The sequence below is a fragment of the Allobosea sp. OK403 genome (genome assembly GCF_900113835.1).
In the GTDB taxonomy this organism is placed as follows: Bacteria; Pseudomonadota; Alphaproteobacteria; order Rhizobiales; family Beijerinckiaceae; genus Allobosea.
Genome location: NZ_FOQV01000002.1, coordinates 168,025 through 224,228, shown reverse-complemented (window position 1 = coordinate 224,228; position 56,204 = coordinate 168,025). Strand labels below are relative to the sequence as shown.

The 56,204-nt window shown below is 65.9% G+C and carries 53 protein-coding genes (1 of these 53 running past the window's edge); 38 read left to right on the top strand and 15 right to left on the bottom strand.

Annotated elements, in window-relative coordinates; all coding sequences use genetic code 11:
- The 7 genes from BMZ97_RS06895 to BMZ97_RS06865 form a co-directional block, all read left to right on the top strand.
- Positions 1-55, top strand: partial view of an ABC transporter ATP-binding protein gene (locus BMZ97_RS06895; protein WP_092167017.1) — the 3' portion only. It extends 1,001 nt beyond the left edge of the window; the window shows 55 of its 1,056 coding nt (coding positions 1,002-1,056); its start codon lies beyond the left edge, outside the window; its stop codon occupies positions 53-55.
- A gap of 398 nt (positions 56-453) precedes the next feature.
- The gene (locus BMZ97_RS06890; RefSeq protein ID WP_092167015.1) at positions 454-2,046 is read left to right on the top strand and encodes an ABC transporter substrate-binding protein; all 1,593 of its coding nucleotides are present in this window, start codon (positions 454-456) and stop codon (positions 2,044-2,046) included.
- 122 nt (positions 2,047-2,168) lie between these two features.
- Positions 2,169-3,182 carry an ABC transporter permease gene (locus BMZ97_RS06885; RefSeq protein WP_092167013.1) on the top strand — a complete coding sequence of 338 codons (1,014 nt, stop codon included), beginning with the start codon at positions 2,169-2,171 and terminating at the stop codon, positions 3,180-3,182.
- Positions 3,183-3,195: 13 nt separating this feature from the next.
- Positions 3,196-4,149, top strand: a complete 954-nt coding sequence (locus tag BMZ97_RS06880; RefSeq protein WP_092167012.1) for an ABC transporter permease — start codon at positions 3,196-3,198, stop codon at positions 4,147-4,149.
- Between the two features lie 178 nt (positions 4,150-4,327).
- Positions 4,328-6,028, top strand: coding sequence for a dipeptide ABC transporter ATP-binding protein (locus BMZ97_RS06875; protein ID WP_092167010.1), 1,701 nt, complete (start codon positions 4,328-4,330; stop codon positions 6,026-6,028).
- Positions 6,029-6,180: 152 nt separating this feature from the next.
- The gene (gene hpxZ, locus BMZ97_RS06870; RefSeq protein ID WP_092167008.1) at positions 6,181-6,561 is read left to right on the top strand and encodes an oxalurate catabolism protein HpxZ; all 381 of its coding nucleotides are present in this window, start codon (positions 6,181-6,183) and stop codon (positions 6,559-6,561) included.
- 85 nt (positions 6,562-6,646) lie between these two features.
- Positions 6,647-7,333, top strand: coding sequence for a GntR family transcriptional regulator (locus BMZ97_RS06865; protein ID WP_092167006.1), 687 nt, complete (start codon positions 6,647-6,649; stop codon positions 7,331-7,333).
- A 3-nt stretch (positions 7,334-7,336) separates the two neighbouring features.
- Here BMZ97_RS06865 and atzF read toward each other — a convergent pair whose 3' ends face one another.
- A complete protein-coding gene (gene atzF, locus BMZ97_RS06860) occupies positions 7,337-9,136 on the bottom strand; it encodes an allophanate hydrolase (protein WP_092167005.1) in 1,800 nt (599 codons plus the stop codon).
- Between the two features lie 270 nt (positions 9,137-9,406).
- On the opposite strand from atzF, the gene BMZ97_RS06855 reads away from it, so the two are divergent.
- The 4 genes from BMZ97_RS06855 to BMZ97_RS06840 are packed head-to-tail and all read left to right on the top strand — an operon-like array spanning position 9,407 to position 13,333.
- Positions 9,407-10,093: a cysteine hydrolase family protein gene (locus tag BMZ97_RS06855; RefSeq protein ID WP_092167003.1), complete on the top strand. Its 687-nt coding sequence runs from the start codon at positions 9,407-9,409 to the stop codon at positions 10,091-10,093.
- 20 nt (positions 10,094-10,113) lie between these two features.
- Positions 10,114-11,724, top strand: a complete 1,611-nt coding sequence (locus BMZ97_RS06850; RefSeq protein WP_092167001.1) for a regulator — start codon at positions 10,114-10,116, stop codon at positions 11,722-11,724.
- The gene (locus tag BMZ97_RS06845) at positions 11,721-11,945 is read left to right on the top strand and encodes a DUF4089 domain-containing protein (protein ID WP_092166999.1); all 225 of its coding nucleotides are present in this window, start codon (positions 11,721-11,723) and stop codon (positions 11,943-11,945) included. Before BMZ97_RS06850 ends, BMZ97_RS06845 begins: the two co-directional genes overlap by 4 nt.
- A gap of 26 nt (positions 11,946-11,971) precedes the next feature.
- Complete coding sequence (locus BMZ97_RS06840) at positions 11,972-13,333, top strand: AtzE family amidohydrolase (protein ID WP_244546345.1); 1,362 nt, start codon at positions 11,972-11,974, stop codon at positions 13,331-13,333.
- A 63-nt stretch (positions 13,334-13,396) separates the two neighbouring features.
- Here the strand turns inward: BMZ97_RS06840 and mbfA are convergent, their stop codons facing one another.
- Positions 13,397-14,389 (bottom strand): iron exporter MbfA, encoded by a 993-nt coding sequence (gene mbfA / locus BMZ97_RS06835; RefSeq protein WP_092166995.1) that lies wholly within the window; start codon positions 14,387-14,389, stop codon positions 13,397-13,399.
- A 153-nt stretch (positions 14,390-14,542) separates the two neighbouring features.
- Positions 14,543-15,289 (bottom strand): superoxide dismutase, encoded by a 747-nt coding sequence (locus tag BMZ97_RS06830; protein ID WP_092168670.1) that lies wholly within the window; start codon positions 15,287-15,289, stop codon positions 14,543-14,545.
- 203 nt (positions 15,290-15,492) lie between these two features.
- On the opposite strand from BMZ97_RS06830, the gene BMZ97_RS06825 reads away from it, so the two are divergent.
- The 15 genes from BMZ97_RS06825 to BMZ97_RS06755 all read left to right on the top strand — a co-directional run bounded on the left by BMZ97_RS06825 (position 15,493) and on the right by BMZ97_RS06755 (position 29,733).
- On the top strand, positions 15,493-16,395 hold the full coding sequence (locus BMZ97_RS06825; RefSeq protein ID WP_092166993.1) for a DMT family transporter: 903 nt from the start codon (positions 15,493-15,495) through the stop codon (positions 16,393-16,395).
- 97 nt (positions 16,396-16,492) lie between these two features.
- Positions 16,493-17,947, top strand: coding sequence for a methyl-accepting chemotaxis protein (locus BMZ97_RS06820; RefSeq protein WP_092166992.1), 1,455 nt, complete (start codon positions 16,493-16,495; stop codon positions 17,945-17,947).
- A gap of 73 nt (positions 17,948-18,020) precedes the next feature.
- Complete coding sequence (locus BMZ97_RS06815; RefSeq protein ID WP_092166990.1) at positions 18,021-18,488, top strand: response regulator; 468 nt, start codon at positions 18,021-18,023, stop codon at positions 18,486-18,488.
- Positions 18,489-18,600: 112 nt separating this feature from the next.
- Positions 18,601-18,915, top strand: coding sequence for an STAS domain-containing protein (locus BMZ97_RS06810; protein WP_092166988.1), 315 nt, complete (start codon positions 18,601-18,603; stop codon positions 18,913-18,915).
- Between the two features lie 5 nt (positions 18,916-18,920).
- On the top strand, positions 18,921-19,280 hold the full coding sequence (locus BMZ97_RS06805) for a response regulator (RefSeq protein ID WP_069692559.1): 360 nt from the start codon (positions 18,921-18,923) through the stop codon (positions 19,278-19,280).
- 9 nt (positions 19,281-19,289) lie between these two features.
- Positions 19,290-21,659, top strand: a complete 2,370-nt coding sequence (locus BMZ97_RS06800; protein WP_092166987.1) for a chemotaxis protein CheA — start codon at positions 19,290-19,292, stop codon at positions 21,657-21,659.
- A gap of 2 nt (positions 21,660-21,661) precedes the next feature.
- Positions 21,662-22,171 (top strand): chemotaxis protein CheW, encoded by a 510-nt coding sequence (locus BMZ97_RS06795; RefSeq protein ID WP_069693956.1) that lies wholly within the window; start codon positions 21,662-21,664, stop codon positions 22,169-22,171.
- Between the two features lie 88 nt (positions 22,172-22,259).
- Positions 22,260-24,146 (top strand): methyl-accepting chemotaxis protein, encoded by a 1,887-nt coding sequence (locus BMZ97_RS06790; protein ID WP_092166985.1) that lies wholly within the window; start codon positions 22,260-22,262, stop codon positions 24,144-24,146.
- Between the two features lie 17 nt (positions 24,147-24,163).
- Positions 24,164-25,009, top strand: a complete 846-nt coding sequence (locus BMZ97_RS06785) for a CheR family methyltransferase (protein ID WP_244546286.1) — start codon at positions 24,164-24,166, stop codon at positions 25,007-25,009.
- Positions 25,006-25,599: a hypothetical protein gene (locus BMZ97_RS06780; protein ID WP_092166983.1), complete on the top strand. Its 594-nt coding sequence runs from the start codon at positions 25,006-25,008 to the stop codon at positions 25,597-25,599. Before BMZ97_RS06785 ends, BMZ97_RS06780 begins: the two co-directional genes overlap by 4 nt.
- A complete protein-coding gene (gene cheB, locus BMZ97_RS06775) occupies positions 25,599-26,684 on the top strand; it encodes a chemotaxis-specific protein-glutamate methyltransferase CheB (protein ID WP_092166981.1) in 1,086 nt (361 codons plus the stop codon). Before BMZ97_RS06780 ends, cheB begins: the two co-directional genes overlap by 1 nt.
- A gap of 10 nt (positions 26,685-26,694) precedes the next feature.
- A complete protein-coding gene (locus tag BMZ97_RS06770; RefSeq protein ID WP_069692553.1) occupies positions 26,695-27,084 on the top strand; it encodes a response regulator in 390 nt (129 codons plus the stop codon).
- A 138-nt stretch (positions 27,085-27,222) separates the two neighbouring features.
- Positions 27,223-27,792: a glutathione peroxidase gene (locus tag BMZ97_RS06765; protein WP_092166979.1), complete on the top strand. Its 570-nt coding sequence runs from the start codon at positions 27,223-27,225 to the stop codon at positions 27,790-27,792.
- A gap of 164 nt (positions 27,793-27,956) precedes the next feature.
- Entirely contained in the window at positions 27,957-28,886 is a 930-nt protein-coding gene (locus BMZ97_RS06760) for an N-carbamoyl-D-amino-acid hydrolase (RefSeq protein ID WP_092166978.1), read from the top strand.
- Positions 28,887-29,094: 208 nt separating this feature from the next.
- Positions 29,095-29,733: a flavin reductase family protein gene (locus BMZ97_RS06755; protein WP_092166976.1), complete on the top strand. Its 639-nt coding sequence runs from the start codon at positions 29,095-29,097 to the stop codon at positions 29,731-29,733.
- 11 nt (positions 29,734-29,744) lie between these two features.
- Here the strand turns inward: BMZ97_RS06755 and mog are convergent, their stop codons facing one another.
- The 4 genes from mog to BMZ97_RS06735 are packed head-to-tail and all read right to left on the bottom strand — an operon-like array spanning position 29,745 to position 33,310.
- Positions 29,745-30,290 (bottom strand): molybdopterin adenylyltransferase, encoded by a 546-nt coding sequence (gene mog / locus BMZ97_RS06750; RefSeq protein ID WP_092166975.1) that lies wholly within the window; start codon positions 30,288-30,290, stop codon positions 29,745-29,747.
- A gap of 58 nt (positions 30,291-30,348) precedes the next feature.
- On the bottom strand, positions 30,349-31,497 hold the full coding sequence (locus tag BMZ97_RS06745; RefSeq protein WP_092166973.1) for a GNAT family N-acetyltransferase: 1,149 nt from the start codon (positions 31,495-31,497) through the stop codon (positions 30,349-30,351).
- Entirely contained in the window at positions 31,494-31,787 is a 294-nt protein-coding gene (locus BMZ97_RS06740) for an EscU/YscU/HrcU family type III secretion system export apparatus switch protein (protein WP_092166972.1), read from the bottom strand. Before BMZ97_RS06740 ends, BMZ97_RS06745 begins: the two co-directional genes overlap by 4 nt.
- The gene (locus BMZ97_RS06735; protein ID WP_092166970.1) at positions 31,784-33,310 is read right to left on the bottom strand and encodes a flagellar hook-length control protein FliK; all 1,527 of its coding nucleotides are present in this window, start codon (positions 33,308-33,310) and stop codon (positions 31,784-31,786) included. The genes BMZ97_RS06740 and BMZ97_RS06735 overlap by 4 nt, the downstream gene beginning before the upstream one ends.
- Positions 33,311-33,467: 157 nt before the next feature.
- Here BMZ97_RS06735 and BMZ97_RS06730 point away from each other — a divergent pair, with 157 nt between their 5' ends.
- On the top strand, positions 33,468-34,478 hold the full coding sequence (locus BMZ97_RS06730) for an aldo/keto reductase (protein ID WP_092166969.1): 1,011 nt from the start codon (positions 33,468-33,470) through the stop codon (positions 34,476-34,478).
- A gap of 31 nt (positions 34,479-34,509) precedes the next feature.
- On the opposite strand, the gene BMZ97_RS06725 is transcribed toward BMZ97_RS06730, so the two are convergent.
- Positions 34,510-35,103: a TetR/AcrR family transcriptional regulator gene (locus BMZ97_RS06725; protein WP_244546285.1), complete on the bottom strand. Its 594-nt coding sequence runs from the start codon at positions 35,101-35,103 to the stop codon at positions 34,510-34,512.
- A 156-nt stretch (positions 35,104-35,259) separates the two neighbouring features.
- On the opposite strand from BMZ97_RS06725, the gene BMZ97_RS06720 reads away from it, so the two are divergent.
- Positions 35,260-36,000 carry a 3-oxoacyl-ACP reductase family protein gene (locus BMZ97_RS06720; RefSeq protein ID WP_092166967.1) on the top strand — a complete coding sequence of 247 codons (741 nt, stop codon included), beginning with the start codon at positions 35,260-35,262 and terminating at the stop codon, positions 35,998-36,000.
- 27 nt (positions 36,001-36,027) lie between these two features.
- On the opposite strand, the gene BMZ97_RS06715 is transcribed toward BMZ97_RS06720, so the two are convergent.
- The 4 genes from BMZ97_RS06715 to BMZ97_RS06700 all read right to left on the bottom strand — a co-directional run bounded on the left by BMZ97_RS06715 (position 36,028) and on the right by BMZ97_RS06700 (position 38,180).
- Positions 36,028-36,306: a hypothetical protein gene (locus BMZ97_RS06715; RefSeq protein ID WP_092166965.1), complete on the bottom strand. Its 279-nt coding sequence runs from the start codon at positions 36,304-36,306 to the stop codon at positions 36,028-36,030.
- 143 nt (positions 36,307-36,449) lie between these two features.
- Positions 36,450-36,746, bottom strand: a complete 297-nt coding sequence (locus BMZ97_RS06710; RefSeq protein WP_092166963.1) for a hypothetical protein — start codon at positions 36,744-36,746, stop codon at positions 36,450-36,452.
- Positions 36,747-36,862: 116 nt separating this feature from the next.
- A complete protein-coding gene (locus tag BMZ97_RS06705; RefSeq protein WP_092166962.1) occupies positions 36,863-37,666 on the bottom strand; it encodes an MBL fold metallo-hydrolase in 804 nt (267 codons plus the stop codon).
- A 109-nt stretch (positions 37,667-37,775) separates the two neighbouring features.
- Entirely contained in the window at positions 37,776-38,180 is a 405-nt protein-coding gene (locus tag BMZ97_RS06700) for a tautomerase family protein (RefSeq protein ID WP_092166960.1), read from the bottom strand.
- 87 nt (positions 38,181-38,267) lie between these two features.
- Between BMZ97_RS06700 and BMZ97_RS06695 the strand changes: the two genes are divergently transcribed.
- The 3 genes from BMZ97_RS06695 (at position 38,268) to BMZ97_RS06685 (ending at position 42,213) form a co-directional block, all read left to right on the top strand.
- Positions 38,268-39,209 carry a LysR substrate-binding domain-containing protein gene (locus BMZ97_RS06695; protein WP_244546284.1) on the top strand — a complete coding sequence of 314 codons (942 nt, stop codon included), beginning with the start codon at positions 38,268-38,270 and terminating at the stop codon, positions 39,207-39,209.
- 96 nt (positions 39,210-39,305) lie between these two features.
- Positions 39,306-40,958, top strand: coding sequence for an energy-dependent translational throttle protein EttA (ettA, locus tag BMZ97_RS06690; RefSeq protein ID WP_092166956.1), 1,653 nt, complete (start codon positions 39,306-39,308; stop codon positions 40,956-40,958).
- 244 nt (positions 40,959-41,202) lie between these two features.
- Positions 41,203-42,213 (top strand): sensor histidine kinase, encoded by a 1,011-nt coding sequence (locus BMZ97_RS06685; RefSeq protein ID WP_175525456.1) that lies wholly within the window; start codon positions 41,203-41,205, stop codon positions 42,211-42,213.
- Positions 42,214-42,221: 8 nt separating this feature from the next.
- Here BMZ97_RS06685 and BMZ97_RS06680 read toward each other — a convergent pair whose 3' ends face one another.
- Together BMZ97_RS06680 and BMZ97_RS06675 are read right to left on the bottom strand one after the other, a co-directional pair.
- The gene (locus tag BMZ97_RS06680; RefSeq protein ID WP_092166952.1) at positions 42,222-43,367 is read right to left on the bottom strand and encodes an alpha-hydroxy acid oxidase; all 1,146 of its coding nucleotides are present in this window, start codon (positions 43,365-43,367) and stop codon (positions 42,222-42,224) included.
- A gap of 67 nt (positions 43,368-43,434) precedes the next feature.
- Complete coding sequence (locus BMZ97_RS06675) at positions 43,435-44,061, bottom strand: YitT family protein (RefSeq protein WP_092166950.1); 627 nt, start codon at positions 44,059-44,061, stop codon at positions 43,435-43,437.
- A gap of 122 nt (positions 44,062-44,183) precedes the next feature.
- Here BMZ97_RS06675 and BMZ97_RS06670 point away from each other — a divergent pair, with 122 nt between their 5' ends.
- Together BMZ97_RS06670 and BMZ97_RS06665 are read left to right on the top strand one after the other, a co-directional pair.
- A complete protein-coding gene (locus BMZ97_RS06670) occupies positions 44,184-46,397 on the top strand; it encodes a glycoside hydrolase family 3 N-terminal domain-containing protein (protein WP_175525455.1) in 2,214 nt (737 codons plus the stop codon).
- A gap of 132 nt (positions 46,398-46,529) precedes the next feature.
- Complete coding sequence (locus tag BMZ97_RS06665; protein WP_069692535.1) at positions 46,530-46,733, top strand: cold-shock protein; 204 nt, start codon at positions 46,530-46,532, stop codon at positions 46,731-46,733.
- A 111-nt stretch (positions 46,734-46,844) separates the two neighbouring features.
- Here BMZ97_RS06665 and BMZ97_RS06660 read toward each other — a convergent pair whose 3' ends face one another.
- Complete coding sequence (locus BMZ97_RS06660) at positions 46,845-47,708, bottom strand: DMT family transporter (protein WP_092168659.1); 864 nt, start codon at positions 47,706-47,708, stop codon at positions 46,845-46,847.
- Between the two features lie 104 nt (positions 47,709-47,812).
- Between BMZ97_RS06660 and BMZ97_RS06655 the strand changes: the two genes are divergently transcribed.
- The 5 genes from BMZ97_RS06655 to BMZ97_RS06635 all read left to right on the top strand — a co-directional run bounded on the left by BMZ97_RS06655 (position 47,813) and on the right by BMZ97_RS06635 (position 56,026).
- A complete protein-coding gene (locus tag BMZ97_RS06655) occupies positions 47,813-49,255 on the top strand; it encodes an aminotransferase-like domain-containing protein (RefSeq protein ID WP_175525454.1) in 1,443 nt (480 codons plus the stop codon).
- A 78-nt stretch (positions 49,256-49,333) separates the two neighbouring features.
- A complete protein-coding gene (locus BMZ97_RS06650; protein WP_092166946.1) occupies positions 49,334-50,332 on the top strand; it encodes an ArsR/SmtB family transcription factor in 999 nt (332 codons plus the stop codon).
- Complete coding sequence (gene metF, locus BMZ97_RS06645) at positions 50,332-51,243, top strand: methylenetetrahydrofolate reductase [NAD(P)H] (RefSeq protein ID WP_092166944.1); 912 nt, start codon at positions 50,332-50,334, stop codon at positions 51,241-51,243. The genes BMZ97_RS06650 and metF overlap by 1 nt, the downstream gene beginning before the upstream one ends.
- Before the next feature lie 138 nt (positions 51,244-51,381).
- Positions 51,382-55,137: a methionine synthase gene (gene metH / locus BMZ97_RS06640; RefSeq protein WP_092166942.1), complete on the top strand. Its 3,756-nt coding sequence runs from the start codon at positions 51,382-51,384 to the stop codon at positions 55,135-55,137.
- A 319-nt stretch (positions 55,138-55,456) separates the two neighbouring features.
- Positions 55,457-56,026, top strand: coding sequence for a flavodoxin family protein (locus BMZ97_RS06635; protein WP_092166940.1), 570 nt, complete (start codon positions 55,457-55,459; stop codon positions 56,024-56,026).
- Positions 56,027-56,204 lie beyond the last annotated feature (178 nt).

Here is a 56,204-nt window from a genome sequence, read left to right as displayed (position 1 = left end):
GGGCGCGCGCGTCCGGCTCTCCGTACACGGCGGCGCGCATATCCTCGAGCGGTAGAGTCTGCGACCGGTAACGCCGTCCAACCGTGTCTTCGATGCGGGCAGTTGGATAAATTGCTTATGAAATAGGCTGAAATTGCCATCGTGCATACAAGATGCATGTAATCTGGCCAAGAGCCTGCCGCAGCGTGCATTGATGCGCTTCATTCGGCAAGCGCCGTCGATCGAGAACTGAGACGCCGCTTCTGGCGCGAAAGCGCAGTAATTGCGGGGAAAATCGGCTTCTGCCGCGCTGTGGCGCCGCCGTGCGAGGCCGGATGTGGCTGTCGGCGCCGCGCTTTCGTTGGAGATCTGGGGCGGCACGCTCTGTGCATGACAGGGGCATCTTTCCACCGCCGGCGCCACTCCAGGGCTGCTGGCGCATGCCAGCCTGTCCGCGCATCGAGGGATCGTTCCATGACAATCACACGCCGCACTGCCATCGCTGCCGGCCTCAGCCTGCCTTTCGCCCGTGGCGGCGCTGCCCAGGCCCAGGCGCCGAGCCGCAGCGAGACGCTGCTGCTGGTGCAGGAATACGGCCCCAACAGCCTGGACATGCAGGGCATCGGCTCGTCGCAGCCGGTCAATGGCGTGGCGCTGAACTGCTATGATCGGCTGCTGCGCTTCAAGCCGGTGCCGATTCCGGGCGGCGGCGGCAATACGATCGCGATGGGCGAACTCGAAGGCGAATTGGCGGAAAGCTGGCAGCTTGCCCCGGACGGCATGAGCTGCACCTTCAAGCTACGCGACGCCACCTTCCATTCCGGGCGCAAGGTCACCGCCAAGGACGTCAAATGGTCGCTGGACCGCGCGGTCTCGATCGGGGGCTTCGCTACAACGCAGATGAATGCCGGCTCGCTGGAGAAACCCGAGCAATTCGTCGTGGTCGACGACAAGACGCTGCGCATCGATTTCATCCGCAAGGACAAGATGACGCTGCCGAACCTGGCCGTCACCATTCCCTTCGTGTTCGACTCCGAGCTCGCCATCAAGAATGGCGGCGACGACCCCTGGGCCAAGGACTATCTCAAGAACAACATCGCAGGCTCCGGCGCCTACAAGGTCGAGAGCTGGAAGCCCGGCGTCGAGACCATCTATGTCCGCAACGACGCCTGGACCTGCGGCAAGCTGCCGAGCCTGCGCCGCATCATCGCGCGCGACATCGCCTCGCCCTCGACCCGCCGGGCCCTGATCGAGCGTGGCGACGCTGACATCTCCTACGGTCTGCCGCCGAAGGACTTCAAGGATCTGGCTGACGCCGGCAAGGTCAATGTCGTCGGCGTGCCGATCCCCAACGGCGTCTGGGGCTGCTATCTCAACACGCAGGTCGGGCCGTTCAAGGATGTCCGCCTGCGCCAGGCGGTTGCCTGGGTGATGCCCTATGAGAAGATGCTGCAGGCCTCGCTGTTCGGCCGCGGCGTCGACATGTCCGGCGGGCCGGAGACGCCCAAGGTCGCCTGGCCGCAGCCCTTCCCCTACAAGACCGACGTCGCCAAGGCGAAGGCGCTGGTCGATGCAGCCGGCGGCGGCTTCTCGACCACGCTGCTGTTCGATGCCGGCAATGCGACGGTGGCCGAGCCGATGTCGGTGCTGATCAAGGAGGCGCTCGCAACCATCGGCATCAATGTCGAGATTTCGAAGGTGCCTGGCGCCAACTTCCGCGGCGAAATCCAGAAGAAGACCAATCCGATGGTCCTCAACCGCTTTGCCGGCTGGCTCGACTATCCCGACTATTATCTGTTCTGGACGATGCACGGCAACAATTCGATCTTCAACATCGCCGCCTACCAGAACCCGGCGCTGGACAAGCTGGTCGACGAGGCCCGCTTCACTGCCGACAAGGCGACCTACGACAAGAGCGTCGTCGAGTTCATCAAGCTGGTGAACGTCGAGGTGCCGATGGTGCCGATCGCCCAGCCGACCCATGACGTCGCCATGCAGAAGTCGATCGGCGGCTATCAGTTCCAGCCCTGCCGCGAGCCGGATTTCCGCTACCTGACGAAGGGGTGAGCGGCCCGTTCGTCATGCTCGGGCCAGACCCGAGCATCTCCTGACTGAGATTCTCGGGTCTGCGCTTCGCTGCGCCCGAGAATGACGACGCGGTTCCCGAACCTGTTGAAGGAGGCCAAGCCATGCTCAAAATGATAGGCCAGCGCCTTATGACGACCATTCCGTCGATCATCGGCGTGATCATCGTCACCTTCCTGCTGACGCGGGTCCTGCCGGGCGACACTGCCGCCTATTTCGCCGGCCCCGCGGCGTCGCCTCAGGCCATCGCCGAGATCCGCGGCAAGCTCGGTCTCGACCAGCCGCTGCCGGTGCAATTCGTCTCCTATGTCACGGCATTGCTGAAGGGGGATCTCGGCCAGTCGCTGACGACCGGCCAGCCGGTGACCAGGGACATCGCCGCGAGGCTGCCGGCCTCGGCCGAGCTCACGCTGGCGGGGCTCATTCTCGCCATGGCGGTGGCGCTGCCGTTGGGCGTGCTGGCGGCGGTGAAGCAGGGCTCCTGGATCGACCATCTCTGCCGGATCGTCGCGACGGCGGGCGTCTCGTTGCCGGTGTTCTTCACCGGGCTCTTGCTGGTCTATGTTTTCTACTTCCTGCTTGGCTGGTCTCCGGCGCCACTTGGGCGGCTCGACGTCTTCGCTTCCGAGCCACCTGGCGTCACCGGTTTCCTGCTGATCGACATGCTGCTTGCGCGCGATCTTGAGGGTTTTCGCGCTGCCTTCTCGCAGCTCATCTTGCCGGCCGTGACGCTCGCCATCTTCTCGCTCGCACCGATCACCCGGATGACGCGGGCCTCGATGCTGGCGGTGCTCGGCGCCGATTTCGTCCGCACGGCGCGCGCCAGCGGCCTGACCAATGGCAAGGTCATCGGAACCTATGCCTTCCGCAACGCGATGCTGCCGGTGGTGACGACGCTCGGCATGGTGTTCTCCTTCCTGCTCGGTGCCAATGTGCTGGTCGAGAAGGTGTTTGCCTGGCCAGGCATCGGCTCCTATGCGGTCGAGGCGCTGATCGCCTCGGACTACGCCCCGATCCAGGGGTTCGTGCTGACCATGGCGGTGATGTATGTCGCGCTGAACCTCATGATCGACGTGCTCTACGGCGTCATCGATCCCCGCGTCAGGCTGGAGGGTTGAGGCCGTGAACGACATGTCCCAAATCCTCAAAAAAGAACCCGAGCCCGCTCCCGGCGAAGCCCTGTCGGCGGAGTCTTTGCCGGCCAAGTCTTCACCGGTATTGCGCTTCGAGGCGCCGCCCTCGACCAGTCTGTGGGCGCATGCGCGCTATATCGTGACGGAGAACCCGGTGACGGGGCTCGCCTTCGGGCTGTTTGCGCTGATCCTGCTGGCGGCGCTGATCGGCCCCTCGATCGTGCCTTATGATCCTCTGGCCTCGAACACCAATGCGGCGCTGCAGGCGCCAAGCCGTGCGCACTGGTTCGGCACGGACCAACTCGGCCGCGACATCTTCAGCCGCGTCATCGCAGCGACCAGGCTCGATTTCTCGATCGCGGTGTTCTCGGTCGCGCTCGTCTTCGTGCTTGGCGGGCTTGCCGGCGTCATGGCCGGCTTCTTCGGCGGCTGGGTCGACAAGCTGGTCGGGCGGATCGCCGACACGATCATGGCATTCCCGCTCTTCGTGCTGGCGATGGGTATCGTCGCGGCGCTTGGCAACAGCGTCACCAATATCGTGCTGGCGACGGCGATCATCAATTTCCCGCTCTATGCCCGCGTCGCACGCGCGGAGGCGAATGTCCGCCGCGAGGCCGGTTTCGTGCAGGCGGCGCGGCTCTCCGGCAATTCCGACTGGAGGCTGTTGCTGACGCAAATCCTGCCCAACATCATGCCGATCATGGCGGTGCAGATGTCGCTGACCATGGGCTATGCCATCCTGAACGCGGCCGGCCTCTCCTTCATCGGCTTGGGCGTACGCCCGCCGACGCCTGAATGGGGCATCATGGTCGCGGAAGGGGCGAGCTTCATCGTCTCCGGGGAATGGTGGATAGCCTTCTTTCCGGGCTTGGCCCTGATGATCGCGGTGTTCTGCTTCAACTTGCTCGGCGACGGGGTGCGCGATCTCGTCGATCCGCAGCGGAGGAATTGATGGGTACGCTCATGAACCTCTCCGTCATTCCGGGGCTCGCGCAGCGAGAGCCCGGAACCCAGAACCGCAGGTCGAACTCCAGCAGTCATGACCGTCGCGTCCTGTCTTTTGTAACCTGCGATTCTGGGTTCCGGGCTCGACGCTGTGCGTCGCCCCGGAATGACGGGGAGGCTCTGGCATGACCTCTCCGCCCCTCCTCGACATCAAGAACCTCACCGTCGAATTCGCCACGCGCCGCGGCGCCGTCCAGGCCGTCAAGTCGATCGACATCCAGGTCGCCAAGGGCGAGACGGTCGCGATCGTCGGCGAGTCCGGCTCGGGCAAGTCGGTGACCTCTTATGCCGTGGTGCGCATCCTCGACCGGGCAGGCCGTGTCGCCGAGGGCGCGATCTCGTTCTCCGGCATCGACCTCGTCACGGCTGACGAGGCGCAGATGCGCGATCTGCGCGGGCGCGAGATCTCGATGATCTTCCAGAACCCGCGCGCAGCGCTGAACCCGATCCGCAAGGTCGGCCGGCAGATCGAGGACGTGTTGCTCCAGCATGTCCAGGCGACGCGCGCGACCGCCAGAGAGAAGGCGATCGAGGCCCTGACCAAGGTCAAGATCGCCCGCCCCGAGGAGCGTTACGATGCCTATCCCTTCGAGCTCTCCGGCGGCATGTGCCAGCGCGTGGTGATCGCGCTTGCGCTCGCCTGCCAGCCGCAATTGCTGATCGCCGACGAGCCGACGACGGGTCTCGACGTGACGACGCAGAAGGCGGTGATGGATCTGATCGTCGAACTCACGCGCGAGCGTGGCATGTCGACCATCCTGATCACCCATGATCTCGGGTTGGCGGCGGCTTATTGCGACCGGGTCGTGGTGATGGAGAAGGGCAAGGTGGTGGAGACGGCCGCCGCCGCCGATATCTTCCGCAATCCGCAGCACCCCTATACGCGCAAGCTGATGCAGGCGACGCCACGCATTGGCATGTCGCTTGCCGATCTGTTGCCGGATGCGCCAAAGGGGCCGCCTGCCGAGGCGAAGGCGCCGCAGGTCACGCCCGCGGGGGCCGAGCCGCTGATGCGGGTCGAAAACCTGGTCAAGGCGTATCCGCGCCCTTCGGCGGGCAGCTTCCTCGCCAAGTTCACGGGCAAGGTGGAGCCGGAGAAAGCCGCCTTCCGCGCGGTCGACGGCATCAGCTTCACGCTCGCCAGGGGCGAGACGCTCGGCCTCGTCGGCGAGTCCGGCTGCGGCAAGTCGACGACCTCGATGATGATCACGCGACTGATCGACCCCAGCGGCGGGCGCATCGTCTTCGACGGCGCCGATATCGGCGCGATCCCGGCCAAATCCTTCGCGGTCTCGCCAATGCGCCGGCGCATCCAGATGGTGTTCCAGGACCCGACCGACAGCCTGAACCCGCGCTTCACCGCCGAGCGGGCGATTGCCGACCCGATCCTGCGCATGGGCGGGATTTCGGGTCGCGATGCCCTGCGCGCCCGCTGCGAGGAGCTGGCGCGGCTCGTCGGCCTGCCGGTCGAACTGATCGACCGCTTTCCGCATCAGCTCTCAGGCGGGCAAAAGGCGCGGGTCGGCATCGCGCGCGCCATCGCGCTCGACCCCGATCTCGTCATCCTGGACGAGCCGACGGCGGCGCTCGATGTCTCCGTGCAGGCGGTGGTGCTGAACCTGCTGGAGGAGCTGAAGGGGCGGCTCGGCATGAGCTATCTCTTCGTCTCGCATGATCTCAACGTGGTGCGGCTGCTCTGCGACCGGGTCATCGTGATGAAGACCGGCGCGATCGTCGAGGAGGGCACAGCCGAGGCGGTGTTGGGCAATCCGCAGGCGGCGTACACAAGGGAATTGCTGACCGCGATTCCGCATCCGCCGATGTGATGCCAACCCATGTCATTGCGGGGCGCGGCAAAGCCGCGAACCCGGAACCCACGACCGGGCGATCCATTCCTGCCCCCAAAGCTCACCCGGTCGTGGGTTCCGGGTTCTTCGCGTTGCGAAGCCCCGGAATGACAGTAATTTGGAGGAAACGAGTGAAGATCAACGACCCCGCCGTGCTTGCCGAAGTCGAGGCCGCGTTTGCCGCTTATGAGACGGCGCTGACGACCAATGACGTTGCGACGCTGGATGCACTGTTCAAGGACAGCCCGCAGACATTGCGCTACGGCGTCGGCGAAAATCTCTACGGCTATGCCGAAATCGCGGCCTTCCGTGCGGCCCGCTCGCCGGTGGGGGTGATGCGCACGATCGAGCGCACCGTCGTCACTGCTTACGGCGATGCCATGGCCACGGCCAACACGCTGTTCCGGCGCGACAGCATGCCCGGCAAGATCGGGCGGCAAAGCCAGACTTGGGTCAAGTTCCCGGAAGGCTGGCGGGTCGTCAGCGCCCATGTCAGCGTGATCGCGGAATGACGCCCGGTTGCGTTGCGCCATGACCCTCACGCTCTGGCCTGCTAAGCAGGTGGCTGCGCTTCCGCTGAATTCCCGGTCCTGATCCATGCCGCCTCGCCGCGCCGCCGCCGTTGGACTTAAGCCCGCAGCCCCGCCGCGCACGCGCACGGAAAGCTTGCGGCTCCAGATCGCCGACGAGATCGTCTCGGGCGCGCTCGAGCCCGGCACGCCGCTCGATGAGCAGGAGCTCGCCGCGCGTTTCGGCGTCTCGCGCACGCCGGTCCGGGAGGCAATCCGCCAGCTCTCGAGCTCGGGGCTGGTCAGCGTCAGGCCGCATCGCGGCGCGGTGGTGGCGCTGCCGACGCCGAGCCAGCTCCACGACATGTTCGAGGTCATGGCGGAGCTCGAAGGGCTCTGCGCCGGGCTTGCTGCCCGCAACATGACGGTGCCGGAGCGGCGCGGGCTCGAAGCGCTGCACCACGCCTTGCGCACGCTCGTCCATGAGGGCGACCCTGCGCGCTATCACGAGACCAATGAGGCCTTCCACGCCGCGATCTATGCCGGCACGCATAATGGCTATCTCGCCGAGCTCACCTTGATGACTAGGGCGCGCGTCGCGCCGTTTCGCCGGGCACAGTTCCGCGCCACCGGGCGGCTGGGTGGCTCCTACCAAGAGCACGAGATGATCGTGCAGGCGATCCTGCGCGGCGATCAGGCCAGCGCGAGTGAGGCGATGCGGGCCCATATCGGCATCGTGCGCGATGCCTTCAGCAGCTATGCCGAGGCGCGGTGAGGCTTACGCTGGGCTCACCTGCGCCGAGACATAAGCCCGCCAGCCGCCATATTCCGTGACGTCGCGCGCACCTTCCGTGGCGATGGCCTCGCAGAGGAAGCCCTTCACCCGCGTACCATCCGCCAAAGCGAGCGTGCCGATGCCGAGCGGGGAGGGGATGCCGGCGACGAAGCGGCCAAAACCTTCCGCTGGCAGCGCCCAGACTTCGAGTGTGACCATCGCGCCCTGGCCGGGTGCAACGCGCACCAGGCCGGGCCGGGCCGGCGGTCCGCCGGGGAGGGCGAAGAGGCGGTAATCGGCCGTGGTCGTCGTTGCGCGCAGGAAGCTTGCTCCGAGCGTGGTCAATTCGCCGTTCAACGGCATGCCGGAAAGATGCGCGCCGACGACGGCGATCTCGATCGTGCTGGGCGCAGGGGCGATGGGCCGCGCCGCCAGCGCCGGCGCGTTTGTGCCCGTCGCGCCCAAGGTCAGGCCGGATGCGGCATGGAAGGCGCGGCCGAGGCCGGCCAGCCCCGCGTCATGGCCGCTTGGCGCGATGAAGGTGACGCCCGCTGCCGTGCCATCTTCGGTCAGGCTCACCGGCACGGCGAGCGCGCACATGTCGAGCAGGTTCACGAAATTGGTGTAGCGGCCGAGCATGGAGTTCTGGCCGATGGGGTCTGCCGCCATCTGCGCCAGCGTGACCGGGCGTGGTGCTGTCGGCACCATCATCGCGTCGACGCCGTTCAGGGCCCTCTTCGCAGCCAGTGCGAGTTCAGCCAGCTTGTAGCGCGCGGCGAAGGTATCGGCTGCGTCCGGCAGAGGCTTGCCGGCGATGACCTGCCGGATCACCGGCAGGATCGCCTCGGCGTCACGCGCCAGCAGGTCGCGGATTGCGAGAAAGCGTTCCGCGACCCAGGGGCCGTCATAGAGCAGGCGGGCAGTGTCGTAGAACGGTGTCATGTCGAGCGGCACGATCGTCGCGCCGAGCGAGCGAGCGCGTTCGACTGCCAGCGCGAAGCTTTTCGCGGCCTCGGCATCGCCGTCGAAATCGAGATCGGCGGGCCCTGGAATGCCGAGCTTGAACTGCGGCGGGATCGCGCCCGGCTGGCCGAGAGGGACAGGGCGGGAAAAAGGATCGGTGATATCCGGCCCCGCGATCACCTCCAGTACCAAGAAGGCGTCGTCGGTCGTCAAGGCGAAGATGGAGACGCAATCGAGCGTGCGGCAGGCGGGCACGACGCCGGCTGTCGGCACGAGGCCGAGGCTGGGCTTCAGGCCGACGAGGTTCTGCAGGCCGGCGGGCACGCGGCCCGAGCCTGCCGTGTCCGTGCCCAGCGCAACCGGGACGATGCCGGCCGCGACCGCGCTGGCCGACCCCGAGCTGGAGCCGCCGGGAACCAGATCGGCGCGTAGGGCGTTGCGCGGCACGCCATAGGGCGAGCGTGTGCCGTTCAGCCCGGTAGCGAACTGGTCGAGATTGGTCTTGCCGATGATGATCGCACCCTGCGCACGCAGCCGCGCTACGGCGCTGGCGTCCGCGATCGGCATATAGGCGAAGGCCGGGCAGGCCGCCGTGGTGGCCAAGCCGGCGACGTCGATATTGTCCTTTACCGCAACCGGCACGCCCCAGAGCTTGCGGCCGCGCGGACCCTCGGCCTGGAGGCGTTGCGCCTCCCTTAGAGCCTCGGCCTCGGGCCGCAGGCTGACGAAGATGGCTGCGTCGCCATGGCCGCGGTGGCGCGCATAGCTGGCGGCGATCGTCTGGGCGATCGTGACGCTGCCGTCGAGATGGTCGGCAAGGAGGGCGCTCAGTGTCGGCACGGCTGGGTCTCTCGATGAAGGGCTATAAAACAGGCAGTTATCCGCTTAATGCATACAAAGATTATGCACGTCCGCGATAGGCAGCTCCGACGTCTGCCCCGGCTTTTGGGGGGAATTTTGGTTTCGGTGAAATGGCGGTTCTGATTTCCATCTGATTCCAAAACCTTATGACTATCTCTCTCGGCGGAGGGTCGGTCGGTCAGGCTCGTTCGCTTTCAGGCATAGCCCTTGCAAAGCCCGTTCCGTTCGCCAGTGACGGGAGCGTTTTCGGTGAGCCGGTCCGAGATTCCAGCCCAGCCTTTTCCGCTCAGCGTTGATTTCGCGCGCACCGCGCTCGTGATCATCGACATGCAGCGCGATTTCCTGGAGCCGGGTGGGTTCGGGGCAGCGCTCGGCAATGATGTCTCGCTGCTCGTCGCGGCTGTCAGACCCTGCCAAGCCGTCCTGGCCGGAGCGCGCGAAGCCGGCATGCTGGTGATCCATACCCGCGAGGGGCACAGGCCGGATCTGTCGGATGCACCGCCGGCCAAGGTTTTGCGCGGCGATCCGAAGAAGCGCATCGGCGCGGCAGGCCCGATGGGGCGCATCCTGATCCGGGGCGAGCCCGGCCATGACATCGTTCCGGCGCTCGCGCCCCTGGCCGGTGAACCGGTGATCGACAAGCCCGGCAAAGGTGCCTTCTACCAGACCGATCTCGATCTCATGTTGCGCAATCGCGGCATCGAGACGCTGCTCGTCACCGGCGTGACGACTGAGGTCTGCGTCCACACCACGGTGCGCGAGGCGAATGATCGAGGCTATCGCTGCCTCGTGCTCGGCGACGCCTGCGCCTCCTATTTCCCGGAATTCCACGAGGTGGGCTTAGCGATGATCGCGGCCCAGGGCGGGATTTTCGGCTGGGTTTCCACGACAGGCGAGGTGCTGGCAGCGCTCGATGCTGCCAAGCGCGCTGCCTGAACGCAACATAGGAGGGGGATATGGCGACGGCGACCGCGGCGACGACCTCACCGAAACTCTGGACGCCGGGCGACTGGAACGCCCTGTTCGGCTTCGGCACCAATATCCTGGTCAATCTGCTGGTGTTGACCGGCCTGCTGCAATTTGTGCTGAAGATGCCGGGCGAGATCGTCTTCGGGCGTATCCTGCCAGCGCTTGGGCTGATGATGGCCCTCTCGACCGGCTATTATGCATGGCTCGCTTACAAGCTGGCGAAGAAGACCGGCCGCGACGATGTCTGCGCGCTGCCCTCGGGTATCAGCGTGCCGCATATGTTCGTCGTCACCTTCGTGATCATGCTGCCGATCGCCTCGATGACCGGCGATCCGGTCAAGGGTTGGGAGGCGGGGCTCGTCTGGGTCTTCTTCCAGAGCTTCATCCTGATGATCGGCGGCTTCATCGCGCCCTATATCCGCAAGATCACGCCGCGCGCGGCGCTGCTCGGCACGCTGGCTGGCGTCTCGATCGCCTTCATCTCGATGCGTCCGGCGCTGGAGATCTTCCTGACGCCGACGATCGGGCTCACTTGCCTTGCGATCATCCTGGTGAGCTGGTTCGGCGGCGTGCGCTATCCCAGGGGCATTCCGGCGGGGCTTGTCGCCATCGCTTTCGGCATGGTCATCGCCTGGGGTTCGGCGCTGCTGGGGCTCGATGTCGGTGGCCTGAGCCTTGCCAAGCTCGGCGCGGCCTTCTCGACCTTCGGCTTCTCGCTGCCGCTGCCGGCGGTTGACCACGTCTTCTCGGGCTTCAGCTATCTCGGCGTCATCCTCGTCACCGCGATCCCCTTCGGCATCTACGATCTCGTCGAGGCGATGGACAATGTCGAGAGCGCGGAGGCGGCGGGCGACCATTACCCGACGACGCGGGTGCTGACGGCCGACGGCATCGTCAGCCTGATCGGCTGCCTGATGGGCAACCCCTTCATCAACGCGGTCTATATCGGCCATCCCGGCTGGAAGGCGATGGGCGGGCGCATCGGCTATTCCGCCGCGACCGGGCTGATCGTCGTTGTGCTGTGCTGGTTCGGGGTCATCGCGCTCTTGCTGGCGCTGATCCCGATCGTCGCGATCTCGCCGATCCTGCTCTATATCGGCATGCTGATCGGCGCGCAGGCCTTCCAGACCACGCCGGTGAGCCATGCGCCGGCGATCGTTTTGGCGCTGACGCCGCATCTCGCCGCCTGGGCCAAGGTGCTGATCGACGGAGCGCTTGGGGCCGCCGGCACCAATGCAGCGGCGGTCGGCATCGACAAGATGGCGAATATGGGCGTGCTCTATCATGGCCTCGAACTGATGGGCGGCGGCGCGATCCTGTCGGGTCTCGTGCTCGGCGCTATCGCCGTCTTCGTCATCGAGAAGCAGTTTTTACACGCGGCGGCGTTCGCGGCAGCAGGCGCCATCCTCACCTATTTCGGGCTGATGCATGGCGAGGCGATCGGCATCGGCAAGGGGCTCGGTGTGACGCCCTCGATCAGCCTCGCCTATGCGATGGTGGCGGGCTTCCTCTATCTCTGCTCGCGCTCGCTGGTCGGGGCCGAGGCGCCCAAGCCCATGATCTCCGAAGCGCAGGGCGTATTGGAACCGGCTGAATGAGCCAGATGAAACCTGCCTTCGACGCCGCACGCCATCTCGACGCGATGGCCCCGGCGCTGGGTCTGACGATCACGGAGGAGCAGCGCCCCGGCGTGTTGCAGTTCCTTGGTGTCGCGTATCTGATGTCGGAGATCCTGCACGCGGCTCCGTTCGACGACGCCTCCTTCGAGCTCGCGCCGGTGTTCCGGCCGGGCCGGACCAGTGACGGAGAGCCTGCGTGAGTTTCGATGCCTTCACGCCGGCTCATCTGATCGCGGCGCAGATCAGGGATGGCGCGATCTCGGCCGAGGCCGTCGTCACTGGCTTCCTCGACCGGATCGCGAGGATCAATCCGCAGGTCAACGCCTTTACCGACGTCACCGCTGAGCGGGCTTTGGGGCGGGCGCGTAGCATCGACGCGGCGCGCATTGCGGGCAAGACGCTGGGGCCTCTGGCGGGCGTACCCTTCGCAGCCAAGAATCTCTTCGACATTGAGGGCCTGCCGACGCGGGCTGGTTCCAAGATCAATCGCGAACGCGCGCCGGCGCCGCGCGACGCCGTGCTGATCGAGCGGTTGAGCGCGGCCGGCTCAGTGCTCGTGGGCGGGCTCAACATGGGCGAGTACGCCTATGACTTCACCGGCGAGAACGCCCATGACGGCGCTTGCCGCAATCCGCATGATCTTGCGCGGATGGCTGGCGGCTCGTCGTCAGGCTCCGGTTCCGCAACGGCGGCGGGGCTCGCTCCGCTATCGCTGGGCTCGGACACCAATGGCTCGATCCGCGTGCCGAGTTCACTCTGCGGTGTCTTCGGGCTTAAACCCACTTATGGCCGCCTGCCGCGCACGCGCAGCTTTCCGTTCTGCGACTCGCTCGACCATCTCGGCCCCTTTGCCCGCGACGTGACCGATCTCGCCATGGCCTATGACGCGATGCTGGGAGGCGACGCGCATGATCGCGCCTGCGCGCAACGGGTGGTCGAACCGGTGCTGCCGACATTGACGCATGGTGTCTCGGGCTTACGCATCGCGGTGGCCGGCGGGTATTTCGCGACCGACGGCATGCCGGAGGCCGATGCGGCGGTGAAGGCGGTGGCCGGAGCGCTTGGCGCGACGCGGAATCTGGTGCTTGAAGGGGCAGGCATCGCCCGCGCCGCGGCCTTCCTGATCACCAATGCCGAGAGCGCCGCCTTCCATCTCGATCGCTTGCGAGCGCGGGCCGATGACTTCGATCCCGAGACGCGTGACCGCTTCCTCGCCGGAGCGATGCAGCCGGCGGCCTGGTACATCCAGGCGCAAGCGGCGCGGCGCTGGTTCCATGACGAGATGATGCGGGTCTTCGCCGATGTCGACCTGATCATTGCCCCGGCGACGCCTTGTCCGGCGCCGGAAATCGGCCAGAAGACACTGAGCTTGCGCGGCGAGACCGTGCCGCTGCGGCCCAATCTCGGCCTGTTCACCCAGCCGATCTCCTGCGTCGGCCTACCCGTCGCGGCCGTGCCGGTGTTCGGCGCGGGATTGCCGATCGGCGTACAGGTGATCGCCGCGCCCTGGCGCGAGGATGTGTGCCTGCGCGCGGCTTATGCGCTGCAGCTGGCTGCGGTGTGCGTGGCGAAGGCGCCGGAGCTCTGATCGGTCATTCCGGGGCGCGCCAAAGGCGCGAACCCGGAATGACGGAGGTGATGCTGGCCTGCCTTACGCCCCGCCGATTAATATCCCCGCCGCCAGCACGAGCCCGCCGCCGAGCACGACCTGGAAGGCGGCGCGTAGGAAGGGCGTTTCCATGAAGCGGTTCTGGATCCAGACGATGGCCCAGAGCTCGACGAAGACGACGACCAGCGCGATCGACGTGGCGGTCCAGAAATGCGGGATCAGATAGGGCAAAGCGTGGCCAAGGCCGCCGAGCGCCGTCATCACGCCCGAGGCCAGACCGCGCTTCCAGGGTGCACCGCGGCCCGAGATCTTGCCGTCGTCATGAGCCGCTTCGGTGAAGCCCATCGAGATGCCGGCGCCGACTGAGGCCGAGAGGCCGATCAGGAAGGTGGTCCAGGGATTCTGGGTCGCAAAGGCGGTGGCGAAGATCGGGGCGAGCGTCGAGACGGAGCCGTCCATCAGCCCGGCAAGGCCGGGCTGGACCCAGGTCAGGATGAACTGGCGCTTGGCGGCCATATCCTCGTCGGCGCGGGCCTCGCCGCCGAGATGCGTTGCGGTCAGGTCTTGCGCCCTGGTCTCATGCTTGGCTTCGGCTGCCGCCAATTCGCCGAGCAGCTTGCGGGTATCGATATCGCTCGAACGCCCGGCCGCCGCGACATAGAAGTCGCGGGCCTGACGCTCCATGTCCTCCGCCTCTTCCCGCATGCGGTCGAGGCCGAGATTCTCGACCAGCCAGACCGGCTTGCGTGTGTAGAAATCGGACACATGCTCGCGGCGGATCGGCAGGATGACGTCGCCGAAACGATGCTGGTAGAGGTCGATCAGCCGTCTGCGGTGCTCGTCCTCCTCCTCCGCCATGCCGTCGAAGATCGCAGCCGAGGCGGCATAGTCGCCGCGCAGCTTCTGCGCGTAGATGGCATAGATGCGGCCATCCTCCTCCTCGGAGGAAATCGCCAGCGCCAGGATTTCCTTCTCCGACAGATCGTCGAAGCGGCGTTTGCCGGTGAGGCCGGGCAGGGAGAAGCGCGAGAGCATGTGAGATCTCTAGTTTAGAATAATTCTAGATTAGAGACCTCCGCGCCGATGCGCAAGGGGCATGGCGCTGTTTAGCGGGGAGGAGCCGGAGCCCGGACAGAAAAATGCCCGGCCTTTCGGCCGGGCGTGGGGATGTCGGAAACCGGTGCGCGCTCAGATGGTCAGCTTGCCCGCCTTGGCGGCGGCATAGCGCTCATTGACCTTGGCCCAGTTGACCACGTTCCACCAGCTCTTCAGGTAGTCGGCGCGGCGGTTCTGATACTTCAGGTAATAGGCGTGCTCCCAGACGTCGTTGCCGAGCAGGACCATATGCTTGTCCATCAGCGGGCTGTCCTGGTTCGGCTTGGCGAGCAAAGCGAGCTTGCCGTCGGCACCGACGGTGACGAAGACCCAGCCTGAGCCGAATACGCGCAGGCCCGCGGCCTCGAAATCGGCCTTGAACTTGTCGAAGCCGCCAAGGTCCTTGGTGATCGCGGCCGCGACGTCGCCGGTCGGCGCGCCGCCCGCATTCGGACCCATGACCTCCCAGAACATGGTGTGGTTGGCATGGCCGCCGCCGGCGTTGCGGATTGCGGTGCGGGCAGCTTCCGGAACCGAGCCGATGTCGCCGAGCAATTTCTGCAGCGGTGTCGAGGCGACGACGCCGTGGTCCTTGGCAACGGCATTGAGGCCGGCGACATAGGCGGCGTGGTGGCGGGTGTAGTGAATGTCCATCGTCGTGGCATCGATATTCGGCTCGAGCGCGTTGGCCTCATAAGCGCGCTTGGGCAATGAGAAGGGGCCTGCCGGAGCCGCCGGCGCTGCGGCCTGGGCCCAGACCCTGGGAGCGGTCGAGACAGCGATGGCGGCCGCGCCGAATCCAAGCAGCGAGCGGCGGGAAAACGAAGTCGCGTTGGTCATGACATCCTCCATAGGCCGATTGGCTTGCTGGCTCGGCCTTGCCTTTACGTTATGCACGCAACAGTTCTGCGGATGCAGAGGGGGGCGTTCAAAAAATTGCGGTGCTGGCGGCTTTCAAGAACACCTCATCTGCTGCTTTTTCTGCACAGGAATCAGACGACTTCGCATGACGGCCGGCACCGCGTCTCTGCCATAATCGTGGCATGAGTTCGACTAACGCGCGCACGCTCCTTCTCGTTCCCTTGCTCGGCCTGCTCTGGGGCTTCAACTGGCCCGCCGTCAGGATATCGCTCAGCGAGATCGCGCCCTGGACGCTTCGCGCCGGTGGTATGACCTTCGCCGGGCTAACGCTGGTCGTCGTTGCAGTTTTGCGCGGCCAATCGCTGCGCGTGCGGCGCCCGGAATGGCCGCGTTTGCTGCTGGCGGGCTTCCTTTCGATTGCCGCCTTCAACGTCCTGCTCGCCTTCGCGCAATTGATGGCGCCGACCTCGCGCGCGGCGATCCTGACCTTCACCATGCCGATCTGGGCGACGCTGCTGGCGCGGCTCTGGCTGGGAGAGGCGCTCGACCGGCGCAAGCTGCTTGGGCTTGCGCTCGGCATCGCCGGACTGGCAGCGCTGGGGCTGCCGCTGATCCGTGGTGGCGGGCTGACCCTGGGCCTGCTGTTCGCGCTGATCGCCGCCCTGAGCTGGGCCCTGGGCACGATTGTGACAAAGCGCTGGCCGGTCTCGGCGCCGGCCCTGACGGTGGCCGCCTGGCAGCTCCTGATCGGCGGCGCCGTCGCCGCGCTCGGCATGCTCGCCTTCGAGGGGCTGCCCGTGCCCAGGATGCTGGCGCCGCGCACATTAGCGGCCCTGGGCTTCCACATCCTAGGTGCGCAGGCTTTGGCCTATTTCCTCTGGTTCACCGTGATCACACGGTTGCCGGCGGGCATCGCCAGTATCGGCACCCTGATGGTTCCCGCGGTCGGCGTGCTCGGCTCGGTCGTGCTGCTCGGCGAGCGGCCGAGCCCGAGCGACTGGCTCGGCCTCGTACTGGTCGTGGCGGCCTCGGGCACGATCCTGCTACCGGCAAAGCCGCTGGGTAGCCTCAAGGCGGCGCGGTGAGCGATGGCTCCTGGCCCGGTTCTCCGCATTAACGGCGGGTTTACGGCGTTTCGTTACGGTCTGGGCGGAAATTCCGCGACCGAAGGTCAATCCCGCCATGCATGCGCTCGCCCTGAAGGTCCCCGAGCCGGCCGATGAGGACGCGCAGCACGAGGCCGGAGCCGCGCATGCCGTGCGCGCGATCTCGGAGCGCTTCGGCAAGCTCGGCGTCGAAATCACCGATATCGCCGGCCGCATCGGCGATGTGACGGGCCAGCTCGAGGGGCAGGCCGAGGGATTGCACCGTGTCGTCAGCTCCGTCGAGCAGGTCTCGCGCGCCAACCGCGCCATCCAGCAGGCGGCTGAAGGGGCGCAAGCTACGGCGTCCGTGGTCCGGAGCGGGCTGGAGCGCGTCACTGGCGCAGTCAGGGTCGGGCTCAATGCGGCGCAATCGGATATCGAGGCGCTGTCGCAAGGCGCGCAGGCGATGTCGCAGGCCTTGGCCGAGGCCGTCTCCGACGCCCACAAGGTCAGGGCATCGAGCGACGCCATCCAGTCGATCACCCGCGAGATCCAGCTTCTGTCGGTCAATGCAGGGGTCGAGGCGGCACGCAGCGGCACGGCCGGCCGCGGCTTTGCCGTCATCGCGGCTGCCGTGAAGCAACTGGCCGAGCAGACCCGCGACGCCACGGCGCTCAGCGCCAAGCAGCTCGACATACTGGTCAAATCGGTCGACCAGCTCGCGCACCGCAGCCAGGAGAACGCCCAGACCGCGCGCCGCGCCAGCGAGGGCAGCCAGGGCATCGCGCTGCAGGTCGGCGAGCTCGATAGTTTCGGCCGTTCGGTGGTCGAGCTGATCGGCGATATCGACGCGATCTCGAACCCGACGCGCGAGAACGCCGCCGCCTGCGCCAAGGTCGGCGAGGATCTGACGGCGTTGGTCGCCGGCGTCGATCAGTCGAGCGAGAACCTCGATCGCGCAGCGCAGCGGACCGCCGCGCTCGTTTCGATCAGCGAGGCCATCCTGGGCGCCATCGCCGCGTCTGGCGTGCGCACCGCGCAATCGGAGCTGATCGCGACCGCGATGGAGACGGCCGAGCGGATCGGGACCTTGTTCGAGCAGGCGCTGGCGCGCGGCGAATTGACGATGGCGGATCTGTTCGACGAGGGCTACCGGCCGATCGCCGGTTCGGACCCGCAGCAGCATATGACCCGCTTCGTCGGCCTGACCGACCGTATCCTGCCATCGATCCAGGAGCCGCTGCTGGCCTCGAACCGCCGCATCGTGTTCTGCGCGGCAGTCGACCGCAACGGCTTCCTGCCGACGCATAACCAGAAATATTCGCATCCCCAGGGGCGTGACCCGGTCTGGAACAACGCCAATTGCCGCAATCGGCGCATTTTCTCGGATCGCACCGGTTTGGCTGCGGCGCGCAACCAGAAGCCGTTCCTGCTGCAGACCTATCGGCGCGACATGGGCGGCGGCCAGTTTCTGGTGATGGAGGATCTCTCGGCCCCGATCCGGGTCAAGGGCCGCCATTGGGGCGGGTTCCGTTTCGGGCTCAGCGTTTGAGGTAGGTGAGTTCCGACTGCCGGCGCCGTTGCGCTGCGGTCATCGTGTTGAGTGAGTGAATCGAGCAAGCGTCATGCATATCGCGCCGTCTTTCCCGAATCTCTCCGTCCTGCTGATCGATGCGAGCCCGCATTATCGGCGCATCATCCGCACGATGATGTACCAGGCGCAGCTCCACCGCATCTTCGAGGCGTCCGACCTGTCCTCGGCGGCGACGATGTTCATCCAGAAGCAGCCCAACATCGTGATCCTGGATTGGGACCTGCCCGATTCCGGCAGCATCAAATGCCTCGCCTCGATCCGCTCCTTCAAGACCTCGCCCTTCGCCAAGGCCCCGGTCCTGGTGATGATGGAGCGCCCAGACCGACGCTCGGTCGTCCATGCCGCCAAGCTCGGCGCGCACGAGATCATCAACAAGCCGATCTCGCCCAATAACCTGTGGCTCCATCTGTCCGGGATCATCAACGTCCCGCGGAAATACAAGGAGCAGAATGGCAGCATCTCGCTGGTGCCGCGCGCGATCAGCAACAACATGTTCTGACGGCGGGGGGCAGGAGCCGTTGCCTGCCAGCGGGCGCCGAAAGAGCCTTAGAAACGCCCAAAAGATTGACGCATCGCGAGCTGGTTAGCGAAGTTTTTACCAATGAGGCGCGATGCTCAGCGGCACATTCATGGGTCGCGCCGCCGTGGTCATCACCGTCTCCCTACCTCCCTTCCTGGGTCGCTCCGAAGCGGCTGCCTTTCGCAACCAGTTGCTGGTCGCGTTGGAGCAGAAGGAAAGCATCGCCGTCGAATGCGCGGAGGCTGGTCCTTTCCCAAGCCTCTGGGTGCAGTTGCTGCATTCCGCCGCGCTCAGCGCCAAGGCGCGCGGTCTCTCGGTCACCCTCAAGGCGGCTTCCGAGGAATGCCGCAAATCCCTGCAGGCGATCGGGTTCGACCCCGCTCGAAGCGCTCTCGTTCTGGAGTGATATGGATGAAGATCCTGGCTATCGACGACACCAAGACCCTGCTCAGCCTGCTCTGCCTGACGCTGCGCAATGCCGGCCATGAAGTGGCCGCCGCGGAGAATGGCGAGGAGGGGCTGACCACCTTCGACAAGTTCAAGCCGGATCTCGTGATCACCGACCTCAACATGCCGTTGATGGACGGAATCGAATTCACCCGGGCCTGCCGGGCGAGGCCCGCCGGGCAGAACACGCCGATCATCGTCCTGACCACGGAGAACGGCGCCGAGATCAAGGCGGAAGGTCGCCGTGCCGGCGCCAGCGCCTGGATGGTCAAACCGTTCGAGCCTACGACCCTGCTCGGCCTCGTCGCGCGCTATCAGAACTGAGGCTGGCTGATGGACCCGTTGGCGGAACTCAAGCAGACCTTCTTCCAGGAGTGCGAAGAACTCCTGGGCGCATTGGAGCAGAAGCTCCAGGCTCTCGATGAGGGATCGACCGATCCCGAGGACGTCAACGCCGCCTTCCGCGCCATCCACTCGATCAAGGGTGGGGCCGGCGCCTTCGGCTGCACCGAGCTCGTTGCCTTCGCGCATGTCTTCGAGGCCTCGCTCGATCATCTGCGCTCGGGCCGCGTCGCGATCGAGGATGCGCCGTTCTCCCTGTTCCTGCGCTGTTCGGACGCTGTCGCCGATCTCGTTTCCGCAGCCCGCAACGACGAGGTTGCCACTGCGCGCCCCGATCTGTTGGAGGCGCTGGAGCGAGTCGGCCAGGCGCCCAAGCCGGCCGCCGCCGCGCCTGAGCCCGCCAAGACTGAAACCGCCAAGCCTGAAGCTGCAAAGACTGAAGCTGCAAAGCCGCCGGCTGCCAAATCAGCGCCCGCCGCCGCTGATGACGCGCCTCCCGGCATCGCCGCGCTCGGCAATCTGCTCGCCATGGTCGAGGCCAAGACCGGCGTCGCCCCTGCGCGCGCCGATGACGGCTGGGACGACGAGCCGGCTGCAGCCGCGCCGGCGCCCGCCGACAAGCCCGGCCGCGATCTCTGCCTGCGGATCAGCCCGGAATCGGATCTGTTTCGCCGCGTCATCGAGCCGCGCGTCGTACTGGGCTCGCTGCCCGCCGAGGACATCGTCTCGGTGGTCTGCGATCTGAGCCAAGTTCCGCCGCTGGAGACGCTCGACGTCACCGATTGCCATATGCGCTTCGTCGTGACGCTGCGCACCGAGCTTTCGGTCGAGGATATCTACAGCCGCTTCGACTTCACGCTCGCCGCCGAAGAGTTCGAGATCGAGACGCTCTCGCCGGCTGCCGCGAATGACGACTCCGAGCCGGCCGAGGAGGTTCCCGCCAAGCCAGAGTCCGAAGTCTCGGCCAATGTCGCCGCCGATCTCTCTGCGATCCTCGCCAGGCTGGGGCCGGCTCCGACCAGCGCGCCGGAACCTGATATCCTGCCGGTCGCCGCGCCCGTCGCTGCCCCGGTCCAGGCCGTTGCGGACGCTGCTCCGGCGCTGTCCAGGGCACCGGTGACACGTGCACCCGCCAATGATGCGGTCGCCGCGCGCCAGCGCCAGGCCGTCAGCGTGCGTGTCGATCTCGACCGCATCGACAAGCTGATGAACCTCGTCGGCGAGATCGTCATCACCCAGTCCATGCTGGTCGAATGCGTGCGTTCGCTACCCTATGACGTCCATGCCAAGACGGCCGAAGGCATCCTGACGCTGTCGCGTCAGACGCGCGAATTACAGGACCATGTCATGGCGGTCCGCGCTCAGCCGGTGAAAGCCGTGTTCCAGCGTATGCCGCGCCTGGTGCGCGAACTGGCGCAGACGCTCGGCAAGGAAGTGAAGCTTGTTCTCGAAGGCGAGAACACCGAGGTCGACAAGACGATCATCGAGGAACTTGCCGATCCGCTGACCCATATGATCCGCAATTCGATGGATCACGGGCTGGAGACGCCGGAAGACCGCATCGCCGCCGGCAAGAACCCGGAAGGCACGATCAAGCTCGTCGCGGAGCATCGCGCCGGGCGCATCGTGATCTCGGTCACTGATGACGGGCGCGGCATCGGGCGCGACAAGCTGCTCGCTAAGGCGAAATCCCGCGGGCTCGTCGGGCAGGACGAAAAGCTCGCGCCGGAGGAGATCGATCAACTGATCTTCGCGGCCGGTCTCTCGACCGCCGAAGTCATCAGCGACGTCTCCGGGCGCGGCGTCGGCATGGATGTGGTGCGCCGCAACGTCGAGTCGCTCGGTGGGCGCATCTCGGTGGATTCCGAACCGGGCAGAGGCTGCAAGTTCACGCTCGCCTTGCCGCTGACCTTGGCGGTGTTGGAAGGCATGGTCATCCGCTGCGGCGACGACCGCTACGTCATCCCGATCGCCAGCGTGATCGAGACGCAGCATCTCGCCTCGACGCCGATCGAGCATCTCACCTTCGGCCAGGAGGTTCTGCGCTGGCGCGGCGAGGTTACGCCGCTGCACCGGCTCGGCGCGGTGATGGGCTCGACCGGCACGCCCAACGAGAACATCATCATCATCGCCGAGACCGAACGTGGCGACAATGTCGGCATCGCGGTCGACGAGATCGTCGGCCAGCAGCAGGTCGTGGTGAAGAGCCTCGAAGGCAATTACGGCACGGTCAACGGTGCGTCCGCCGCGACCATTCTCGGAGACGGCCTCGTCGCGCTCATTCTCGATGTCGACTCGATGCTACGCCTCGCCGCCTCCAGCGGCCGCCCATCTGTTCCCGCACTGAAAATGGCTGGATGATCATGACCCTTCAACTCGGCGAAAAGCATTTCTCGTCGGCGCAGCCGGAATCGGCGGTGCGCCGCATCGTCACCTTCAAGGTCGGCGACCGGACCTTCGGCATCGATGTCGGCATGGTGCGCGAGATCAAGGGCTGGCAGGCGACGACGCCGCTGCCGCATGCGGCGCCTCATGTGCGCGGCGTACTCAACCTGCGCGGCGTGATCCTGGCGGTCTACGACCTGCGCACCTCGATCGGGCTCGGCCTCACCGATGCGACAGCGACCCATGTCATCGTGGTCGTCGACATCGAGGACAAGGTCGCGGGTTTGCTGGTCGACTCGGTCTCCGACATCGTCGACGTCCCGGTCAGCGCGGTTCGCCCGGCGCCCGATCTGGAGCGTGACGAGCACGGCCTGATCGAAGGCCTCGTCCTGCTCGACACCGATATCGTCGCCTTGCTCGATCTTGCGGCCGTAATCCGCGACGGCGGCACTGAGGGCGCGATGGCAAAGGCGGCCCGCGCCGCCTGAGAATAGGTCCACTTCCGGAAAGGGTTGCGTTCAGCGTCAGGAAGAACCGCACACCACAGAACCGTACGCCAAGACAGAAACGATAAAAATGGGCAGTTCCCTCGGTTCCCTTTCCAGACTGTCGGTCAGGCTGCCGCTCATGGTCGTCGGCGCGGTCTTCATTGCAGGTGGAGCGGTCGGCGCCTGCGTCTGGCAGGTGGCGGGCGGCATGCTCGCCGCAACGTCGCCCCAGATCCTGACACTGAGCATGACCGCGCTCTGCGTCGTCGCGCTGCTCGGCTGGCTGCTCGCCTACCGGGCCCAACGGCCGATTGCGGCGATGCGCGATGCAGCGGTGGCGATCGCCGAAGGCGAGGACACGGTGATCCCCGGATTGCAGCGCCGCGACGAGATCGGCGAGATCGGCCGTGCGCTCAAGACCATCCATGACAAGGCAATCGAATCCGCCCGCATCCGGGCCGCGCTCGATGGCTGCCGCACCAATGTCATGGTCTGCGATGCCGAAGACCGTGTCGTCTACGTCAACAGCTCGCTGCTCAAATTCTTCACCGGGGCGCAGGATGATTTCCGCATCGCCTTCCCAGGCTGCTCGGCCAAGGACATGCTCGGCAAGGTCATGGAGAGCGTGCGCAACCAGCCTGGCCTTGTGCATTCCGGCCAGGGCGCCATTCGCTTTGCGCTCGGCCGGCGCACCGTCTCGCTCTCGCTGACCTCAGTGACGCATTCCGACGGACGCCGCTTCGGCACGGCGGTCGAATGGCTCGAGCTCACCGACGAGCTCGCGGCTTCGGCCGAGGTCGCCGACATGGTTGCGGCTGCCGCCGACGGCGATTTCTCGCGCCGCGTTCCGCTGGCCGGCAAGCCCGAGGCGCTGATGCGGATCGCCGAGGGCATCAACAGCATCAATGCTCTCGTCGAGGACGCGGTCGGCGAGTTCGCCGGCGTGCTCGGCGGACTGTCCGAGGGCGACCTGACGTCGCGCGTGCAGGGCGCCTATCACGGCCGCTTCGGCGAGTTGAAGCAGAGCCTGAACGGCACGATGGAGCATCTCGCCCAGACCGTGGCGACGATCCAGGCGACAGCCGCCCATGTCGCGCGCGCCGCGCTCGAGATCAATGCCGGTGCCGGCGACCTTGCCCAGCGCACCGAGCAGACGGCGGTCAATCTCGAGGAAACGGCGGCGACGACGGAACAGCTCGCGGCTTCGGTCAAGCAGAGCGCGGCGCGCTCGCGTGAGGCGACGGACCTCGCCAGCGAGGCGATGGGCGTCGCCGAGGACGGCAAGACCATCGTCTCCAAGACGGTGGGTGCGATCGAGCGGATCGAGGATTCGTCGGTCAAGATTTCCGAGATCGTCTCCGTCATCGAAGGCATCGCCTTCCAGACCAATCTGCTGGCGTTGAACGCAGCCGTCGAGGCGGCGCGCGCCGGCGATGCCGGCAAGGGGTTCGCGGTGGTGGCATCGGAAGTCCGCTCGCTCGCCCAGCGTTCGAGCCAGGCCGCCAAGGACATCAAGACCCTGATCGCGAGCTCGAACGAGCAGGTCGGGGAGGGCGTGCGGTTCGTGCGCTCGACCGGCGAGGCGCTGGACCGGATCGTCACGGCTGCCGGCAAGGTCTCCGCGACCATCATCGAGATCTCGTCGGCCACTGCCGAGCAGGCGCATGGCATCGGGGAAATGAGCCAGACCGTCGCGCATATGGACGAGACGACGCAGGCGAACTCGGCGCTGGCCGAGCAGAGCGCGACCTCGGCCGGTGAACTCATGGAGCAGATCGCGACGCTGAAGAATCTCGTCGCGTTTTTCCAGACGGAGACGGCCCCGCGGTTCGGCGCAGTGCAGGTCAGGGCAGAGCCGGTGCAGCTGCCGCGCCGTGCCGAGCCGCGCCGGTCGGAGGCCGCTGCGCCGCAGAAAATGGCGCTTCGTCGTCGCGTGGCAGGCGGCGGTCGCGCCGAGGAATGGGCGGAATTCTAGTGTCGAGGTCCAACACCATGCTCGCTCCCCAGGCCTTCGCCGACGCGACATTGACGCGCGACGACATGGGCTTCATCGCCAAGCTCGTCTACGAGCATGCCGGCATCGTCATCCGCGAGCATAAGGAGGCGATGACGCGCGGCCGGCTGGCGCGTCGCGTCAAGGCGCTGGGGCTGAGCTCGGTCGCCGAATATTGCGCCTTCCTGAAAACGCCGGGCGCCGTCTCCGAGATCCCCGAGCTGATCAATGCGGTGACGACCAACCACACGGCCTTCTTCCGCGAGCGGCATCATTTCGACCATCTGCGCAAGGATGTGCTGCCGAAACTGCTGCAGGAGCGCAGCGGGCGGCGCGGGCGTATCCGGATCTGGTCTTCGGCCTGTTCCTCGGGCGAGGAGCCCTACAGCATCGCGGCAACCTCGCGCGACGTGCTGGGCTCGCGCAGCGATGTCGACTTCCGCATCCTGGCGACCGACATCGACACCGACATCCTGGAGCGGGCGGAAGCGGGGCTCTATCCGAGCGAACTGTTCGAGCGGCTGCCGCCCGACGTCAAACCGCTGCTCAAGCTTGAGGCCGCGGGCAGGGGCGAGGCGCGCATCAGCGAGGACCTGCGCCGGCTGATCGCATTCAAGCGGCTCAATCTGATCGAGAAATGGCCGATGGGCGGACCGTTCGACGTGATCTTCTGCCGCAATGTCTTCATCTATTTCGACACCCAGACCAAAGCCTCGATCCTCGACCGCTTCGTGGCGCTGCTGGCGCCGGGCGGTTTCCTCTATCTCGGCCATTCAGAATCGCTCCCGCAGCCGCATCCCCAGCTCCGGCTGATCGGTCGCACCATCTATGAGAGAACAGCATGAGCGTCGCCCGGGCCTCTCGTCGCTATTTCGACCCGCGCTTCGAGGCGACGATCATCACGGTCGCGCCTGGCGAGCACGAGATCACCGCCGCCAAGGACGAGATCGTGGCGACCGTGCTCGGCTCCTGCATCTCGGTGTGCATGCGTGATCCGCAGGCCGGGGTCGGCGGGTTGAACCATTTCCTGCTGCCAAAGAACAACGGCGGTTCGGACACCAATGCCGGTGAGCGCTATGGCGACACCGCCATGGAGGTCCTGATCAACGGCCTGCTCAAGCGCGGCGCCAGGCGCGGCAACCTCGAAGCCAAGGTCTTCGGCGGGGCGCGCGTGCTCTCGGGCGCGACCATGCTGGCGATCGGCGACGGGAACATCGCCTTCGTCACCGAATTTCTCGATCGCGAGGGCATTCCGGTGGTTTCGAAGGATGTCGGCGGCACGCGCTCGCGGCGCATCCACTACCAGCCCGCGACCGGGCGCGCCTGGGTGCAGCATGTCCAGCCCAGCGCCCGCAGCAGCGAGCACGAGCAGGAAGTCGCCTATCTCAATCGCCTCAAGACTCAACCCGTGGCTGGTGAAGTGGAGATCTGGTGATGAGCACGCTGACCTCTCCCGGCGGCCCGGTGAAAGTCCTCGTCGTCGACGATTCCGTGCTGATGCAGAAGTTGATGACGCAGATCATCGATTCCGCACCCGGCTTCAAGGTGATCGGCGTCGCCGGCAGCGCCGAGGAAGGCTGGGACGCGATCCAGGAATTGCGGCCCGACGTCCTGACGCTCGATCTTGAATTGCCAGGTCGCCACGGCCTCAAGCTGCTGGCGCGTGTGCTCAAGCAGGACCCGTTGCCGGTGCTGATTGTCTCAGCCTTCGGTGGGCCGGGCGCGGACAACACCATCCAGGCGCTGGAACTCGGCGCGATCGACTTCATCGAGAAGCCCGACGGCACGACGCATACGCTCGAAGGTTTCATGAAGCATCTGGTCGCGGCGCTGTCGCGTGCCTCGGCGAGCCGCCGCATGTTCGCAGCGCGGCGCGAGGTCGCGCCCGTGCGTGCGGTGCTGGCGCGCGAGCCGGCCCGCGGCGGGCGCACCTCGCTGATCGCGATCGGTGCCTCGACCGGCGGCGTGCCGGCCGTCCAGGTGGTGATGCGGGATCTCGCGCATCTGCGCATCCCAGTGGTCGTGGTGCAGCATATGCCGCCGGGCTACACCGCGAAATTCGCGGCGCGCCTGGCGACTGCGACAGGGCTAGATGTCCGCGAGGCTGCGGATGGCGACAAGCTGAAACCCGGTATGGCCGTGGTCGCGCCGGGTGGGCCGCGCCATCTCGAAATCGAGGAGCGCCGGGGCGAGCTCGTCTGCGTCCTGCGGGAAGGGCCATTGGTCAGCGGCCACAGCCCGTCCGTCGACGTGATGTTTCATTCTGTGGCGCGCAGTCTCGGCCAGCATGCGGTCGGCATTCTGCTCACGGGGATGGGTCGCGATGGCGCTGACGGTTTGTTAGCCATGCGTAAAGCTGGTGCGGAGACGTTAATCCAAAGTGGGGAAACCTGTGTGGTAAACGGGATGCCGAAAGCGGCCTACGAGTTGGGAGCCGCCGACAGAGTGGTGCCGCTGGATCAGATCGGTGCCGCTGTCGGCAACCTGATCGGCGAGCGACCGCATTTGCGCACCGCGTGAGGAGAGCGTGATGAAGGCGAGAAGCGACTACAGGATCCTCGTGGTCGACGATCAGAAGAGCATGCGCGGGCTCGCGACGTATTTTCTGAAGCAGATCGAATTCCAGGACATCGACGAGGCGGAGAACGCCCGCGAGGCCCTGATGAAGATGCAGAGCAAGCGCTACGATCTGCTGCTGCTCGACTGGAACATGGACGGCATGAGCGGCATCGATCTGCTGCGTGCGATCCGTTCGGTGCCGGAGCTGAACCAGATCAAGATCATCATGGCGACCTCGGAGCGCTCGGTCGACAAGATGGACGAGGCGACTACCAACGGCGCCGACCATTATGTGGTGAAGCCCTATGAGTTGCGCGACCTCGAAGTGCGCGTGAAGAAGGTTCTATCGCTGAGTTCATAATCGCGCCGCCGCTCGATTCATCACCTATTCCAGCGCCCCGAGCCGCAAGGCTGCGGGGCGCATCCGTATTGGGCTACCGTGCGTAGACGCAGGAATGATACCTATCCTGCTCTAACTCTTTGATGAGGGAGATCGCCTATGTCGCTGCTGCGCCGGGAGCTTCTGGGGCTGATCGCAGGTGCGGTTGCAGCGCCAGGTTTCATCGCCTCGGCAGGGGCGCAGAGTCCGGTGAACGCCTATGGTTTTTCGTTCGACCAGCCTGGTGGTCGCCGGCTCGCATTGTCGGCCTATCGCGGTCATCCGATCCTGATCGTCAATACGGCGACCCAATGTGGCTTTGCCGGGCAGTTCGCGACGCTGCAGCAGCTCTGGCAGCGCTATTCCGGGCGTGGCTTGATGCTGATCGCAGTGCCGAGCAATGATTTCGGCGGGCAGGAGCCGCTGGAAGGCGAGGCGATCGCCGAGGCGGCGCTGCAGAACTATGGCGCGACCTATGCGTTCGCCGAGAAATGCAGCGTGCGCGGCCCAAACGCGCATCCGTTCTATCGCTGGGCTGCGGCGCAGCGCCCGGCCGAGACGCCGAGCTGGAATTTCCACAAATATCTGGTCGGCCGCAATGGCGAGCTGGTCGGCGGCTTTTCGAGCGGCACCGACCCGATCGGCCCGCAGCTCGTGCGTGCGATCGGCCAGGAACTGCAGGCGGCCTGAGCGAAGGCTTGGCTCGACCCCAAGGGTTTGGCATCGTTTTCGCTTGGCCCCCTTGCGTCGCGTCGTCTTGGCGCAAGCGCGTGTCGGCGCAAAGATGGCGCCGTCATTGCGATCCAGACGCACCCCCCGGCAAAGCCTGCCTAGATTTCTGATACCGAGGTTCCATGTCCCGTATCCTGACCGTCGCCGCCGCCCAGCTCGGGCCGATCCAGAAAGCCGAGGGCCGCGACATCGTTGTCGCCCGGATGATCGCCCTGATGGATGAAGCCAAGGCGAAAGGCGCCGAACTGATCGTTTATCCGGAACTGGCGCTGACCACCTTCTTCCCGCGCTGGCATCACGAGGACCGGGCCGAGGCCGATCACTGGTTCGAGGCCGCGATGCCGAACCCAGCGGTGCAGCCGCTGTTTGACCGGGCGCGCGAGCTCGGCATGGGGATGAGCTTCGGCTATGCCGAGCTCACGCCGGAAGGCCGGCATTTCAACACCTCGATCCTGGTCGATCGCGAAGGTGCGATCATCGGCAAATACCGCAAGATCCATCTGCCGGGCCATGTCGAGTTCGATCCCGAGCGCGCGCATCAGCATCTCGAGAAGCGCTATTTCGAGCCCGGCGATCTCGGCTTTCCGGTCTGGCGGATGATGGGCGGGCTGATGGGCATGATGATCTGCAACGACCGGCGTTGGCCCGAGAGCTATCGTGTCATGGGCCTTCAGGGCGTCGAGATGGTGGTGCTCGGCTTCAATACGCCCTCGGTCAATTCGCAGAAGGCCGGCGAGGGCATGGCGCAACGGCTGTTCCATCACCGGCTCTCGGTCCAGGCCGGGGCCTATCAGAATGCGACCTGGGTCGTGGCTGTCGCCAAGGCCGGCGACGAGGACGGCCATCACTGCATGGGCGGTACGCTGATCGTGAATCCCGACGGCGAGATCGTAGCCGAGTTGGAGGGCGAGGCGGATGGCGTCATCGTCCATGCTTGCGATCTCGACGACACCCGCTTCGGCAAGGAGACGATCTTCGACTTCAAGCGCCATCGCCGCATCGAGCACTACGGACCGATCACGGCGCAGGTCGGCGTGATCGAGCCGGAGTGAGGCTCGCCCCTCATCCATTTCCTCGCGTCATCCTAGGCGACCGCAGGTCGTCCCGGGATTCATCGTAGGGCGCTGAACTCTACGATGGTTCCCGGCGCTCCGCGGAGTTTATCCTTGGGCCGATCGAAGATCGGACCCGGGGGCTTCGGCCAGGATGACGGAGAGGGGACGACAATTCCGTTCCATGGCACTTCGACCGGATCGCCGAATGACCGACTTCACCGCCGCCTTCGCCGATCTCGAACCGCGTGAGCGCTACAAATTGCTGTGCGCCAGCGTGACGCCGCGCCCGATCGCGCTCGTCACCTGCGTTTCGCCCGAAGGCGTCGTCAACGCGGCGCCGTTCAGCTTCTTCAACGTCTTCTCGGAAGATCCGGCCCTGGTCGTGCTCGGCCTGCAGCACGGACCCGGCAACCACCCCAAGGACACGACCCGCCATATCGCGGCGGCCGGTGAATTCGTCGTCAATCTGGTCGACGAGGGATTGGCGGAGGCAATGAACATCTGCGCCATCGACTTCCCGCCTGAGGTCAGCGAGATCGACGCGGCGGGGCTTTCGCTGCTGCCGGGCGTCAGCGTCGCCGTGCCGCGCATTGCGGAAGCGCCCTTCGCACTGGAATGCCGCAAGCAGGTTTCGCTTGCCTTCAGCCCGACGCGGGAATTGCTGATCGGCGAGGTCGTCCGCATCCATGCTCGCGCGGGGCTCGTCGACCCCAAGACGCTGCGGGTCAGCATGAGCGACTACAAGCCGGTGGGCCGCATGTTCGGCGACGGCTATTCGCGCCAGAACGACCGCTTCGACCTCAGACGCGGCAATTACGCCGGCTGGCTGGCGAAGCAGGGCTGAGCGGCGTCACGTCAGGCCTTGGGCTTCTGCCCCGGCCGAAAAGCCACGATCACCGTCGGGTCGGTTTCCAGATAGGGGCCCTCGATCAGGTCGATGCAGTAGGGGATCGCCGGCATCACCGCGTCGAGGCATTCGGCGATGGCGCGCGGGCGACCGGGCAGGTTGACGATCAGCGCCTTGCCGCGAATGCCGGCGGTCTGACGCGACAGGATCGCGGTCGCCACCTTGGCGAGGCTGACCTGGCGCATCAATTCGCCGAAACCAGGCATCGGCTTCTCGATCACGTCCTCGGTTGCCTCGGGCGTGACGTCGCGCGGAGCCGGGCCGGTGCCGCCGGTGGTGACGATCAGGCAGCAGCCCTCCTCATCGGCCAAGGCCTTCAACGTGTCGGCGATCAGCTTGCGGTCGTCGGGGATGACGCGGGCGACCGGCGTCCAAGGGCTCGTCAGCGCCCTGGCGAGATAGGCCTCGATGGCGGGGCCACCCTCATCGGCATAGATGCCGGCCGAAGCACGATCGGAAACCGTGACGATGCCGATCCTGATATCCGTGCTCATGTCCTGAAATCCTGGCGTGGCGCTGCGAGGCAGATGTGACCGATCGGCGCCGCGCAGGCTACCCAAAAAGACGGGCTCTGCCCTTGAGGCGCTTGCGCAGGCGGCGCAGCCCCTGGCGCGCATGCGCTGCCAGCTCCGGCAGACCCGGCCGGCTGCTGCCGAGGGTGACGATCGCATGACCCATCTCGCGCCGCTCGCCCCAGACATAGGTTCCGGCATCGACGCCGTCGCCCGCGCCGCTGTCGAAGACGACAGGCGGCGTGCCGGCGAAATCGGCCTGGAGCATGGCGATGGTGAGCGCCCGCCCAGGCGAGAGCCGGCTTTGGCTCTCGTCATAGGCGATCTTGAGGAAATGCCGCGTGCCGGCGCTCTCGATCAGCAGGCCCATGGCGATCGGCTCGCCGTCCAGTCGCAAGCTATCGACCTGCAGGGCGTCCTGCGCCGCGAAACCGGTGACGAGCTGGCGGAAATAGGCCGTGTCCCGCGGCAGCCGCGCGATCGCGGTGCCGGCCTCGCCCTTCCAGCCAGCGGCTTCGAGGGCGAGGAAGGCGTTGAAGCTGTTTTGCGCGGCCTCGCCCCGCTCGCGCCGGAATGCGGCCTCGCCCGCCTTGGTGACGGAGCGGAACTGCTGCATGCGCTTCTTGTAGCTCTGTCCGAGCGCGCGCCTGAGATAGCGCTCGGCGTCGTCATCGGCCTCCGGCAGCAACATCGGCCGGCTCCAGCGCTCATGGATGGCGAGCCTGCTGCCCGTGCTGCGAAAGGCCTCGGAGAGTACGGCGTGGCAGGGCCCTTCCAGCGGCAGCAGCGGCAGAGCCAGCGTCTTGGGCAGGTCGCCCGAGGCCAGGATATGGCGGAGCATGGCCTCCGCCGCGTCGTTGGCGAGATCGCGATCGAGAACCGGAATCGAGGAGACCTCGTAGAGCGGCAGCAGCGGCGCGACGAGCACGGAGGCAAAGCCGCTGCGCCAGTCGCGCTTCCGATGCAAGGCCCAGAGGCCGGCGAGGCGCTCGGAGCCCAGCGCCTCGCTTTGCCAGGCGGCGAGCACGATGATCCTGTCGTCGGGTATGAGCAGGCGCGCGGCGGCGATGGCAGCTGGCGCCATATGCGGGTTGGCGGCGAGCGCACGCAGGCTCAGTTCGGTGAAAGCCGCGCTGCGCTCGACATAATCCGCAGGGCGGATGCGCCTGACGACGATCGTGGCGCTCAAGGCGTGACGCCGTCGCGCCGCGCACGCTTGATCTCGCCGCGCAGCGACAGCACGAAGGCAATGACCTGGGCGGCGGCGCGGTAGAGTTCTTCGGGGATCTGGTCGTCAAGCTCGACAGCCGAGAGCGCCTGCGCCAGCACGGCGTTCTCTTCGACGGCGACGCCGTGCTCCCGGCCGGTTTCGATGATGCGCTGGGCCAGTTCGCCCCGGCCCTTGGCGGTGACGCGCGGCGCGCCTTGCCCATCATATTCGAGCGCGACGGCTATCTGGCGAGGCGAGGGGCCGGTCATGACATCCTGTCCAGGAACTGGCCGGCGGTCGGCTGCATCACGCGTGGCTGGCCGGTATGGATATCGATGGCGCCATTCTCAAACTGCGCATCGACGAGCGCTGCCTCCAGCCCGGGAGCGGCGCCGCGCAGCAGCCGGCTGGTCTCCTCGCGCTCGGCCCAGAGCGTGACGCCGACGCTGCGGCCCTGCAGCGTGACCACGCCCTGCAGCGGGCCCATCGGCTCGACATCGAGCGCGAAGCGGATGCGCCAGAGCGGCGCTTCGACGCCATTGGGGCCGCGGCGGGGCGGCTCCTTCTCGATATGAAGCGGCAGGACGGCAGCGCCAGAATGGAAAGCGAGAGGGATCTCGGTCAGCCAGCGCGGGGCTTGGTTCTGGTCGGGCCGCGCGCCGTCCAGCGGCAGCGAGGCGAATTGCGAAAGCGTGACGCGGTCGAGGGCCGCGTCGGTCTGCTCCAGCAAGGTTTGCGCAATCGTCAGTGGCTTTTCGCCGGCCGCGAGGGTCGGCTCCACGATCGGCTGCAGTGCGAGCGGGCCGTCGCGGCGCGGCGGCGTGGGTTTTGTCGTCGTGCTCGGCGCGCCGGCCGTTTGAGGCGAAAGCAGGAGCGCGGCCTGCGGCTTGCCGGCCGGTGTCGGCACGAAGCGCTCGATCACGGCAGCGAGGGCGTCGCGCAGCGTTACCAGGCTCGCCTTGAGGTCGGCCTGCGGCGGCACGGGCTGGCTCGTGGCCTGGCTCGTCGCGGCCTGGCTTGTCGCAGCCTGGCGGCTCTCCATGAACAGACCGGAGCGCTGGACAGCGTCCTTCAGGACCTCCGCCCCAAGCGGCTTGCGTTCGACTGGGACAGCCTGGGCCAGGACGCGCTCGATCAGGGTCAGCAGCGGCTTGGGCAAGGTGAGCGCGACCGAGCCTTCGGAGATGCTGCGCAGATTGGCGAAGAGCGGTGCGAGACCGTCCTGATTGGCCAGCACCGGCCCGAGCAGAGGCCCGGCAATGGCGCGAGGCGAGGCGGCGGCGCTGGCCTGCGACTGAGCCGGTTGGGAAGCGGTGGCCGGGCGTGCAGCATCGACTGTCGCGGCCTGCAGGAGCGAACCCGGCTGGAGAGGGGCCGATGTGCGCAGAGGCTCGGTCGGAGAGGTTGTCGCCGGGTACGCTGTCGGCGTCGGATTGGGTGCAGCGGCCTGGCCGGTCTGCGGGATGGATTGCGGCGTTGTGGGCGCAACGCTGGCGGGAGCGAGCGGACGCGTCTCGATCAAGGTCGCGCGGAGGCTGCCGCCTTGCTCCTCGGCGGCATCGATCCTGAGCAGCAGAGTCGCTCCGGGAAGCAGAGCCGCCTGCTTCGCTTCCGGGCCGGCGAGTACGAGCGATATCTTGGTGTCGCCGATGAGAGCCGTCGCCAGGCCGTTGCCGTCAAGCGTCAGCAGCTGCGCCTCGACCGTCTGGCCCGGCGCGAGTTCGGCCGCGGGCGCGAGCGCCTGCAGCAGAGTGGCGAGGTTCTGGCTCTGGATGAGCTGGGCGAGATTCATCGAGGTGAGGCCATGGCAGCGAGGTCAAGACTCTGACATGAAAGGTTAAGTATTTTGTTGCGCGCAGGATTTGGCGGGCGCGCCCTGCGCGGGGCGCGCTGGTGCGTGCCGCGCGGCTGGGGCAGGGTCTCAGCCCGGAACTCTGGGAGTTTGATCCATGGAATATCGCCAGCTCGGCCGCTCCGGCCTCAAGGTCTCGCCTTTGTGCCTGGGCACGATGATGTTCGGCGGCGCGACGAGCGAGCTGGATTCGCGTGCAATCATCGATCATGCGCGCGAAGCCGGCATCAATTTCATCGACACGGCCGATGTCTACAATGAAGGCCGCTCCGAAGAGGTGACCGGCCGCGCCATCGCCGCGCAGCGCCATGACTGGGTGCTGGCGACCAAGGTCGCCAACCAGATGGGGACAGGGCCCAACCGGGGCGGGCTCTCGCGCAAATGGCTGATGCAGGCCTGCGAGGACAGTCTGCGCCGGCTCGGCACCGATTTCATCGATGTGTACTATTTGCACAAGGAAGACCATGCGACGCCGCTGGCCGAGACCGTGCGTGCGCTCGGTGATCTCATTGCCCAGGGCAAGATCCGGCATTTCGGCGTCTCGAATTATCGCTCCTGGCGCCTCGCCGAGATCTGCCGGCTCTGCGACGATTTCGGCATCGACCGGCCGGTTGTCAGCCAGCCCTATTACAACGCAATGAACCGCATGCCCGAGGTCGAGCATCTGCCGGCCTGCGGCTTCTACGGGCTCGGCGTCGCCTCCTATTCGCCGCTGGCGCGCGGCGTGCTGACCGGCAAATACGAGCCCGGTCAGGCGCCGCAACAAGGCACGCGCGCGGCGCGCGGCGACACGCGCATCCTGCAGACGGAGTGGCGCGAGGAGAGCCTCGTCATCGCTCAGACGATCAAGGCCCATGCTGCCGAGCGCGGCATGACGCCGATCCAGTTCGCGGTGCGCTGGGTCCTGAATAATGCCTTCCTCACCGCCGCGATTGCCGGGCCACGTACGCTGGAGCAGTGGCAGGCCTATCTCGCGGCGCTGGATGTCGCGTTCACCGCCGAGGACGAGGCGCTGGTGGATGGGCTCGTGCCCGCGGGCCATCCCTCGACGCCGGGCTATAGTGACCCGGCCTATCCGCTCGAGGGCCGCCAGGCGCTGACGGGCTGATCCTGCTCTAACTCCTTGGTGAGAGACGGATTCAGATTTCAGACGGAGTCACATTGTGACTCCGTCTGAAATCATCCGGCTCCAGGACGAGTCCGCTCCAGGCTGTCATGGCGGCCTGGGCGATGGCCTCCAATTGCGCGCGCGTGGCGCCGTCGCGCGCGCGCAGCGATAGGCCCTGCTGCACCGTGACGTAGAAGCTTGCGATCATCTCAGTGTCGGTCGCGGCCGGCAACTCGCCGCTTTCGACCGCCTCTCGCAGCCTCTGCGTGAAGCTTTCGACCGCCCGCTCACGCACGCTGCGCAAATCGGCGCGGAGCGCCTCGCTCGCGCCGGCGGCATGGACCACCGCCAGCACGATCATGCAGCCGGCCGGTTTGCCCGGCCGCGTGAACATCGCCACTGAGCGCATCAGGAAGGTTTCTATCGCGGCCCGGGCCGTCGAGGCTTCGGCGACCGCCTGGGCGAGTTCCTTGCCATCGCAGGCCTCGTATAGCGCCATCGCCTCGCGATAGAGCGCCTCCTTGCTGCCAAAAGCGGCGTAGAGGCTGGGCGAGCCGATGCCCATCGCCTCGGTCAGGTCGCCCATCGAGGTACCCTGGAAGCCGTTGCGCCAGAACAGATCCATGGCGCGGCGCAGCGCTTCATCGCGATCAAAGCTCCTTGGTCTGCCGCGCTCCGACATGATCACCCGTTTTGTGCCAAGCGATACATAAATCGCTTGACCAGCGGCCGCAAGCGCCACAGGTATTTCTGTAGCGAATGACACAGAAAGGAATCTCTCATGGAACGGCTGATCGGGAAGAAGGCGCTGGTGACCGGCGGGAGCCGCGGTATCGGTGCGGCGATTGCGCTGCGGCTGGCACAGGAAGGCGCCGATGTCGCGCTGACCTATGAGCGCTCGCAGGACAAGGCGCTGGCGGTCGTGGGCCAGATCGAGGTGCTGGGACGCAAGGGTTTCGCGCTCGCGGCCGACAGCGCCGATCCCGAGGCGGTGAAGGCCGGCGTCGGCAAGGCTGCGAGCCTGCTCGGCGGCCTCGACATCCTGGTCAACAATGCCGGCATCTTCCGTGGCGGACCGGTTGCGGAATGGAGCCTTGCCGATATCGACGCAACGCTTGCGGTGAATATCCGCGCTGTCGTGCTGGCGTCGCAGGCGGCTGCCGCTCATCTCGGCGAGGGCGGGCGCATCATCTCGATTGGTTCATGCCTGGCCGAGCGCGTGATCGAGCCCGGCGTTTCGCTCTATGCGATGAGCAAGGCGGCGCTGATCGGCTTCACCAAGGGCCTGGCGCGCGATCTCGGGCCACGCGGCGTCACCGTCAACATCGTTCATCCCGGCTCCACCGATACCGATATGAATCCGGCATCCGGGGAACGGGCCGATGCGCAGCGCGCCAAGATGGCGATCCCGCGCTACGGCAAGCCGGAGGATATCGCCGGGGTCGTGGCCTATCTCGCCAGCGAGGAGGCGCGTTTCGTGACCGGCGCCGGTTTCGCCATCGATGGCGGCGTCAATACCTAGACGCGAATCTTCGCGAGTCGCGGCAGCTCAGTTCAGCAGGCAGAAGCCGCCGACATTGTGGTCGCTTTGGCAGGCTGATCTGGGAGCCTCTCCCGGCTTGTTGTTGCGCGAGGATTGCCATCCCTGCGGCACCGCCTGGATGCTGGGACCCAGGGGTACGGAGGGGGGCTCGACAACGCCCCCGTCATGGCTCGAGCTGGGGCTGCTCGCGCTGATGTTGTCCGGATTGGAACTGGATTGCGCGACGGCAGAGGCCGCAGACAACTGAAAGGCTGCCACAATGCAGACCAGAGCAAGACGCAGCATGCCATTTCCCCATGAATGGCACGCACGCTGCATCATCGCAGGCGCCGGTGAAAGCGGCATCTGCGATCAGCCTAAGCAGCGCGTTAACCGGTTGGCGCGGAAACGCGCCGCCGGGCCTCGTTGCGTCAGTGCATCGCGTCGCGTCAGTGCATGACGCAGAAGCCGCCGACCACGACCTCGCTCTGGCACCAGGCCTTCGCACCCTCGCTCGCGCTGATCCGCAGCGCGACCGGCCGGTCCGCGCTCGGCGACGGGAAGGGCACGTGGCGGGCTTCGAGAAATGCGGGCTCGGCCGGAGCTGACGCGTGCCCCGCGCGGGGCACGGGGATGACGGTGGCGCTGCCGCTGGAATAGCGCTTGCCGAAGCGCAGCCTTGCCGCCTCGGCGTCGACCGGCAGGCAGGCGGTAGCGATGATGGCGATCGCGAGAACCCTGAGCATGCCGCGTTCCTCTGCCTTAGCGGGCGATCTCAACCTGCCGGCATGATCGGAATTTGCAAAGCGCGACGTCGCAACAACCTAAGCGCGAGGTTAAACCGAATGGCGAGCGACGTGATCTAGTTGCCCGGCAGCACGATGATGGTCGGTTGCGCGGGCAGGCTGGCCTTGCTCAGGGTGATTGTCGGCTCGGCCTTGCGCTCGGTGGCCCAGACGCCGTCGGTGCGGCGCAGGAAGCGCTCCAGGCTGGAGCCGCCGAAGAAATGCATCGGGATCATCACCTTGGCCTGCAGGGATTTCAGCACCTCGACCATGCCTTCCTGGTCGAGCGTGTAGCTGCCGTCGACCGGGAAGAGCACGATGTCGACGCGGCCGAGCGCGCGCAGATGGCCGGGCTCCAGCGGGTGATGCAGATGGCCGAGATGGGCGATGCAGAGATCGCCGATCTCGAAGACGAACATCGAATTGCCGTCATAATCGGTCGCGCCAGAATAGGAGCGGATATTGGTCGGCACATTGCGCACGCGCATGTCGCCGAGCGTGATGTCGTGCTTCGCTGCGCCCCGGCCGCTCGGATCCCAGCCCGGCAACACATATTTGATGGCCGGATCGGGATTGCGCGAATTATGCGTCGAATGCGCCTTGTTCATCGTGGCGATGTCGGGCGTCTCACGCGGGCGGACATAATCATTGTAGTCGGTCGCGGCCCTGACGCCGCCCGGCGTCTCGATCAGGAAGGTGGCGTGGCCGACGAAGGTGAGGCGGACCTCGTCCTTGGCGAGCGCGGCGCGCTGGATCGGCAGGCGATAGCCCGCCATTTCGGGCCGGCAGCCGGGCTCGTCGGATTGGGCATGGGCGGGATGAGAGAGGATGCTTGCCAGCGCGGCCAGGGCTCCCCAGACGAGGATTTTCGACAGGCTCATCCGGCGCTCCCGCTTCAACCCAGCCTGTTCAGCTTAGGCAAAACTTGCGCCGAGACCAGCATTGGCCGCCGAACTGGCGGTTTCGTGACAGTTTCGCCCCGCCGGCCGTTCAGGCGTCGTTGCCGCGCTGTTGAGCGATGGCCATCGCGAAGACCCCGTTGCCGACCGACCAGTCGGAATAATCGTTCTCGTGCATGAAGATGAAGACGTCCTTGGGCGAGACGCCGATTGTTTCCAGCCGGCTTGCGATCGAGGCGTAAAGCGCTCGCTTCATGGCGTCGCTGCGCCCGCGCCGCATCGTGATCTCAATGACCAGCAGCTCGTCCGAGCGCGCGATGCCATTGAACTTGCGGTCGTAGAAGAACTGTTCAGGCTCATATTCGCTGACGAGGTTGAAGAGCTCGTCAGCAGGCATGCCGATCGCTTCGACCAGTGCCTGATGAACGCCATCGACGATGCCGGCCACGCGTTCGCGGCTTGTGTTCTTTCGGACGGATGTGCGGATGAAAGGCATGTGAGGGCTCCAGCATCGGGTTTGTGCTGGGAGCAGCTTTTCGAGTGCAACCAGGCATTCTCCAATCGATATTCAGGATGCCTCTATGTGTATAAAGCTCACAAGATGAAGCGCCGGTCTCTTCCCCTCCAGGCCCTGCGGGCTTTCGAAGCCGCAGGCCGCCTCGGCCGCATGACGGCGGCAGGTGACGAATTATGCGTCACGCATGGCGCCGTCAGCAGGCAGGTTCAGCATCTGGAAGACGTGCTCGGACTGGCTCTTTTCTCGGGACCGAGGACGCGGCCGCATCTAACCGAGGCGGGGCGGGCGCTGTTGCCGGCCCTGACGTCTGCGCTCGATCAGATTGAGAGTGCCGTTCAGGCCATCACACGTGCCGAAGACGATGTTCTCGATGTCTCATGCCTGAGCACGTTGCTGATGCGTTGGCTGATTCCGCGTCTGCACGATTTCCACAGCCGCCATCCCGAGATCGATTTGCGGCTGCGTGCGCTCGAAAAGCAGGATGATGTTCGCAGTGGACGGTTCGATGTCGCCATCATTGTCGACGAGACGCGCAGTCTGATTTCGACGCGCCAAAAGGCTGATGTCCTGTTCCCCGAATGGCTCGGCCCGGTCGCAACGCCCGAATTGGTCTCGCGCCATCCGGCCGCGGCCGGCGATCTGCCCGCAGACCGGCAACTTCAAACCAAGACGCGGCCCAATGGATGGGCGATGTGGAGCGCAGTAGCCGGAGTTTCGCCGCCACCCCCGGTAGGTGCCGTGTTCGAGCACTATTACTACACACTCGAAGCCGCGACTGCCGGCCTCGGCTACTGCATCGCGCCCTGGCATCTTGTGATGAGCGAAATCCATTCTGGCAGGCTGGTCGCTCCCTTCGGCTTCGTGGAAAGCGGCTACAGCTACCTGGTCGAGCGGCGCCTGCCGTCCAACACAAAGATCGACTGGTTTTGTGCCTGGCTGGCTGGCGAAGTCGCGACCATGCCTGCGCCTCCAGCCCGTTTGGCCCCGGTTGGTGCGACGAGATCCTGAGCGCCGGTTGCGGCGAGCGGCTCGTCTCGCTACATACGCGCCAGATTTCCCGACACATCTCGCACGCCCGAGTCCGCAGCGGAGCCCGCACGCCCCATGTCCCGTCAGTTCATCTACCATATGCGCGGCCTGTCGAAGACCTATCCGGGCGGCAAGCAGATCCTCAAGGACATCCATCTCTCCTTCTACCCCGATGCCAAGATCGGCGTGCTCGGCGTCAACGGCGCGGGTAAGTCGACCCTGCTCAAGATCATGGCGGGCTTCGACAAGGAGTGGACCGGCGAGGCCTGGGTCGCCGAGGGCGCGCGCGTCGGCTACCTGCCGCAGGAGCCGAAGCTCGACGAGACGCTGAACGTCCGCGACAACGTCATGCTCGGCGTGGCGCCGCAAAAGGCGATCATGGATCGCTACAACGATCTCGCGATGAACTATTCCGACGAGACAGCCGACGAGATGACCAAGCTGCAGGACGAGATCGAGGCCAAGGGCCTGTGGGATCTCGACTCCAAGGTCGACCAGGCGATGGACGCTTTGCGCTGCCCGCCCGACGACTGGGAAGTCTCGAAGCTCTCGGGCGGCGAGCGCCGCCGCGTCGCGCTGTGCAAGCTTTTGCTGGAGCAGCCGGAGCTGCTGCTGCTCGACGAACCGACCAACCATCTCGACGCCGAGACCACCGCCTGGCTGGAAGGCCATTTGCGGACCTATCCGGGCGCGATTCTGATCGTGACCCATGATCGCTACTTCCTCGACAACGTCACCAGCTGGATTCTCGAGCTCGATCGCGGCCAGGGCATCCCCTATGAGGGCAACTACTCAGCCTGGTCGGTGCAGAAGCAGAAGCGCCTCGCCCAGGAAGGCCGCGAGGACGTCGCCAGGCAGAAGACGCTGGAGCGCGAGCAGGAATGGGTTCTGGCCTCGCCCAAGGCGCGCCAGGCCAAGAGCAAGGCGCGTATCCAGCGCTATGACGAGCTGGTGCAGAAGGCCAACAACAAGGGGCCGGACACCGCGCAGATCATCATCCCGATCGCCGAGCGGCTCGGCAACAACGTCGTCGATTTCGACAATCTGTCGAAGGGGTTCCAGGACAAGCTCCTGATCGACGGCCTGTCCTTCAAGCTGCCGCCGGGCGGCATCGTCGGCGTGATCGGCCCCAACGGCGCCGGCAAGACCACGCTATTCCGGATGATCACTGGCCAGGACAAGCCCGATTCCGGCACGATCACCATCGGCGAGAGCGTCACGCTCGGCTATGTCGACCAGAGCCGCGACTCGCTCGACGACAAGAAGAACGTCTGGGAGGAGATCTCGGGCGGCAACGACATCCTTTATCTTGGCAAGCGCGAGATCAATTCACGCGCCTATTGCTCGACCTTCAACTTCAAGGGCGGCGACCAGCAGAAGAAGGTCGGCTCGCTCTCGGGCGGCGAGCGCAACCGCGTCCACCTCGCCAAGATGCTGAAGGCGGGCTCCAATGTCCTGCTGCTCGACGAGCCGACCAACGATCTCGACGTCGATACGCTGCGGGCGCTGGAGGAGGCGCTGGAGGACTACGCCGGCTGCGCCGTGATCATCAGCCATGATCGCTGGTTCCTCGACCGCATCGCGACCCATATCCTCGCCTTCGAGGGCGACAGCCATGTTGAATGGTTCGAGGGCAATTTCGCCGATTACGAGGAAGACAAGAAGCGTCGTCTGGGCATTGATTCCACCATCCCGAAGCGCATCCAGTACAAGAAATTCTCGCGCTGACGAGGCGGGTTCGACTTTCAGGGCCAGCGTTCCCGGACCGGGGGCGCTGGCCCTTTCTTATGCGCCGGGACTTGTCTCATGCTTCTGGACCTGCCGCATGCTTCGGACTTGCTCTGCGCGTCGGACGGCTGCCTCCGACGCGAGTCTTGGCGCGTAGGCGATATGTCAAAAGACACGGACATGGGGTGATCAGGCCTCTATAGGCCGAAGTTTGACGTCTCTGCAGTGAATGGAACGACGACCCGTGCACGACCTCGCCGATGAAGGCCCAGCTCCGGAGCGGCAGGAGGTCGATGCGAGGTTCATGCGCAGCCTGCTGGCTGCATCGGATGACTGCATCAAGGTTCTGACCCTCGACGGCAGGCTCAGCTTCATGAGCGAGGGTGGCCGGCGCGTGATGGAGGTCAGCGACTTCAATGCGGTCAAGGACTGCCCCTGGCCGGACTTCTGGCAGGGCGCCGGCAATGCCGATGCGAAGGCGGCGATCGAGGCGGCCAGAGCGGGACGAAGTTCGCGTTTCCAGGGCGCTGCGAATACCGCGCTGGGAAATCCACGCTGGTGGGATGTGCAGGTTTCGCCCATTCTGGGGCCGGACGGGCGTCCCGAAAGCATTCTGTCGGTTTCCCGCGACATTACGGAACTCAAGCGTGCCGAGGAGCGTCAGCGGCTGCTCGCGCTGGAGCTCAAGCACCGCATCAAGAATACCATCGCCATGATCCAGGCGATCGCGAACCAGACGCTGAGGAGCGGCGCGGAACTGGCCGATGCCAAGGCTGCGCTGATGGATCGGCTGAAGAACATGGCCGATGCCCAGGATCTGCTGACGCAGTCGGTCTGGTCGAGGGCTCGCATGCATGAGCTCGTCGCCGGAGCCGTGATGCCTCAGGGCGAGGCGGACCGGATCGTCTGTGATGGTCCCGATGTCGAATTGTCCTCGAAATGCACGCTGGCGATGTCGCTGGCGCTGCACGAGTTGACGACCAATGCGATGAAATACGGCGCGCTGTCGGGAGAGGTTGGCCGGGTCGGCGTGGCCTGGACGATCGACCGCGCGGCGAGCCCGCCGCAGTTCCGGTTCGAGTGGCGGGAGACGGGCGGGCCGGTCGTCACCCCGCCATCCCAGGTCGGGTTCGGCTCGCGCATGATCGAGCGGGCGCTGGCAGGTTATTTTGCCGGTACGGCCGGAGTGGAATACCCGCCGTCCGGTGTCGTCTTCACGCTGGTGGCGCCGCTCGAGGCTCTGACGGCGGATTGAACGGGGCTTCAGCCCTTGCCGCCCACCAGAATCCGCCCATCGACATCGCGCACATCCCTCAGGCCGCACAGCGCCATGGTGATGTCGAGCTCCTTGCGGATGATGTCGAGGCAGCGGGTGACGCCCTCTTCGCCCATGGCGCCGAGCCCATAGAGGAAGGCGCGGCCGATGAAGGTGCCGTGGGCGCCGAGCGCCAGCGCCTTGATCACGTCCTGGCCGGAGCGGATGCCGCCGTCGAACAGGATCTCCATGCGTCCGCCGACCTGCTCGACGATCGCCGGCAGCGCCGCGATCGAGGACAGCGCGCCGTCGAGCTGGCGGCCGCCATGGTTGGAGACGATCAGCGCGTCGGCGCCGCTCTTGGCCGCCATCTCGGCGTCCTCGGGATCGAGAATGCCCTTGAGGATCAGCTTGCCGCCCCAGAGATCCTTGATCCATTTGACGTCGTCCCAGCTCAGGGCCGGGTCGAACTGCTCGGCGGTCCAGGAGGACAGCGAGGAGAGATCGCCGACGCCCTTGGCATGGCCAACGATGTTGCCGAAGGAGCGGCGCGGTGTGTCGAGCATGCCCAGGCACCAGCGCGGCTTGGTGACGAGGTTGATCAGATTGGCGATGGTGGGCTTGGGCGGTGCGCTGAGGCCGTTGCGGATGTCCTTGTGACGCTGACCGAGGATCTGCAGGTCGAGCGTCAGCACCAGCGCTGTGACGCCGGCACCTTTGGCGCGCTGGATCAGCCGGGCGATGAAGTCGCGGTCCTTCATCACATAGAGCTGGAACCAGAACGGCTTGCCGACATGGTTGGCGATGTCCTCAAGCGAGCAGATGCTCATGGTCGAGAGCGTGAAGGGCACGCCGGCCTTGCTGGCGGCGCGCGCGGCGAGGATTTCGCCATCGGCGTGCTGCATGCCGGTGAGGCCGGTGGGGGCGAGCGCGACCGGCATGGCGACGGGTTGGCCGACCATGGTCGAAGTCAGCGTTCGGTTGGTCATGTCGACGGCGACGCGCTGGCGCAGCTTGATGCCGGCGAAATCGGTCTCGTTGGCGCGGTAGGTGCCCTCGGTCCAGGCGCCGGAATCGGCGTAGTCGTAGAACATGCGCGGCACCCGGCGCTTGGCCAGGATACGCAGATCCTCGATGGTCAGGGGCTGGGCCATGCTCGTCGCCTCCACGCGTGTGTTTGACGGCTCGGTCGCATGGAAACCTACAGGTGGCAACCGCTCCTTACGACACCCCCATATACCGCCCGGGCTTGTGGTTGATCGCGAGGATGAGATTGAGCACCGCCGCGCCGGCAAGCGAGACCAGCACCTTGTCGAGCGGCAGCAGGAAGAGCGCCCCCGTGAGGATCACCACATCGACGCCGAGCTGGAACCAGCCGGCGCGGACGCCGTGATGCTCCTGCAGATAGAGCGCCAGGATGTTGATGCCGCCAAGCCCGGTGCGATGGCGGAAGAGCGCGAGCAGGCCGAGCCCCATGAAGCTGCCGCCCGCGATTGCGGCATAGAGCGGGTCGACGGCCTCGATCCGGAGCCAGCCCGGCGTCGCCCAGGTGAAGACAGAGACAAGCCCGACCGCAATGAAGGTGCGCGCCGCGAAGCGCCAGCCCATGCGCCGGATCGCCAGCCAGTAGAAGGGCAGGTTGAGGGCGAAGAACAGGATGCCGAAATTGACGCCGGTGGCAGCCTGGATCAGCAAGGCGAGCCCGGCCGCGCCGCTCGTGACCAGCACGGCCTTGGTGTAGAGCACGATGCCGATGCTCACCATCAACGTGCCGAGCAGCATCGCCAGCACGTCTTCATAGAAGCGGTGGCGTTCGCCCGTCTCCAAGGCGGTAGCAGCTTGCGTCATCGCGTCATCCCGGTTCGCGCGCCTGCGGCAGGGCTCGCCCTGCGGCGATGCAACGGTTGAGCCATGCGGAGCGATCCTGTAGGGCCGGACCATCCTTTCCGCCAGTGAGCGAGACCTGTTCCATGATCCTGCGGCTCGTCGCTGCGTTCCTGCTCTGCCTTTTCGCACCCCAGGCCTTCGTCGATGATGCCTTCGCCGATGACACCGTTGCCTGGAAGACCGGGCGCGAGGCCGCCGCGATCGAACGGCGCATCGACGCGCTGCTGGCGAAGATGACGCTGGAGGAGAAGGTCGGTCAGCTCCATCTCTCGGGGCGAGGCGACGGCTTCGACATCAACCAGATCAAGGCCGGCCGCATGGGCGGGGTGATGAACTTCGTCGTGCCCAGCGAGGTGCTCGCCGTCCAGCACGCCGCGCGCGAATCGCGCCTGAAGATCCCGGTGATCATCGGGCTCGACGCGGTCCACGGCTTCTCCACCTATTTCCCGCTGCCGCTCGGCCAGGCCTCGACCTGGAATCCCGGGCTGATCGAGGAGGCGGCCTATTGGACCGGCCGCGAGGCGCGCGCCGCGGGCATCCAGTGGACCTTTGCGCCGATGGTCGACATCTCGCGCGACCCGCGTTGGGGCCGGGTGCTGGAAGGGGCGGGGGAGGACCCGTATCTCGCCTCGGTCGTGGCGGCAGCGCGCACCCACGGCTATCAGCGCGGCGGCGTTGCGACCACGGTGAAGCATTTCGTCGGCTATGGCGCGGCAGAGGCCGGCCGCGACTATAATTCGACCTGGATCCCGACCAGCCAGCTGCACGATCTCTACCTGCCCCCGTTCAAGGCCTCGTTCGAGGCCGGCTCAATGACGGCGATGGCGGCATTCAACGCGCTGAACGGCATGCCGGCGACCGCCCATCGCGGCATGCTGACCGATCTGCTGCGCGGAAAATGGGGCTTCAAGGGTTTCGTCACCTCGGATTTCGGCTCGATCACCGAACTCAGGCTGCACGGTATCGCCAAGGACGATGCCGAGGCCGCGCGCAAGGCGCTGCTCGCCGGCATCGACATGGACATGATGGGCGACGTTTACCTCAAGCATCTCGGCAATGAGGTGACGGCCGGCCGCGTGCCGATGAAGGCGCTGGACGAGGCCGTGCGTCGGGTGCTGCGGGTGAAATTCCATCTCGGCCTGTTCGAGCGCGCCGATATCGACCCGGCCGCGGCGCCGGCGTCGATGCAGACGCAGGCCGCCCGCGACGTGGCGCTGAAGGCGGCCCAGGAAGGCGTGATCCTGCTGAAGAACGCCAATGAGACGCTGCCGATCGCTGCGGGCGTCAAATCGGTCGCGGTCATCGGTACGATGGCGCGCCCTGAGGATGAGCGGGTCTGGACCGATCCGGCGGGCCTTGGCCGACGCGTCATCCAGGCGCTGCCTGAGGCGCTGAAGGAGCGGCTGCCGGCGGATACGAACGTGGTCTACGAGCCCGCCTTCACCAAGGCCTGCGGCACGGAGTTTGCCGACAAGGACGCGGCGCTGCGCGCGGCTGCCGCGAGCGACGTGATCGTCGCAATGCTGGGCGAGGATTGCGAGTTCATGGGCGAGGGCGCCTCGCGCGTCAATCTCGGCCTGCCTGGAGTGCAGCAGGAATTGCTGGAGGCGCTGGTCGCCACCGGCAAGCCGGTCGTGCTGGTGCTGGCGACTGCGCGGCCTTTGGTGCTGAGCTGGGCAGAGGCGCATGTCGCGGCGATCATCCAGACCTTCCATGGCGGCACGGAGGGGCGGACGGCCATCGCCGATGTTCTGACCGGCAAGGTCAATCCGTCAGGGCGCGTGCCGATGAGCTTTCCGCGCTCAGTCGGGCAGATCCCGGTTTATTACGACCAGTTGCCGACAGGCCGGCCCGAGAAGGTCCGTCAGCGCTATGAATCCATCTTCATGGACGAGAAGAACGAGGCGCTCTACCCGTTCGGCTACGGCCTGTCCTATTCCCGCTTCACCTACGCCAATCCACGTGTCGACAAGGCGAGCGTGCCGATGAACGGGACGGTCGAGGTCTCGGTCGATGTCGGCAATGCCGGCTCCCGCGACGGGCAGGAGGTGGTGCAGCTTTATATCCGCCAGCCGGTCGCCAGCCGCTCGCGACCGCTGCGCGAATTGAAGGCATTCGAGAAGGTCGCGTTGCGCGCCGGGGAGACGCGGACGGTGCGCTTCAGGCTGGATGTGGCGCGGCTCGGCGTCCATGATGACGACGGGCGCTATGTCCTCGACCCCGGAACCTTCGAAATTTATCTCGGCGGCTCGTCGCGGGCGTCGGAAACGGTCAGCTTCATTCTGACCAAGTCTTGATCGGATCGCCTCGCGCGCTGCATTCCGTTTGGTCTCGACAAGGATGAATTTTCGGTCAATCCTTCAAAGGCGCGGCCTTCGGACGCTTGCATCCGTCGGCTGGCAAGATGCTTGGCTCCAAAGGATGCGGCGATGGCGACCGGAACCGTAAAATGGTTCAATACTGAGAAGGGCTTTGGTTTCATTCAACCTGCTGACGGCGGCAAGGACGTGTTCGTCCATATAACTGCCGTAAAGGAAGCAGGCCTGATGACCCTGACGGAAGGGCAGAAAGTCTCGTTCGAGCTCAAGACCGAGCGCGGCAAGACGGCGGCGGGATCGCTCCAGCTGATCTGACCCCTTCGAGCTTGGACTATGTCTGGAGATCGCATCCTGGCTGCTGCGATAACGAATGCCTTTGTGCAGGGGATCGCAGGCGGCTGAGCGCGATTCGGACTTTTCCGCGGGCTAGCGCGCGAAACGCTTGGCTCCCACGACGCAGAGCGCCACGGCCGCCGAGACGGCGACCATTTGCCAGCTGACCGCCTCGTTCAACAGCATGGACGCCAGCAGCAATCCGAAGAAGGGCTGCAGCAATTGCAGCTGCCCGACGGCGGCGATACCGCCCTGGGCGAGGCCGCGATACCAGAAGACGAAGCCGATCAGCATGCTGAACAGCGAGACATAGCCGAGCCCGAACCAGGCCGGCCCGCCTGTCCGCGCGAGTGACGTCGGCATGGTGCCGAAAGTGAGCGCCACCATGATCGGCAGGGCCAGGACCAGCGCCCAGGAGATAACCTGCCAGCCGCCGAGCCTGCGCGACAGCGCCGCGCCTTCGGCATAGCCGAGGCCGCAGATGATGATGGCGGCGAGCATCAGCAGATCGCCCAGCGGCGAGGCGTCGAAGCCGTGGGTCATGGCAAAACCGGCGACGAGGGCGCTGCCCAGGCAGGAGAACAGCCAGAAGGCCAGACGCGGACGCTCGCCGCCGCGCAGCACGCCGAAGATCGCCGTCGCCAGCGGCAACAAACCGATGAAGACGATGGAATGGGCGGAAGTGACATGCTTCAGCGCCAGCGCCGTCAGGAGCGGGAAGCCGACGACGACGCTGAGCGCGACCACGGCGAGCGAGATGAGATCTCGTCGTTCCGGCCGCTTCTGCCGGAAGGCGAGCAGGAGCCCGAGCGCGAGGATGCCTGCGATGGCGGCCCGCGCCGTGGTCAGGAAGACGGGGTCGAAATCGGCCACCGCCACCCGCGTCGCCGGCAGCGAGCCACTGAAGATCAGCACGCCGATCAGGCCGTTGATCCAGCCGCTCATGGTCTTGTCCATCATCATCGCTCCGGTTTCGACCTGCATCGGGGCGCGGGCGGTGATTTTCCAGAGACAGTTCAATACAGTTGATGCAAACTGTGCTGCTTGCGGGAGCAATACGGATGCATGATCAGGCTCTGCTGAAAGGCGAGGACGGCACGCTGGTCGAGCGCGTCATGGCGGTCGTCAACCAGCGGATTGCAGGGCGGACGCTTGCGTCAGGGGCCAAGCTGCCTTCGCTGCGCAGCTTCGCCGAGACGATGGGCGTCTCGAAATCGACCGTGGTGGAGGCCTATGATCGGCTCGCCGCCGAAGGCGTGATCCAGGCGCGTCGCGGCTCCGGCTTCTATGTCGCGGGACATGCTCCACCGTTCTCGGTCGCCGATCTGGGCCCCAGGCTCGAGCGCGCGGTCGATCCGTTCTGGGTCTCGCGGCAATCGCTCGATGCCGGTGACGGTGTACTCAAGCCGGGCTGCGGCTGGCTGCCGGCAGACTGGTTGCCTGAGGAGGGGATGCGCCGGGCGCTGCGGGCACTGTCGCGCGCACCGGCCGAAACGCTGGCGGATTACGGCACCCCGCTCGGGCTCGCGCCGTTGCGGCAGGTGTTGTCGCGGCGCATGGCGCTTCATAGCGTCGATGCCGCGCCCGACCAGATTCTGTTGACGGAATCCGGCACGCAGGCTCTCGACCTGGTCTGCCGCTTCCTGGTCGAGCCAGGTGATGCGGTGCTCGTGGACGATCCCTGCTATTTCAACTTTCATGCCCTGCTGCGCGCGCACCGCGTCCGCATCGTCAGCGTGCCCTATACGCCGAACGGCCCCGATACGGCCCTGTTCGAGCAAGTCTTGGCGGCGGAGCGGCCACGCCTCTACATCACCAATTCCGCGCTCCACAATCCGACCGGCGCGAGCCTGTCGCCGGTCGTCGCGCATCGCGTTCTCAAGCTTGCCGAGCAGTTCGGCCTGACCATCGTCGAGGACGATATCTTCGCCGATTTCGAGCTGGAACCGGCCCCGCGCCTGGCTGCCTTCGACGGGCTCGATCGCGTCGTTCAGATCGGCAGTTTCTCCAAGTCGCTCTCGGCCTCGGTGCGCTGCGGCTATATCGCCGCCAGGCGGGACTGGATCGAGGGGCTGATCGACCTCAAGATCGCAGCCTCCTTCGGCACGGGCCGCCTCGCGGCCGAGCTCGTCCTGAGCGTCCTCAGGGATGGCAGCTACCGCAAATACATGGACGGGCTGCGTGCGCGTCTCGCACGCGCCATGAGTGAGAGCGCCGCACGGCTCAAGGCCATCGGCATCATGCCCTGGATCGAGCCACGCGGTGGCATGTTCCTGTGGTGCGCGCTGCCCGAGGGGCTGGATGCGGCCATGATCGCGCGGCAGCTGCTGGCGGAGGACATCGTCCTGGCGCCGGGCAATGTCTACAGCCTGTCGCAATCGGCGAGCCGGTTCCTGCGTTTCAACGTCGCGCAATCCAGCGATCCGCGTCTGTTCAGTGCGCTCAATCGGGCTATGGCGGCCGCCGCACGGCGCGGGGCTCCGAGACAGATTGAGCTTGCGTGATCTCTGCGATTGACATAAAGATATCTTTATATCTTTCTTGGCCTCATCGCGGAGTTCGAGCGCTTGCGCCAGCCGACCATGGTCTCGTCCGATGTTCTGCTCGCCGGCCTTCGCGCAGCCGGTGAAGAGACGCGGCTGCGTATCCTGGCGCTGCTCTCCGAAGGCGAATTGTCGGTGTCGGATCTGACCGACATTCTCGGTCAGTCGCAGCCGCGCATTTCGCGCCATCTCAAATTACTGACCGAGGCCGGGCTCGTGCGGCGTTCGCGCGAGGGGGCCTGGGCCTTCTTCCGGCTCGACGAGACCGGGGCGGGCGGCGCCTTCGCCGCTTCGCTGGCGGCCTGGCTCGATCCGCGCGATCCGGTGCTCGCGGCCGATCGCGAGCGGCTGTCGGCGGTGCGCATGTCGCGCTCCGAGGCGGCGCAGGGCTATTTCGCCAGCGTGGCGCGCGACTGGGACCGGCTGCGCTCGCTGCATGTGCCCGACGAGACGGTCGAAGCCGCCGTGGAAGCCGCTGCTCGCGAGGGCGCGCGCGGAGCCTTTCTCGATCTCGGCACCGGCACGGGACGCATGCTGGAGCGGATCGCGCCGACTTTCGGTCGGGCCGTCGGCGTCGACGCCAATCATGCCATGCTCGCGGTCGCGCGCGCCAATCTCGAAAAGGCCGGGCTGTCGCGCGTGGAATTGCGCCAGGGCGACATCTACGCGCTGCCTTTCACGCGCGGCTCCTTCGATCTCGTCGTGATCCATCAGGTTCTGCATTTTCTCGACGACCCCGGCCGCGCCGTGCGCGAGGCGGCGGCGATGCTCAGCCCCGGCGGGCGCTTGATCGTGGTGGATTTCGCACCTCATGAGATGGAGTTCCTGCGCGCGGAGCACGCGCATCGCCGGCTTGGCTTCTCAAAAGCCCAGATTTCCGGCTGGTTCTCGGAGGTCGGGCTCACTTGCGATCTCGCCGAGGAGATCAAATCGGCGGGCGGGGTCTCCGGCCAGCTCACCGTCATGCTCTGGCGCGGGCAGGACCGGCGCAAGCCGGCCGAGCAGAGCTTGCGTCAAACCAATCTCGAGGTTGCCTGATGAATGCGTTTCGCCCCAGCCGGCACGGCTCACGCCGCCCAAAAGTCTCCTTCGAGTTCTTCCCGCCCAAGACGGCGGAGATGGAGACCGCGCTGTGGGAAAGCGTGCGCCGGCTCGAGCCGCTGGTGCCGAGCTTCGTCTCGGTGACTTATGGCGCTGGCGGCTCGACGCGCGAGCGCACCCACGCCACCGTCAAGCGCATGGTCGAGGAGACGGCGCTGAAGCCGGCCGCTCACCTGACTTGCGTGTCGGCGACGTGCGACGAGGTCGATGACGTCATCCGCTCCTATTGGGAGGCGGGGGTGCGCCATATCGTGGCGCTGCGCGGCGACCCGGCGGGCGGTTTGGGGACGGCTTATGAGCCGCATCCGCAGGGCTATCACCAGACTTCGGATCTTGTCGCCGGCATCCGCCGCGTCGGCGATTTCGAGGTCACCGTTTCGGCCTATCCGGAAAAGCACCCGGAAGCCGCCTCGCTCGATGCCGATATCGAGGCGCTGAAGAAAAAGGTCGATGCCGGGGCGACGCGCGCCATCACCCAGTTCTTCTTCGATAACGATGTCTATTTCCGCTATCTCGACAAGGTCCGGGCGCGGGGCATCGATATTCCGATCCTGCCCGGCATCGTGCCGGTGCAGAATTTCAAGCAGACCGCGAACTTCGCCCGCAAGACCGGCGCGAGCGTGCCGCAATGGCTCGCCGACCGCTTCGAGGGGCTGGAGGAGGACGCCGCGACGCGTCGTCTGGTGGCGGCTGCCGTCTGCGCCGAGCAGGTGCTCGATCTGATCGATCGCGGCGTTTCGGACCTGCATTTCTACACGATGAACAAGGCCGATCTGGTCTATGCGATCTGCCATCTGGTTGGCCTGAAGCCCGAGAAGACGGCGGCGCAGGCTGTCGCGGCGGAGTGATTTCGTCATTGCGAGCGAAGCGAAGCAATCCAGATTCATAGAGCTCTGCGAACCCTGGATTGCTTTGTCGTTTCACTCCTCGCAATGACGGTGAGGGCGCGCTGTCGGCGCCATAAAACTTGAGACGAAAGCGTGACGATGTCCGAGTTCAAGCCTACTCCTGTCGATGGCGCCGAGATCGAGCGCGCGCTGCGCCAGTCCGCCTCCGAGCGCATCCTCGTGCTCGACGGCGCGATGGGCACGCAGATCCAGAACCTGAAGCTCTCGGAGGCCGAGTTCCGGGCCGAGCGCTTCAAGGGCTGGAACCATGACCTCAAGGGCAATAACGACCTCCTGGTGCTGACCCAGCCCGAGGCAATCCGCGACATCCACCTGGCTTACTTCACGGCCGGCGCGGACATCGTCGAGACCAACACCTTCTCCTCGACCCAGATCGCCCAGGCCGATTACGGCATGGAGGCGCTGGCCTATGAATTGAACGTCGCCTCGGCGCGGCTCGCCCGGGAGGCTGCCGCGATCGCCCAAAAGGCCGATGGCCGCCGCCGCTATGTCGCCGGCGCGATCGGCCCGACCAATCGCACGCTCTCGATTTCGCCCGACGTCAATAATCCCGGCTTCCGCGCCGTGACCTTCGACCAGGTCCGCGATTCTTACGCCGAGCAGGTGCGCGGGCTGATCGATGGCGGCTCGGAGCTGATCCTGGTCGAGACCATCTTCGATACGCTCAACGCCAAGGCGGCGATCGTGGCGATCGAGGATGTCTATCGCGAGAAAGGCCTGCGCTTGCCGGTGATGATTTCCGGCACGATCACGGACCTCTCCGGCCGCACCCTGTCGGGGCAGACGACCGAGGCCTTCTGGAACGCGATCCGGCATTCCAACCCGATGACTGTCGGCCTCAACTGCGCGCTCGGCGCGCGCGAGATGCGGGCGCATATCAAGGATCTGTCGCGCGTCGCCGACACGCTGATCTGCGCCTATCCCAATGCCGGGCTTCCGAATGAATTCGGGCTCTATGACGAGCGGCCGGAGGCGACGGCTGCAATGCTTGCGGAATTCGCCGATGCCGGGCTCGTCAATATCGTCGGCGGCTGCTGCGGCACGACACCTGACCATATCCGCGCCATCGCGGAAGCCGTCGCCGGCAAGGCGCCGCGCGTCGTGCCGGAGGTCAAGCGCTATCTGAGGCTGGCGGGGCTGGAGCCCTTCACGCTCGACGAGACCATACCCTTCGTCAATGTCGGCGAACGTACCAACGTCACCGGCTCGGCCCGCTTCCGCAAGCTGGTCAAGGAGGGTGATTTCGCCGCCGCGCTCGATGTGGCGCGCGACCAGGTCGCCAATGGCGCACAGGTCATCGACATCAACATGGATGAGGGCCTGCTCGATTCTCAGGCCGCGATGACCGAGTTCTGCAATCTGATCGCCTCGGAACCGGACATCAGCCGTGTCCCGATCATGGTCGACTCCTCGAAGTTCCATGTCATCGAGGCAGGGCTGAAGACGATCCAGGGCAAGCCGATCGTCAATTCGATCTCGATGAAGGAGGGCGAAGAAGCCTTCCTCGAACATGCCCGCATCTGCCGCAATTACGGTGCGGCCGTCGTCGTCATGGCCTTCGACGAGAAGGGCCAGGCCGACACTTATGAGCGCAAGATCGAGATCTGCACCCGCGCCTACAAGCTGCTGACCGAGGAGGCCGGCTTCCAGCCCGAGGACATCATCTTCGACCCGAACATCTTCGCGATCGCGACGGGCATCGAGGAGCATGACAATTACGGCGTCGATTTCATCGAGGCCACCAAGACGATCCGCGAGACCCTGCCGCACGCCCATATCTCGGGCGGCGTCTCGAACCTCTCCTTCTCCTTCCGCGGCAATGAGAAGGTCCGCGAGGCGATGCATTCGGTGTTCCTCTACCATTGCATCAAGGCCGGCATGGATATGGGCATCGTCAATGCGGGCCAGCTCGGCTCCTATGACGATCTCGATCCGGAACTGCGCGAGCTCTGCGAGGACGTCGTCCTCAACCGCCGCAAGGATTCGACCGAGCGGCTGCTCGATGCCGCGCCGCGCTTCAAGGGCGACGGTTCCGTCGCTGTCTCGGCCAAGGATCTGGTCTGGCGCGACAACCCGGTCGAGAAGCGCCTCGAATATGCGCTGGTCAACGGCATCACCGCCTTCATCGATACCGATGTCGAGGAGGCCCGCGCCAAGGCCGACAAGCCGCTGCATGTCATCGAAGGCCCGCTGATGGCCGGCATGAACGTGGTCGGAGACCTGTTCGGCGCGGGCAAGATGTTCCTGCCGCAGGTGGTGAAGTCCGCTCGCGTGATGAAGCAGGCCGTCGCCTATCTGATGCCCTATATGGAGGAAGAGAAGCGCCTGAACGGCGGTACCGAGCGCTCCGCCGCCGGCAAGGTGCTGATGGCGACGGTCAAGGGCGATGTCCACGACATCGGCAAGAACATCGTCGGCGTCGTGCTCCAGTGCAACAATTACGAGGTCATCGATCTCGGAGTGATGGTGCCGACGCAGAAGATTCTGGACACCGCCCGCCGGGAGAAGGTCGACATCATCGGATTGTCAGGCCTGATCACCCCCTCGCTCGACGAGATGGTGACGGTCGCCTCCGAGATGGAGCGCGAGGGTTTTGACATTCCCCTGCTGATCGGCGGGGCGACGACCAGCCGCGTCCATACGGCGGTGAAGATCCACCCGGCCTATAGCCAGGGCCAGACGGTCTATGTCACCGACGCCTCGCGCGCCGTCGGCGTCGTCTCCAGCCTGCTCTCGCAGGACCAGAAGCCGGCCTATGTCGAGGGCGTCCAGGCCGAATATGCCAAGGTCGCGGCGGCGCATCGCCGCTCCGAGGCCGACAAGCAGCGCCTGCCGCTGGTCAAGGCACGCGCCAACGCCTTCAAGCCGGACTGGACGAGCTATATGCCGCCCAAACCCAGCTTCCTCGGGACGCGCGTCTTCCGCACCTATGACGTCGCCGATCTCGTGCCGGTCATCGACTGGACGCCGTTCTTCCAGACCTGGGAGATGAAGGGGCGCTTCCCCGCGATCCTCCAGGACGAGAAGCAGGGCGAGGCGGCGCGCGCGCTCTGGGAGGATGCGCAGGCGATGCTCAAGCGCATCGTCGAGGAGCGCTGGTTCAACCCCAAGGCCGTCATCGGCTTCTGGCCGGCCAATGCGGTGGGCGACGACATCCGCCTCTATACCGGTGAGAGCCGGCAGGAGACGCTTGCGAGCTTCCACGGCCTGCGCCAGCAGCTCTCCAAGCGCGACGGCAAGCCGAATATGTGCCTGTCGGACTTCGTCGCGCCGGAAGGGATCGAACGGCCCGATTATATCGGCGCCTTCGTCGTGACCACAGGCGCGGAGGAAGAGCGCATCTCCGAGAAATTCGCGCGCGACAACGACGATTACCGCTCGATCATGGTCAAGGCGCTGGCCGACCGCATCGCCGAGGCCATGGCCGAGCGCATGCACCAGAAGGTCCGCACCGAGTTCTGGGGCTATGCGCCCGACGAGAACCTGGCCAATGAGGATCTGATCCGCGAGGAGTATCGCGGTATCCGGCCGGCGCCTGGCTATCCCGCCCAGCCCGACCATACCGAGAAGGAAACCCTGTTCGAGCTGCTGCAGGCGGAGCGGCGCGTCGGCGTGAAGTTGACCGAGAGCTTTGCGATGTGGCCGGGCTCTTCGGTCTCGGGGCTCTATCTGTCGCACCCGGACGCTTATTATTTCGGCGTCGCCAAGGTCGAGCGCGATCAGGTCGAGGATTATGCCGCCCGCAAGGGCATGCCGATCCACGAGGTCGAGCGCTGGCTCGCGCCTATCCTCAACTACGAGCCTTCGGCCTATCGGTTGGAAGCGGCCGAGTGAGGCCGTCTGCCGGGACGGCTGGCGCGGCACGGGCCGCAGGCTCGATGAGCAGAGCGTGTTCGTGGTGATGCCGGGCTGAGGGCTGGAGCAGTTTCCGATCCAGTTGGATCGTTCAACAGCTCCTGCCCCTTGTTTTAACGCGTTTTCTTCACGCGAACCGGCGTCCACTTCGCTTGAAAACGCTGTATCGGCGGGCGATCGTCATTGCCGCAGCGCCAGACCGCGCCTGCGCAGGCGCAATGGCGCGGGCATTGAAGAGCCTTCGCATCTGCAACATCTTCGCCTCACCGAACGGTTCCGTTCCGACAGAGGCACCAGCATGACCACCATCGCCATCGTTTTCCATTCCGGCTACGGCCACACCAAGAAGGTCGCCGAGCACGTCGAGAAGGGCGCGGCCTCGACCGGCGCCAAGGTCGAGCTCATCGCCATCGACGCCGAAGGCAACCTGCCCGACAGCGCCTGGGAGGCCATCAAGGCCGCTGACGGCATCATCTTCGGAGCACCGACCTATATGGGCGGGCCGTCCTGGCAGTTCAAAAAATTTGCCGACGCCTCCAGCAAGCCCTGGTTCAGCGGCGACTGGAAGGGCAAGGTCGCGGCTGGCTTCTCCAATTCGGCCTCGCTGAACGGCGACAAATTCTCGACCATCCAGTACTTCATCACGCTCGCCATGCAGCACAAGCTGCTCTGGACCGGCACAGGCATGATGCCGGCCAGCGCCAAGGCGAACACCCGTGATGACCTCAACCGGCTCGGCGGCTTCTCGGGCCTGCTCACCGCCTCGCCTGCTGATGGCAGCGTCGAGGAGATGATCCCGGGCGACCTGAAGACGGCCGAGGCTTTCGGCAAGAACGTTGCCGAAGTGGTCAAGAGCGTGAAGGGCTGATTGGAGCGTTTTCGAGCGAAGTGGACACCGCTTCGCCTGAAGAAGACGCGTTAGAATAACGAGCTGGAGCGGTTGAGCGATCCAATCGGATCGGAAGCCGCTCTGGCCCAGGCTTCTCCACCCCGGCACAACAGCTTTGCCGAAAGGCCGCGATCCCGATCGGGTCGCGGCCTTGTCT

Bases quoted from the DNA above. Each gene is read 5' to 3' on its own strand.
- metF (WP_092166944.1), top strand. From the start codon at position 50,332: ATGAATGCGTTTCGCCCCAGCCGGCACGGCTCACGCCGCCCAAAAGTC.
- BMZ97_RS06830 (WP_092168670.1), bottom strand. From the start codon at position 15,289: ATGACCAACGCGACTTCGTTTTCCCGCCGCTCGCTGCTTGGATTCGGC.
- mbfA (WP_092166995.1), bottom strand. From the start codon at position 14,389: ATGCTCTCGCGCTTCTCCCTGCCCGGCCTCACCGGCAAACGCCGCTTC.
- BMZ97_RS06795 (WP_069693956.1), top strand. From the start codon at position 21,662: ATGACCCTTCAACTCGGCGAAAAGCATTTCTCGTCGGCGCAGCCGGAA.
- BMZ97_RS06790 (WP_092166985.1), top strand. From the start codon at position 22,260: ATGGGCAGTTCCCTCGGTTCCCTTTCCAGACTGTCGGTCAGGCTGCCG.
- BMZ97_RS06635 (WP_092166940.1), top strand. From the start codon at position 55,457: ATGACCACCATCGCCATCGTTTTCCATTCCGGCTACGGCCACACCAAG.
- BMZ97_RS06650 (WP_092166946.1), top strand. From the start codon at position 49,334: ATGGTCTCGTCCGATGTTCTGCTCGCCGGCCTTCGCGCAGCCGGTGAA.
- BMZ97_RS06820 (WP_092166992.1), top strand. From the start codon at position 16,493: ATGCATGCGCTCGCCCTGAAGGTCCCCGAGCCGGCCGATGAGGACGCG.
- BMZ97_RS06800 (WP_092166987.1), top strand. From the start codon at position 19,290: ATGGACCCGTTGGCGGAACTCAAGCAGACCTTCTTCCAGGAGTGCGAA.
- BMZ97_RS06710 (WP_092166963.1), bottom strand. From the start codon at position 36,746: ATGCTCAGGGTTCTCGCGATCGCCATCATCGCTACCGCCTGCCTGCCG.
- BMZ97_RS06735 (WP_092166970.1), bottom strand. From the start codon at position 33,310: ATGAATCTCGCCCAGCTCATCCAGAGCCAGAACCTCGCCACTCTGCTG.
- BMZ97_RS06755 (WP_092166976.1), top strand. From the start codon at position 29,095: ATGACCGACTTCACCGCCGCCTTCGCCGATCTCGAACCGCGTGAGCGC.
- BMZ97_RS06705 (WP_092166962.1), bottom strand. From the start codon at position 37,666: ATGAGCCTGTCGAAAATCCTCGTCTGGGGAGCCCTGGCCGCGCTGGCA.
- ettA (WP_092166956.1), top strand. From the start codon at position 39,306: ATGTCCCGTCAGTTCATCTACCATATGCGCGGCCTGTCGAAGACCTAT.
- BMZ97_RS06740 (WP_092166972.1), bottom strand. From the start codon at position 31,787: ATGACCGGCCCCTCGCCTCGCCAGATAGCCGTCGCGCTCGAATATGAT.
- BMZ97_RS06890 (WP_092167015.1), top strand. From the start codon at position 454: ATGACAATCACACGCCGCACTGCCATCGCTGCCGGCCTCAGCCTGCCT.
- mog (WP_092166975.1), bottom strand. From the start codon at position 30,290: ATGAGCACGGATATCAGGATCGGCATCGTCACGGTTTCCGATCGTGCT.
- BMZ97_RS06655 (WP_175525454.1), top strand. From the start codon at position 47,813: ATGCATGATCAGGCTCTGCTGAAAGGCGAGGACGGCACGCTGGTCGAG.
- BMZ97_RS06715 (WP_092166965.1), bottom strand. From the start codon at position 36,306: ATGCTGCGTCTTGCTCTGGTCTGCATTGTGGCAGCCTTTCAGTTGTCT.
- BMZ97_RS06865 (WP_092167006.1), top strand. From the start codon at position 6,647: ATGCCGCCTCGCCGCGCCGCCGCCGTTGGACTTAAGCCCGCAGCCCCG.
- BMZ97_RS06885 (WP_092167013.1), top strand. From the start codon at position 2,169: ATGCTCAAAATGATAGGCCAGCGCCTTATGACGACCATTCCGTCGATC.
- BMZ97_RS06730 (WP_092166969.1), top strand. From the start codon at position 33,468: ATGGAATATCGCCAGCTCGGCCGCTCCGGCCTCAAGGTCTCGCCTTTG.
- BMZ97_RS06825 (WP_092166993.1), top strand. From the start codon at position 15,493: ATGAGTTCGACTAACGCGCGCACGCTCCTTCTCGTTCCCTTGCTCGGC.
- BMZ97_RS06765 (WP_092166979.1), top strand. From the start codon at position 27,223: ATGTCGCTGCTGCGCCGGGAGCTTCTGGGGCTGATCGCAGGTGCGGTT.
- BMZ97_RS06660 (WP_092168659.1), bottom strand. From the start codon at position 47,708: ATGGACAAGACCATGAGCGGCTGGATCAACGGCCTGATCGGCGTGCTG.
- metH (WP_092166942.1), top strand. From the start codon at position 51,382: ATGTCCGAGTTCAAGCCTACTCCTGTCGATGGCGCCGAGATCGAGCGC.
- BMZ97_RS06670 (WP_175525455.1), top strand. From the start codon at position 44,184: ATGATCCTGCGGCTCGTCGCTGCGTTCCTGCTCTGCCTTTTCGCACCC.
- cheB (WP_092166981.1), top strand. From the start codon at position 25,599: ATGAGCACGCTGACCTCTCCCGGCGGCCCGGTGAAAGTCCTCGTCGTC.
- BMZ97_RS06810 (WP_092166988.1), top strand. From the start codon at position 18,601: ATGCTCAGCGGCACATTCATGGGTCGCGCCGCCGTGGTCATCACCGTC.
- BMZ97_RS06725 (WP_244546285.1), bottom strand. From the start codon at position 35,103: ATGGATCTGTTCTGGCGCAACGGCTTCCAGGGTACCTCGATGGGCGAC.
- BMZ97_RS06850 (WP_092167001.1), top strand. From the start codon at position 10,114: ATGGCGACGGCGACCGCGGCGACGACCTCACCGAAACTCTGGACGCCG.
- BMZ97_RS06780 (WP_092166983.1), top strand. From the start codon at position 25,006: ATGAGCGTCGCCCGGGCCTCTCGTCGCTATTTCGACCCGCGCTTCGAG.
- BMZ97_RS06760 (WP_092166978.1), top strand. From the start codon at position 27,957: ATGTCCCGTATCCTGACCGTCGCCGCCGCCCAGCTCGGGCCGATCCAG.
- BMZ97_RS06770 (WP_069692553.1), top strand. From the start codon at position 26,695: ATGAAGGCGAGAAGCGACTACAGGATCCTCGTGGTCGACGATCAGAAG.
- BMZ97_RS06815 (WP_092166990.1), top strand. From the start codon at position 18,021: ATGCATATCGCGCCGTCTTTCCCGAATCTCTCCGTCCTGCTGATCGAT.
- BMZ97_RS06875 (WP_092167010.1), top strand. From the start codon at position 4,328: ATGACCTCTCCGCCCCTCCTCGACATCAAGAACCTCACCGTCGAATTC.
- BMZ97_RS06785 (WP_244546286.1), top strand. From the start codon at position 24,164: ATGCTCGCTCCCCAGGCCTTCGCCGACGCGACATTGACGCGCGACGAC.
- BMZ97_RS06845 (WP_092166999.1), top strand. From the start codon at position 11,721: ATGAGCCAGATGAAACCTGCCTTCGACGCCGCACGCCATCTCGACGCG.
- BMZ97_RS06720 (WP_092166967.1), top strand. From the start codon at position 35,260: ATGGAACGGCTGATCGGGAAGAAGGCGCTGGTGACCGGCGGGAGCCGC.
- BMZ97_RS06680 (WP_092166952.1), bottom strand. From the start codon at position 43,367: ATGGCCCAGCCCCTGACCATCGAGGATCTGCGTATCCTGGCCAAGCGC.
- BMZ97_RS06675 (WP_092166950.1), bottom strand. From the start codon at position 44,061: ATGACGCAAGCTGCTACCGCCTTGGAGACGGGCGAACGCCACCGCTTC.
- BMZ97_RS06805 (WP_069692559.1), top strand. From the start codon at position 18,921: ATGAAGATCCTGGCTATCGACGACACCAAGACCCTGCTCAGCCTGCTC.
- BMZ97_RS06665 (WP_069692535.1), top strand. From the start codon at position 46,530: ATGGCGACCGGAACCGTAAAATGGTTCAATACTGAGAAGGGCTTTGGT.
- BMZ97_RS06880 (WP_092167012.1), top strand. From the start codon at position 3,196: ATGTCCCAAATCCTCAAAAAAGAACCCGAGCCCGCTCCCGGCGAAGCC.
- BMZ97_RS06700 (WP_092166960.1), bottom strand. From the start codon at position 38,180: ATGCCTTTCATCCGCACATCCGTCCGAAAGAACACAAGCCGCGAACGC.